Origin of the sequence: Micromonospora thermarum (assembly GCF_012034245.1) — a bacterium.
GTDB lineage: Bacteria > Actinomycetota > Actinomycetes > Mycobacteriales > Micromonosporaceae > Micromonospora > Micromonospora thermarum.
In genome coordinates this window covers 1-57671 of the sequence record NZ_JAATEO010000029.1, presented here as the reverse complement: position 1 = coordinate 57671, position 57671 = coordinate 1, and the positions used below count along the sequence as shown (strand labels likewise).

The 57671-nt window shown below is 70.7% G+C and carries 47 protein-coding genes, 1 pseudogene and 2 CRISPR repeat arrays; of the genes and pseudogenes, 24 read left to right on the top strand and 24 right to left on the bottom strand.

Features of this window, described 5'->3' with window-relative positions; genetic code table 11:
• Positions 1-539: 539 nt before the first annotated feature.
• Both HCJ94_RS23335 and HCJ94_RS23330 read right to left on the bottom strand, forming a co-directional pair.
• Entirely contained in the window at positions 540-1202 is a 663-nt protein-coding gene (locus HCJ94_RS23335; protein ID WP_168003184.1) for a hypothetical protein, read from the bottom strand.
• Entirely contained in the window at positions 1193-1441 is a 249-nt protein-coding gene (locus tag HCJ94_RS23330; RefSeq protein WP_168003183.1) for a hypothetical protein, read from the bottom strand. The genes HCJ94_RS23335 and HCJ94_RS23330 overlap by 10 nt, the downstream gene beginning before the upstream one ends.
• A 74-nt stretch (positions 1442-1515) precedes the next feature.
• Here HCJ94_RS23330 and HCJ94_RS31550 point away from each other — a divergent pair.
• The 4 genes and pseudogenes from HCJ94_RS31550 (at position 1516) to HCJ94_RS23310 (ending at position 5680) form a co-directional block, all read left to right on the top strand.
• Positions 1516-2765 (top strand): annotated as a pseudogene (locus tag HCJ94_RS31550) (IS701 family transposase).
• Positions 2766-3565: 800 nt separating this feature from the next.
• The gene (locus HCJ94_RS23320; RefSeq protein ID WP_168003182.1) at positions 3566-4042 is read left to right on the top strand and encodes an anthrone oxygenase family protein; all 477 of its coding nucleotides are present in this window, start codon (positions 3566-3568) and stop codon (positions 4040-4042) included.
• A gap of 126 nt (positions 4043-4168) precedes the next feature.
• Complete coding sequence (locus HCJ94_RS23315; RefSeq protein ID WP_168003181.1) at positions 4169-4474, top strand: hypothetical protein; 306 nt, start codon at positions 4169-4171, stop codon at positions 4472-4474.
• Between the two features lie 144 nt (positions 4475-4618).
• A complete protein-coding gene (locus HCJ94_RS23310; protein ID WP_168003180.1) occupies positions 4619-5680 on the top strand; it encodes an NAD-dependent epimerase/dehydratase family protein in 1062 nt (353 codons plus the stop codon).
• Between the two features lie 40 nt (positions 5681-5720).
• Here HCJ94_RS23310 and HCJ94_RS23305 read toward each other — a convergent pair whose 3' ends face one another.
• The 6 genes from HCJ94_RS23305 to HCJ94_RS23280 all read right to left on the bottom strand — a co-directional run bounded on the left by HCJ94_RS23305 (position 5721) and on the right by HCJ94_RS23280 (position 9664).
• Entirely contained in the window at positions 5721-6911 is a 1191-nt protein-coding gene (locus HCJ94_RS23305) for a GNAT family N-acetyltransferase (RefSeq protein WP_168003179.1), read from the bottom strand.
• Positions 6912-6957: 46 nt separating this feature from the next.
• Positions 6958-7677, bottom strand: a complete 720-nt coding sequence (locus tag HCJ94_RS23300; protein ID WP_168003178.1) for a PP2C family protein-serine/threonine phosphatase — start codon at positions 7675-7677, stop codon at positions 6958-6960.
• 77 nt (positions 7678-7754) lie between these two features.
• Positions 7755-8111: a hypothetical protein gene (locus tag HCJ94_RS23295; RefSeq protein ID WP_168003177.1), complete on the bottom strand. Its 357-nt coding sequence runs from the start codon at positions 8109-8111 to the stop codon at positions 7755-7757.
• Positions 8112-8140: 29 nt separating this feature from the next.
• A complete protein-coding gene (locus HCJ94_RS23290; protein ID WP_168003176.1) occupies positions 8141-8386 on the bottom strand; it encodes a hypothetical protein in 246 nt (81 codons plus the stop codon).
• Between the two features lie 81 nt (positions 8387-8467).
• Positions 8468-8941: a large conductance mechanosensitive channel protein MscL gene (gene mscL / locus HCJ94_RS23285; protein WP_168003175.1), complete on the bottom strand. Its 474-nt coding sequence runs from the start codon at positions 8939-8941 to the stop codon at positions 8468-8470.
• A gap of 39 nt (positions 8942-8980) precedes the next feature.
• Positions 8981-9664, bottom strand: coding sequence for a FadR/GntR family transcriptional regulator (locus tag HCJ94_RS23280; RefSeq protein WP_168003174.1), 684 nt, complete (start codon positions 9662-9664; stop codon positions 8981-8983).
• Between the two features lie 185 nt (positions 9665-9849).
• Here HCJ94_RS23280 and HCJ94_RS23275 point away from each other — a divergent pair, with 185 nt between their 5' ends.
• The gene (locus tag HCJ94_RS23275) at positions 9850-11004 is read left to right on the top strand and encodes an MFS transporter (protein ID WP_240944451.1); all 1155 of its coding nucleotides are present in this window, start codon (positions 9850-9852) and stop codon (positions 11002-11004) included.
• A 4-nt stretch (positions 11005-11008) separates the two neighbouring features.
• Here HCJ94_RS23275 and HCJ94_RS23270 read toward each other — a convergent pair whose 3' ends face one another.
• Positions 11009-11365: an STAS domain-containing protein gene (locus HCJ94_RS23270; protein ID WP_168003172.1), complete on the bottom strand. Its 357-nt coding sequence runs from the start codon at positions 11363-11365 to the stop codon at positions 11009-11011.
• A gap of 163 nt (positions 11366-11528) precedes the next feature.
• Here HCJ94_RS23270 and HCJ94_RS23265 point away from each other — a divergent pair, with 163 nt between their 5' ends.
• Genes HCJ94_RS23265 through HCJ94_RS23240 form a run of 6 tightly spaced genes read left to right on the top strand, consistent with a single transcriptional unit; the run spans position 11529 to position 17118 of the window.
• On the top strand, positions 11529-12389 hold the full coding sequence (locus tag HCJ94_RS23265; RefSeq protein WP_168003171.1) for an STAS domain-containing protein: 861 nt from the start codon (positions 11529-11531) through the stop codon (positions 12387-12389).
• Entirely contained in the window at positions 12389-12802 is a 414-nt protein-coding gene (locus HCJ94_RS23260; RefSeq protein WP_168003170.1) for an STAS domain-containing protein, read from the top strand. Before HCJ94_RS23265 ends, HCJ94_RS23260 begins: the two co-directional genes overlap by 1 nt.
• Positions 12799-13218: an ATP-binding protein gene (locus HCJ94_RS23255; RefSeq protein ID WP_168003169.1), complete on the top strand. Its 420-nt coding sequence runs from the start codon at positions 12799-12801 to the stop codon at positions 13216-13218. The genes HCJ94_RS23260 and HCJ94_RS23255 overlap by 4 nt, the downstream gene beginning before the upstream one ends.
• Positions 13215-14231 (top strand): SpoIIE family protein phosphatase, encoded by a 1017-nt coding sequence (locus tag HCJ94_RS23250; protein ID WP_168003168.1) that lies wholly within the window; start codon positions 13215-13217, stop codon positions 14229-14231. Before HCJ94_RS23255 ends, HCJ94_RS23250 begins: the two co-directional genes overlap by 4 nt.
• Positions 14228-15577: a sensor histidine kinase gene (locus tag HCJ94_RS23245; protein WP_168003167.1), complete on the top strand. Its 1350-nt coding sequence runs from the start codon at positions 14228-14230 to the stop codon at positions 15575-15577. The genes HCJ94_RS23250 and HCJ94_RS23245 overlap by 4 nt, the downstream gene beginning before the upstream one ends.
• A 2-nt stretch (positions 15578-15579) precedes the next feature.
• Positions 15580-17118: a SpoIIE family protein phosphatase gene (locus tag HCJ94_RS23240; protein ID WP_168003166.1), complete on the top strand. Its 1539-nt coding sequence runs from the start codon at positions 15580-15582 to the stop codon at positions 17116-17118.
• Between the two features lie 120 nt (positions 17119-17238).
• On the opposite strand, the gene HCJ94_RS23235 is transcribed toward HCJ94_RS23240, so the two are convergent.
• A complete protein-coding gene (locus HCJ94_RS23235; protein ID WP_168003165.1) occupies positions 17239-18084 on the bottom strand; it encodes a helix-turn-helix domain-containing protein in 846 nt (281 codons plus the stop codon).
• A 31-nt stretch (positions 18085-18115) separates the two neighbouring features.
• Between HCJ94_RS23235 and HCJ94_RS23230 the strand changes: the two genes are divergently transcribed.
• The 4 genes from HCJ94_RS23230 (at position 18116) to HCJ94_RS23215 (ending at position 22464) form a co-directional block, all read left to right on the top strand.
• The gene (locus tag HCJ94_RS23230; protein ID WP_168003164.1) at positions 18116-18508 is read left to right on the top strand and encodes a TIGR03086 family metal-binding protein; all 393 of its coding nucleotides are present in this window, start codon (positions 18116-18118) and stop codon (positions 18506-18508) included.
• Between the two features lie 85 nt (positions 18509-18593).
• The gene (locus HCJ94_RS23225; RefSeq protein WP_168003163.1) at positions 18594-19322 is read left to right on the top strand and encodes an NUDIX hydrolase; all 729 of its coding nucleotides are present in this window, start codon (positions 18594-18596) and stop codon (positions 19320-19322) included.
• Positions 19319-20473, top strand: coding sequence for a 5'-methylthioadenosine/S-adenosylhomocysteine nucleosidase family protein (locus tag HCJ94_RS23220; RefSeq protein WP_168003162.1), 1155 nt, complete (start codon positions 19319-19321; stop codon positions 20471-20473). Before HCJ94_RS23225 ends, HCJ94_RS23220 begins: the two co-directional genes overlap by 4 nt.
• Positions 20473-22464 carry a hypothetical protein gene (locus HCJ94_RS23215; RefSeq protein WP_168003161.1) on the top strand — a complete coding sequence of 664 codons (1992 nt, stop codon included), beginning with the start codon at positions 20473-20475 and terminating at the stop codon, positions 22462-22464. Before HCJ94_RS23220 ends, HCJ94_RS23215 begins: the two co-directional genes overlap by 1 nt.
• Positions 22465-23997: 1533 nt before the next feature.
• Positions 23998-24334: direct repeats of the CRISPR family, unit length 37 nt; unit sequence GTTGCGATCCTCGCCCGGCGAGTGGGCCGGGCGCAGC.
• 190 nt (positions 24335-24524) lie between these two features.
• A CRISPR array of direct repeats spans positions 24525-33428; the repeat unit is 37 nt; unit sequence GTTGCGATCCTCGCCCGGCGCGTGGGCCGGGCGCAGC.
• 125 nt (positions 33429-33553) lie between these two features.
• Here HCJ94_RS23215 and cas2 read toward each other — a convergent pair.
• The 7 genes from cas2 to HCJ94_RS30825 all read right to left on the bottom strand — a co-directional run bounded on the left by cas2 (position 33554) and on the right by HCJ94_RS30825 (position 39130).
• Positions 33554-33844 carry a CRISPR-associated endonuclease Cas2 gene (gene cas2 / locus HCJ94_RS23210; RefSeq protein WP_168003160.1) on the bottom strand — a complete coding sequence of 97 codons (291 nt, stop codon included), beginning with the start codon at positions 33842-33844 and terminating at the stop codon, positions 33554-33556.
• 3 nt (positions 33845-33847) lie between these two features.
• A complete protein-coding gene (cas1c, locus tag HCJ94_RS23205) occupies positions 33848-34876 on the bottom strand; it encodes a type I-C CRISPR-associated endonuclease Cas1c (protein WP_168003159.1) in 1029 nt (342 codons plus the stop codon).
• Complete coding sequence (gene cas4 / locus HCJ94_RS23200; protein WP_168003158.1) at positions 34869-35519, bottom strand: CRISPR-associated protein Cas4; 651 nt, start codon at positions 35517-35519, stop codon at positions 34869-34871. Before cas4 ends, cas1c begins: the two co-directional genes overlap by 8 nt.
• Positions 35516-36379, bottom strand: coding sequence for a type I-C CRISPR-associated protein Cas7/Csd2 (cas7c, locus tag HCJ94_RS23195; protein ID WP_168003157.1), 864 nt, complete (start codon positions 36377-36379; stop codon positions 35516-35518). Before cas7c ends, cas4 begins: the two co-directional genes overlap by 4 nt.
• Entirely contained in the window at positions 36376-38202 is a 1827-nt protein-coding gene (cas8c, locus tag HCJ94_RS23190) for a type I-C CRISPR-associated protein Cas8c/Csd1 (protein ID WP_168003156.1), read from the bottom strand. Before cas8c ends, cas7c begins: the two co-directional genes overlap by 4 nt.
• Positions 38202-38891 (bottom strand): type I-C CRISPR-associated protein Cas5c, encoded by a 690-nt coding sequence (gene cas5c, locus HCJ94_RS23185; protein WP_168003194.1) that lies wholly within the window; start codon positions 38889-38891, stop codon positions 38202-38204. The genes cas8c and cas5c overlap by 1 nt, the downstream gene beginning before the upstream one ends.
• Positions 38892-39001: 110 nt before the next feature.
• Positions 39002-39130, bottom strand: a complete 129-nt coding sequence (locus HCJ94_RS30825; protein ID WP_255481145.1) for a hypothetical protein — start codon at positions 39128-39130, stop codon at positions 39002-39004.
• Between the two features lie 269 nt (positions 39131-39399).
• On the opposite strand from HCJ94_RS30825, the gene HCJ94_RS23180 reads away from it, so the two are divergent.
• Positions 39400-39603 carry a hypothetical protein gene (locus HCJ94_RS23180; protein WP_205801775.1) on the top strand — a complete coding sequence of 68 codons (204 nt, stop codon included), beginning with the start codon at positions 39400-39402 and terminating at the stop codon, positions 39601-39603.
• A 65-nt stretch (positions 39604-39668) separates the two neighbouring features.
• On the opposite strand, the gene cas3 is transcribed toward HCJ94_RS23180, so the two are convergent.
• The 3 genes from cas3 to HCJ94_RS23165 all read right to left on the bottom strand — a co-directional run bounded on the left by cas3 (position 39669) and on the right by HCJ94_RS23165 (position 43700).
• A complete protein-coding gene (gene cas3 / locus HCJ94_RS23175) occupies positions 39669-41933 on the bottom strand; it encodes a CRISPR-associated helicase Cas3' (protein WP_168003193.1) in 2265 nt (754 codons plus the stop codon).
• A gap of 728 nt (positions 41934-42661) precedes the next feature.
• The gene (locus HCJ94_RS23170; RefSeq protein WP_168003154.1) at positions 42662-42856 is read right to left on the bottom strand and encodes a DUF397 domain-containing protein; all 195 of its coding nucleotides are present in this window, start codon (positions 42854-42856) and stop codon (positions 42662-42664) included.
• The gene (locus HCJ94_RS23165) at positions 42846-43700 is read right to left on the bottom strand and encodes a helix-turn-helix domain-containing protein (protein WP_168003153.1); all 855 of its coding nucleotides are present in this window, start codon (positions 43698-43700) and stop codon (positions 42846-42848) included. The genes HCJ94_RS23170 and HCJ94_RS23165 overlap by 11 nt, the downstream gene beginning before the upstream one ends.
• A 689-nt stretch (positions 43701-44389) precedes the next feature.
• Between HCJ94_RS23165 and HCJ94_RS23160 the strand changes: the two genes are divergently transcribed.
• The 7 genes from HCJ94_RS23160 to HCJ94_RS23130 all read left to right on the top strand — a co-directional run bounded on the left by HCJ94_RS23160 (position 44390) and on the right by HCJ94_RS23130 (position 49156).
• On the top strand, positions 44390-44638 hold the full coding sequence (locus HCJ94_RS23160; protein ID WP_168003152.1) for a hypothetical protein: 249 nt from the start codon (positions 44390-44392) through the stop codon (positions 44636-44638).
• A gap of 15 nt (positions 44639-44653) precedes the next feature.
• Positions 44654-45085, top strand: coding sequence for a helix-turn-helix domain-containing protein (locus HCJ94_RS23155; protein WP_168003151.1), 432 nt, complete (start codon positions 44654-44656; stop codon positions 45083-45085).
• A gap of 329 nt (positions 45086-45414) precedes the next feature.
• Positions 45415-46455 (top strand): radical SAM protein, encoded by a 1041-nt coding sequence (locus HCJ94_RS23150; RefSeq protein WP_205801773.1) that lies wholly within the window; start codon positions 45415-45417, stop codon positions 46453-46455.
• On the top strand, positions 46448-47194 hold the full coding sequence (locus tag HCJ94_RS23145) for a hypothetical protein (RefSeq protein ID WP_168003150.1): 747 nt from the start codon (positions 46448-46450) through the stop codon (positions 47192-47194). Before HCJ94_RS23150 ends, HCJ94_RS23145 begins: the two co-directional genes overlap by 8 nt.
• Positions 47195-47296: 102 nt before the next feature.
• Complete coding sequence (locus HCJ94_RS23140) at positions 47297-48088, top strand: hypothetical protein (RefSeq protein ID WP_168003149.1); 792 nt, start codon at positions 47297-47299, stop codon at positions 48086-48088.
• Positions 48085-48735, top strand: a complete 651-nt coding sequence (locus tag HCJ94_RS23135) for an ATP/GTP-binding protein (protein ID WP_168003148.1) — start codon at positions 48085-48087, stop codon at positions 48733-48735. Before HCJ94_RS23140 ends, HCJ94_RS23135 begins: the two co-directional genes overlap by 4 nt.
• Positions 48707-49156, top strand: coding sequence for an NUDIX domain-containing protein (locus tag HCJ94_RS23130; protein WP_205801772.1), 450 nt, complete (start codon positions 48707-48709; stop codon positions 49154-49156). Before HCJ94_RS23135 ends, HCJ94_RS23130 begins: the two co-directional genes overlap by 29 nt.
• Before the next feature lie 256 nt (positions 49157-49412).
• On the opposite strand, the gene HCJ94_RS23125 is transcribed toward HCJ94_RS23130, so the two are convergent.
• The 4 genes from HCJ94_RS23125 to HCJ94_RS30445 all read right to left on the bottom strand — a co-directional run bounded on the left by HCJ94_RS23125 (position 49413) and on the right by HCJ94_RS30445 (position 53655).
• Positions 49413-49697, bottom strand: coding sequence for a hypothetical protein (locus tag HCJ94_RS23125; RefSeq protein ID WP_168003147.1), 285 nt, complete (start codon positions 49695-49697; stop codon positions 49413-49415).
• A 445-nt stretch (positions 49698-50142) separates the two neighbouring features.
• Positions 50143-51081 carry a replication-relaxation family protein gene (locus tag HCJ94_RS23120; protein ID WP_168003146.1) on the bottom strand — a complete coding sequence of 313 codons (939 nt, stop codon included), beginning with the start codon at positions 51079-51081 and terminating at the stop codon, positions 50143-50145.
• A gap of 456 nt (positions 51082-51537) precedes the next feature.
• On the bottom strand, positions 51538-52293 hold the full coding sequence (locus HCJ94_RS23115) for a DUF2637 domain-containing protein (protein WP_373684422.1): 756 nt from the start codon (positions 52291-52293) through the stop codon (positions 51538-51540).
• Positions 52294-53427: 1134 nt separating this feature from the next.
• The gene (locus HCJ94_RS30445; protein ID WP_240944444.1) at positions 53428-53655 is read right to left on the bottom strand and encodes a hypothetical protein; all 228 of its coding nucleotides are present in this window, start codon (positions 53653-53655) and stop codon (positions 53428-53430) included.
• Positions 53656-54291: 636 nt separating this feature from the next.
• Between HCJ94_RS30445 and HCJ94_RS23105 the strand changes: the two genes are divergently transcribed.
• The coding region (locus HCJ94_RS23105; RefSeq protein ID WP_168003144.1) for a tetratricopeptide repeat protein at positions 54292-57671 on the top strand (3380 nt) is incomplete at its 3' end.

Genomic DNA, 57671 nt, shown 5'->3' with positions numbered 1-57671 from the left:
AGCCGGCGCCGCCGTGACGACAAGGATCATGGACCCTGGGTACGACAACGCCAGCGGGCGCGGACGCCCCAGGGTGGCGGCGCCGGCAGCGACCGCCGGGGGACCTTCACTGCGGCGGGCGTAAGCGGATCAACGCCAGCGTGACGACCGAGACGACGAAGCTGACCGCGACACTGAGACCGGGAAGGTGCTGCGATGGGAGTTCGGGACGGAGCCCTCGGAAGCTCAGGGCTCACAGAATGACAATTATTGATACACGACCATCGTTCATGGCATCCCTTCGAAGGAGGGACGCCATGGCTGCGCCGGTGCTCAGCGGCCTTCGCCGGGTTGAGTCCGCCTGGGGCCCTGCATCGGGCTCTCCACGATCTCTCCCATCAGGCGTGGTTGGGTGCCGACGGGTTGGCGAGCTTGCTGCCGCGATATCGGTATCGAGTGACCTGTACTGATGCGAATGTGGACAGCTCGCCCCCTCCGTCGGCCTTGTCCGCAGCCGTTCAGGCCGATGGGGTGGCAGGGGTTTCCGTCCCTGGCTTCCGTTATCGAGCCGCAACCCAGTTCTTGATCTTCTGAGTGAGGTGAGCACAGAGGCGATCCGCCGGCGGCGTGCCGGGAATAAGTTCGTCGTAGAGTTCGCTGGGGTGCTTGGCCAGCAGCGGTGTGATGCTCGTGGTTCCAGGAGCAGGGAACGCAAGGGCACACTTCGCCGCGCCCATCTCCGATGCCAATCCTAGGAACTCTCGTCCTACCCTCAGCCTCGGCGGGCCAGCGTAGTGCTTGGCTTCGATGGCGGCGACCAAACCCCGGCTGCGTGGGTGAACCGCGCCGGTGCGGCTGCGTTCTGCTTCCTCCTGGGCCAGGACGGCGACATCACACTCGTGCAGCACCCCCGACTTTCCGGCTACGTAAACGCCGAGGTGAATCTCGACAGCTTTGCCTCCTTGGAAGGTGGCCAAAATGTACGAGAAGTCACCGCTGTTGAGGTTGCCCGGCTGACGGCGGAACTTCAGCGGGGGTGCGACGGTGACGCCGTCATTGGTGATGAGGCAGGACGCCCCGGCTGCACCTGCTGCCTCCGCTGCGATGGCCAGCAGCGACGCCTCATAGAGGTCCGACTCATCGGCGGGGTTGCGATATACCTCATCGAGAGTGCCGATCGCCAACTCGATGGTCCGGATCAGCTCGTCCTTGCTTAGCGCCATGTGCCGACCTCCTGCATGACCGGTTCGAGGAGCTGCTTCACGCGGCCCCACGCCGCCTCGGCGGCGATGACCTCCTGCTCAAGGTTCAGGTGGACAGGCTCGGCCCCGGATGCTGCCTCTTCGTCGGGTTCGGCGAAGACGACGAATGGACTCTCAATGTCATGGTCGTTGATGAGGCCCAGCACCGATCTGCGTGTCGCAACCATCGTGTGCGCTACCGACAGCAGCGTTTCGGACACGAGCGCTAGTAGTGCTTTGTCACGTTTTGGTCAATAGTCGTGGTTGTTGGTGACCGTTGCTCGTTGAATCCTGTGTGGACGGTTTTGGAGTAGCCCGCCTGCGGGGTGACCTCGTCGAGTTCGCTGGGGATGTGTTCGGGTCGTTGACCCGGGTCGGGTGGCGGGATCGTGCGGTGTCGTATGTGCAGGGCCTGATGTTGGACGGGCGGCGCAAGTCGATCCAGCCGATGGCTGGCCGTCTCGAGGGTGTGCATGATCAGGCGTTGAATCACTTCGTGACGAACAGTCCGTGGGACGTCACGCCGGTGCGGCGGCGGTTGGCGCAGCGGATGGATGCGGTGATCGGGCCGGTGGCGTGGGCGGTGGACGACACGGGCTGGCTCAAGTGCGGCTCGTCGTCGCCGGGGGTGGCGCGGCAGTACACGGGCACCGCCGGGAAGGTCACGAACTGTCAGATCGGGGTGAGCGTCAACCTGGTCACCGACACCGCTTCCTGCCCGGCGGACTGGCGGCTGTTCCTGCCAGCCTCCTGGGACCCTTCCTCACCGGACGCCGGCCCGGACACGCTGCGGCGGCGGGGCCGGGCCGGGATCCCCGACGAGGTCGGGCATCGGGAGAAGTGGCGCCTGGCGTTGGACATGATCGATGAGATGACCGGGTGGGGTCTGCGGCCGCCGCTGCTGGTCGCGGATGCCGGATACGGCGACGCGGCCGAGTTTCGCCACGGCCTGGCCGAGCGTGGCCTGTCCTACGTGGTGCAGGTGTCCACGCGCGTCGGCGTGTATCCGCGCGGGGCGGCGCGCACCACCCGCCCTACCAAGGCGTGGGGAAGCATCCCGAACCGCGCTACCGGGACCCCGCTATCGCGGTGAAGGACCTCATCGTTGCCGGCGGCCCCGCCCAGGCCCAGCCGATCACCTGGCGCGACGGATCCCGCCACCGAGCCGGCAAACCGATCAAAATGCGCTCCCGGTTCGTGTTCACCCGCGTGCGACCCGCCGGGCGGACGCTGCTCGTCGCGTACCGCGGCCACGACCTGCCCGACGCATGGCTGATTGCCGAATGGCCACACGACTGCGACGAGCCCACCAAGTACTGGCTGTCGAACCTGCCTGCCAGCACCCCGAAACGCACCCTCATCCGGTGGGCAAAACTGCGCTGGCGCATCGAACACGACTACCGCGAACTCAAGACCGGCCTCGGCCTGGACCACTACGAAGGCCGCACCTGGCAAGGCTGGCACCACCACGTCACCCTCATCTCCGCCGCCCACGCCTTCTGCACCCTGCAACGCCTCAACCCTAAAACCCCAGCGCCGGCCTGAGCCTCCACGCAGTCCTCCGCGACCTGCAACACCTCCTCGTCCGCCTCGCCAGCACCTGCCCCACCTGCAAAACCCGCTTCCCCACCAGACGAAAACCCCGACACCGCATCAGATCATGACAAAGCAATACTAGTCGCTGGGTAGTGACCGCTTACATGAAGGTTCTTCGGATCAACGTAACGTCACGTTGACCGTCGCGGGCCGTGAAACCAGGAGGACGATCGCGCTCCTCTGGCGTTGCCAATTACCTCGCCGTCGGCAGTCCTCTCCGCGCGGGTGGGTCCCGCCACGCTTGTACCGGGCACTGCTGCGAGCGGTGCACGTACTCACCTGGACGACTTACCGAGTTCCCGGACCCCACTGAATCTGCGAAGGCCCAAGCCATCGGTGTCGGGTGCCGAAGCCGCTGACTCTCATATGCAACCAGCGCTGGGCGCGCATTCGGCTGCGGACAAAGTCCACAGCTCTGCCACTGAGTTAGCGGCCTGCGGGCTCGGGTTGCCGGACATCGGGCGCGAGCCGGTTTCGCCGGTCAGAGACGGGCTGGGAGGCGGCTGACACCGCTCACGTCGACGATGCGAGATCCTGGAGCCATCTCGGCCCCTGGGGGCCGTTTGCTTCAAGATCTCGGGGAGCGCCGGCGTCGATACGCTTGCGTATGGGGGCGAGCGGGGTGGCCATGGGCGTACGGCTCGTGGGGCGGTTGACTTGGTGATGACGTGAACGAGTCAGCTCCAAAGGGCGCCAGGCAACGTGCTACCGCGAGCCGCGACCACCGCACCAGGACCGGGGGTAAGCCCATGTCGATCCGTCTCGCCGCGCTCGCCGGCGCGACGTTCACCAGCGGCCTGATGGCGGGGCTGTTCTTCGCGTACGCCTGCTCGGTGATGCCGGGGCTGGCCGCGACCGACGCGCGGACCCTGGTGGGCACGATGCAGTCGATCAACCGGAAGATCCTCAACGGCTGGTTCCTGGCCGCGTTCCTCGGTGCGCCCGTGCTCACCGCGCTGGCCGTCGCGCTGCACCTCGGCGACGGCCCGGTGCTGGCCTGGAGCGTCGCCGCGCTGCTGGCGCACCTGGTGATGTTCGGCGTCACGATGCGGATCAACGTGCCGCTCAACAACCAGCTCGACGCCGCCGGGCCGGTGGACCGGATCGGCGACCTGGCGGCGGTGCGGGAGCGGTTCGAGGGGCGGTGGGTGCGGTGGAACCTGGTCCGCACGGCCGCCTCGGTGGCCGCCTTCGGCGCCCTGGTCGGCGCCGTGCTCGCCGATTGAAGATCACGCTTGAACAGTGAAGTAGTGGCATCGCCGCCGCCGTGATGCCACTACTTCCTGGATCGAGCGCGATCTTGAGAGCGCGGGACCAGGCATGGGTGGGCGGCGGCGGGGAACCGTTCCGGCATGAGGATGACCAGCACCCCGGCGGTCGCGGCGTCGAGCGAGGAGACCGGGCCCGACGGGGTACGGGAGCCGGCCGGTGAGGTGCACGCCTGGCAGCCCGGCCAGAACCAGACCGTGTGCGGGCTGCCGCTCAGCCGTACCCGGCTGCGCCGGTTCCCGCACGTGCGGTTCGAGTACACCGGCACGGACGTGCTCACCGAGGCGGATCCGGTCGGCTGGGTCTGCCCCCGCTGCCTGGCCGCCACCAGCGGGCGCCGACAGCGGGACCAGAGGCGCGCCTGGGTCCGCCACGCTCCTCGCCCGTGAACCCACCGCCGCCGGTCCCGCGACGGCCGGTCCCGCGACCGGCCGGCCTTGCGACCGGCCGGCCCTTCGACGGCCCGCGGGACGGACCGGCCGCCGGCCACCGCCGGGACGGTTGGGGTGCGGCTGGCCGGGTACGGGTCGGACATGCGGATCGTCGTGGTGGGGGCGAGTGGCAACGCCGGGACCGCCCTGTTGCGCCGGCTGCGCCGGGAACGCGGACTGGACCTGGCCGGGGTGGCGCGACGCCTGCCCGGCCCGGACGCCGGCGAGCCGTACGACCAGGTGGAGTGGCACTCCTGCGACATCGGCGCGCCGGGCGCGGCCGAGCAGCTCGTCGAGGTGTTCGCGGGTGCCGGGGCGGTGGTGCACCTGGCCTGGCAGATCCAGCCCAGCCACGACCAGCGGGTGCTGCACCGCACCAACGTCGGCGGCAGCCGCGCGGTGATCGGCGCGGTGGCCCGGGCCGGCGTGCCCGCCCTCGTGTACGCGTCGTCGGTCGGCACGTACGCGCCCGGACCGAAGGACCACCCGGTGAGCGAGCGCTGGCCGGCGACCGGGGTGCCCGGGTCGTCGTACAGCCGGGACAAGGCGGAGGTCGAGGCGCTGCTGGACGGGCTGGAGCGGGAGCACCCCGAGCTGCGGGTCGTCCGCCTGCGGCCGGGGCTGACCTTCCAGCGGGCGGCGGCCACCGAGATCGCCCGGTACTTCCTCGGCCCGTTCGTGCCGGTGCGGCTCCTGAAGTTCGGCCGGCTGCCGCTGGTGCCGACGAACCGGCGGCTACGGATGCAGGCGGTGCACGCCGACGATCTGGCGGACGCGTACGCCCGGGCGGTCCTGGGTGACGCGCGCGGCGCGTTCAACGTCGCCGCGGATCCGGTGCTGACGCCCGAGCTGGTGGCCCGGCACTTCCACGGCTGGACGGTGCCGGTGGCCGGGCCGGTGCTGCGTGCCGCCGCCGCGCTCACCTGGCACGCCCGCCTGCAACCCATCGACGCCGGCTGGGTCGAACTGGCCCTGAACGCGCCGCTGATGTCCAGCGAGCGCGCCGAGACCGAGCTGGGCTGGACTCCCAGGCACGACGCCCTCAGTGCGCTGAAGGAACTCTTCGCCGGCATGGCGGACGGCGCCCACACCCGTACCCCACCGATGGCGCGTGCCGTCAACGCCCCGCGCCACCCCGTCCCCGGCCACGGCAATCCCTACTGACGTCGTCAGCTCCGGCGGCCACCGGTTGACGGCCCCCGGCTCAGAAGTCGGCGAAGAGGTACGGATGCCGGCGCGGGAACAGGCGGCGCAGCTCCGCCCCGGCCTCGGCGGGCACGTCGCCCAGCCCGCGCAGGTGCACCTCCACCGGGTCCAGCACCCCGTACGCCAGCGCGGAGAGCCCGGCCGCGGTCAGCGTCGCCGACGGGGCGTTGCCGGCGTCGCCGCGGACGAGCTCCAGCGCGCCGGTCGTGCCGTCGAGCAGGTACGCACCGGTCAGCCAACGGTCCCCGGTCAGCTCCACCCGCACCCGGCCCGGACCGGCGGGAAGCCCGGCGAGCGCGTCCACCGCCAGCAGCCGGGCCATCGGCGCGGAGGAGCCCGGCCGGGCCACCCGGGTCTCGACGTGCACCTCGAGGTCGGTGAGCCACAGTTCGGGTGTCTCGGTGACGGGGACGTCGAACCGGACCGTCGCCACCTGGTCGACGTGCCGGGCGAAGAACTGCAACAGCAGCGCCCGGGCGTACGGGTCGGTGGCGAGCAGGTCGTCGGCGGCCAGCGTGCCCCCGTGGTCGTCGATCCGGTAGGTGACCGCCCCGGCCACGGTGCCGCCGACCCGTGCGGTCACCAGCCACCGCTCGTCCCGGTCGCGCAGCGCGACCGCCCGGTAGTCGGGGAAGAGCGCGAAGCCGTGCCGCTCGCGCAGGCAGCGCTCGGTGAAGCCACGCCAGGCCGGATAGCCCGCGCCGATCCGCTCCCACGCCACCTCACCGGGGAGTTCGGTGCGCAGCAGCGGGGCCAGGTCGGCCACCGGCAGCGTGACCGTACGCGGCATCGGCAGCCCCACGTAGCCGAAGCGTTCGTAGAACGACGGCCGGAACGGCCAGAGCGCCGTCAGCCGGTGCCCCTCGTCGCGCATCTCGTCCAGGAGTTGGTGCAGCAGGGTGCGCACGTGCCCCTGCCGGCGGGCGAGCGGGTGGGTGACCACCCCGGCGACACCGGCCATGGGCAGCACGCGACCGCGCAGGTTCTGCCGCATCGGGATGGCCGAGACCGCCGCGCGGGTCTCGCCCGCCTCCTCGACGACCAGCGTCCGGTTGCCCTGGTTGTACGGCAGGTACTCGCGGAACTCCTCGGCCCGCCCCGCGCTCTGCGGGGAGGCCTCGAAGGCGTACGCCTGGAGGGGGAAGCTCGCGGTGAGTCGCTCCTCTGCGGAGAGCCGGCGCACGGTCATCCGACCATCCCAACCCGGCGGGCCAGCCGCCGCAACCGCATTGGGCTCAGGCAGCGGTGACGTCGGAGACCACGACGGTGACGTTGTCCGGCGCGCCGGACTGGTGGGCCAGCTTCACGAGCTGCTCCCCGCAGAGCTGGCGGTCGCCGTAGCCGGCCAGTGCCGTGGCGATCGCGTCGTGCTCGACGTAGTCGGAGAGCCCGTCGCTGCACAGCAGCAGCCGGTCGCCGGGCACGACGGTGAGCGCCCCGATCGCCGGCGGGGTGTCCGAGCCCTGCACCGCGCGGGTCACCAGCGACCGCTGGGGGTGGTGGCGGGCCTGCTCGGGGGTGAGCGCACCCTGGTCGACCAGCGCCTGCACGAACGTGTCGTCCCGGGTGAGCTGGGTCAGCTCCCCCTCCCGCAGCAGGTAGCAGCGGGAGTCGCCGACCTGGGCGAGCACGAGCGTGTCGCCGGCCAGCAGCGCGGCGGTCAGCGTCGTGCCCATGCCCTCCCGGGCGGGATCGACGGTGATGGCCGCGTGGATGCGCTGGTTGGCGGTGCTGACCACGGCGCGCAGCGCGTCGGCGGCCTCATCGGGGGTGGTCGGCGGGGTCAGCTCGTCCAGGATGCGGATGACGATCTCGCTCGCCACCTCGCCCGCCGGCAGGCCGCCCATCCCGTCCGCGACCGCGACGAGGCGCTCGCCCGCGAGGGCGGAGTCCTCGTTGTTGGTCCGGACCAGGCCGATGTCGTTGAGGATGGCCGAGCGGAGGATCAGCGTCATGGGATCAAGCTTGCCAAGAACACCCTCCGTTCGTCTCTACGCACCGGTGGGTGGATTGTGAAACTTGCTGGCGCCTTTCACTCCTCGGCCGGCAGATCCGCCAGCGGGACGTCGAGGCGGACCGCGTCGGTGACGGTGGCGATCTGGTCCGCGAGCACGTAGACCGCGCCGGTGCGGACCCGGTCGGTGGAGACCTTCAGGTAGCCCGTGTGCAGCAGCCGGGCCGCCAGGTCGGCCGGGACGTCCGGCTCCTCCACCGCCGTCGACTCGATCAGCTCGTCCAGACTGCTGCCCGGGTCGGCGGTCGGCGCCTGCACGGTCACCGCGTTCGGGTCACCGCGCTGGACCAGGTCCACGGTGCCGATCTCGGTGCCGGCGGCGTCGACCACCCGCATGCCGGTGGTGACCCGGGAGAGGACCTGCTGCTGGCTCATACAGGCGCGGTTCCCGGCCGGTCTGCGCGCTAAACGCGGCCCCAGCCGCCCGGCGGGCGGGGCGACAGCTCGCGCCAGGTGTCGGTGCCGTGGAGCAGCGCCCGGACCGTCTCCTCGGCCTCCTCGGGGCTGTCGTACTCGTAGAACTTGGAAACACCCTCGGAGCCGCCGGCGCGCTGCTCGACGTACCACCGGTCGGCGTCGACCCGGAGGAAGACGTCCCGCCGGGCCAGGCGGCCCCATTTCCCGTTCCACCAGTGCTTCCGCTGCTCCATGGCGGGGACTCTATCGAACAGACGTACGAAAATGTGCGGCCCCCGCGGGATTCCCGCGAGGGCCGTTGTGCGTCTGCCCGTTCAGTGCTTGGTGGGCGGTTCCTCCCGCCGGCCGAGCACGTCGTCGAGTGCGCCGCGCTGCTGGGCGGGGGTGGTCCGGCCGGCCGCGACCAGAGCGTCGCGGATCTCGGTGAGCAGCTTGATCTCCTCGCTGGGCGCCTTCGGCGGCGGCTCCTCGCCACGCCGCCGGCGCTCGGCGAGCCGGTTCATCGGGTAGACGACGAGGAAGTACAGCGCCATCGCGGTGAGCAGGAAGGTGATCAGCGCGTTGACGAACGCCACCCAGTCGAACGGAATGCCCCGGAACTTGGGCGTCGAGCCGCTGAGGCCGTCCTCGCTGCCGGTGAGCAGCGCGATGAAGACGCGCACCAGCGGTTCCAGGAACGACTTGGTGAGCTGGGTGACCACGCCGGTGAACGCGGCGCCGATGACGATGCCGACCGCGAGGTCGACGACGTTCCCGCGCATGATGAAGTCTTTGAAGCCCTTGAGCATCCGTACTCCCGAGGTGTCCGGTTTTCCGTCCGGCACAACCTATGCCCGGGACGGGCGTTCCAGAAAAGCGCCGGCTTCGATCGCCGCCCGCTCCGGATCGCCGGCCCGGATGGCGTCCACCAGCCGGGAGTGGTCGACGTAGCGCTCCGGCTCCAGCTCGTGGCCCATCGACTGGGTCAGGGTGCTGCGCAGGGCCGCGCCGACCGAGGCGTAGAGCTCGGCGAGCATGCCGTTGTGCGCGGCGGCGACGACCGCGGTGTGCAGCGCGGCGTCGGCCTCCACGAACTCGTCGACCCGGCCGCCGTGCCAGGCCGCCTCGCGGGCGGCGAGCGCGCCGTCGAGCGCCGCCAGGTCCTCCGGGGTACGCCGCAGCGCGGCCAGCCGCGCCGCCTCCACCTCGAAGGCACGCCGCACCTCGACGACCTCCGCCATCCGGTCGTCGGTGAGCCGACGGGCCACCACCGGGGCCAGCTCGTCGGTCGACACCACGTACGTCCCCGAGCCCTGCCGGCACTCCAGCACCCCCGCGTGCACCAGGGCGCGGACGGCCTCGCGGACGGTGTTGCGCCCCACGCCGAGGGCCGCCACCAGTTGCGGCTCGGTCGGGATGCGGCCGCCCACCGGCCACTCACCGCCGAGGATCCGCTCCCGGAGCTGGGCGATCGTCTCCTGCACGCGCCGGCCGCGCGGCGGCACGGCGACGGAATCAGCCACGGGTGGCACTGGTTACAACCCCTGCCGGAAATTCATCCCATGATTGTAGGTTCGAACGTATGACCCCGCCACCACCGCCCACCGCCACGGCCGTGCCGCCGGCCACCGTCGCCCCGTCGGCCGTCGACCGGGGCGTCGACCGGCCGGCTCCCGCGCGGCACCCGGCGACCGGGGGCGCCCTTGTGCTGGCCGGGATGCTGCTGGTCGCGCTCAACCTGCGGGCCGCCGTCACCAGCCTCGGCGCGCTGCTCGACGAGGTGCGGACCGGGCTCGGGCTCTCCGGGGCGATGGCCGGCCTCGTCACCACGCTGCCCACGATCGCGTTCGCCGGGCTGGGTGCCCTCACCCCGTGGCTGGTCCGCCGCGTCGCCCCGGCCCGGGTGCTGGTGGTCGCCATGGCCGCGCTCGCCGCCGGCCAGGTGCTGCGCGCGGTCACCGGCTCGGCGCTGGTCTTCGTGCTCACCAGCGCGCTCGCGCTGGCCGGGATCGCGGTGGCGAACATCCTGCTGCCGATGCTGGTCAAGCAGCACTTCCCGCACCGCACCGGGCTGGTCACCGGGGCGTACACGATGGCCCTGACCACCGGCACGACGGTGGCCGCCGCCTCCGCGGTGCCGATCGCACACGCCTTCGGCTCCTGGCGGGTCGGGCTCGGCGTCTGGGCCGGGCTGGCCGCGGTGGCCGTACTCCCGTGGGTGCCGCTGGCGCTACGGGCCCGCGCCGCCGCGCGGCGGGCGACCCCGACGGCGGACGCCGCCCCCCGGCTCCGGATCCGGCCGGCCCGGACCCGGCTGGGCTGGGCGATGGCGGTGTACTTCGGCGCGCAGTCGCTGAGCGGGTACGCGATCATGGGCTGGCTGGCGCAGCTGTTCCGGGACGCCGGTTACCGGCCGGAGGCCGCGGGCCTGCTGCTGGCCGGCGTGACCGCCCTGGGCGTGCCGATCGCGCTGCTCATGCCGGCGCTGGCCGGGCGGATGCGGACGCTGCGGCCGCTGGTGCTGTCGTTGACGGCCGCGTCGACGCTCGCCTACCTGGGGCTGGCGCTGTCCCCGCACGACGGCGCGTTGCTCTGGGTGACCCTGCTGGCACTCGGCCAGGGGGCCTTCCCGCTGATCCTGACGACCATCGGGCTGCGGGCGCGCACCGCCGAGGGGACGGTGGCGCTGTCGGCCTTCGCGCAGAGCACCGGCTACGTCATCGCGGCGCTCGGGCCGCTGCTGGTCGGCGTCCTCTACGAGGCCACCGGTGGCTGGACCGCGCCGATCGGTTTCCTGCTGGCGGCCCTGACGGTGCAGACCGGCGCGGGCCTGGCCATCGCCCGTCCCCGGTACGTCGAGGACGAGACCTGACGGGTCAGGAGGAGGCGGGAGTGGGGTCGCCCGCGACGGCCTGCTCGACCGTCGGGTACGTCTGCAGCACCTCGACGAGCCCGCTGACCTCCAGGATGCGCAGCACGCCCCGCTGCGGGGCGGCCAGCCGGACGACGCCGCCGGCCTCGTCGCAGCTGTTCTTGGCGCGGACGAAGACGGACAGCCCGGTGGAGTCGCAGAACGAGACCTCCGCCAGGTCGAAGACCAGCCGGCTGCGGCCCTTGTCCAGCAGGTCGGTGATCTGGTCCTGCAACTGCGGTGCGGTCGCCATGTCCAGCTCGCCCGCGACCGACACGACGACGACGTCGCCGCGCTGTTCCGTGTGCACCGTCAAGGACATTCGCCAGACCTCCCGTTATCGGGGAAACGGTATCCCACGATCGGGGTGGCACGCAGATCGGGAGCGATGTCCGGAGGCGCCCGTCATTCCTTTGCACCTCGGCAAGTAGTTGACGGGTGTGCGGTGATAGAGTCCGCCCGGTCCAGGCCGAGGGGGTTTTGCCATGGCGTTGAGCGCCGAGGAGAGCGGTCGACTGGCGGGTCTGTTGACCAGCCACGACGACCAGGTCACACAGCGATGGACCGAGATTGTCACCGGCTCACTGCGGGGGCGGCTCAGCCAGGCCGAGCTGCGCCGGCAGGTGCAGGAGCTGCACCGCGCCATCGTGACGGTGAGTGAGCAGGGCGACCTCGACCTGGAGTCCGAGCGTGCGGCCGAGCTGCGGGCGGTTCTCGCCGAGCTGTCCCAGGGCCGCGCCCGGCAGGGCTTCTCCGCCACCGAGACGGCGGTGAGCGTGTTCGCCCTCAAGGAGGTCCTGCTGGAGCTGCTCGACGCCGAGCAGAACCCCACCGCGCTCCGCGACTACGTGGCCTTCTCCTCCCTGATCGACGAGATGGGCCTGTTCACCTTCGAGAGCTTCGTCCGGACCCGCGAGAGCCTGATCGCCGACCAGGCCGAACAGCTGCTGGAGCTGTCCACCCCGGTGGTGAAGCTGTGGGAGGGCGTGGTCGCCGTCCCGCTGGTCGGCACCCTCGACTCCGCCCGCGCCCAGGTGGTGATGGAGCGGCTGCTGCAGACCCTGGTCGACACCGGCTCGCCGTACGCGATCATCGACATAACCGGCGTGCCGGCGGTGGACACCCAGGTCGCCCAGCACATCCTCAAGACCGTGGTGGCCGCCCGGCTGATGGGCGCCGACTGCATCATCTCCGGCATCCGCCCGCAGATCGCGCAGACGATCGTTGCTTTGGGCATCGAGTTCGGTGACATCGCCACCAAGGCCAGCCTCGCCGACGCGCTGCGGCACGTGCTCCGGCTGACCGGGGTCGAGACCAGCCGCCGCGCCTCTCGCCGGGAGGCCTGATGGAGCGGGTGCCGATCCTCAAGATCGGCGACATCCTGCTGGTCTCCATCCAGGTCGACATGTCCGACCAGACGGCCGTCCAGCTCCAGGAGGACCTGGCCGAACGGATCGTCGCCACCGGCTGCCACGGCGTGGTCATCGACATCACCGCCCTGGACATCGTCGACTCGTTCGTCGGGCGGATGCTCTCCACCATCGCGTCGATCTCGAAGGTGCTCGACGCCGAGACGGTGGTCGTCGGGATGCGGCCCGCGGTCGCCATCACCCTCGTCGAGCTGGGGCTGTCACTGCACGGCATCCGTACGGCCCTGAACGTCGAGCGGGGCATGGAGCTGATCGCGAGCGCACGCGCCGACGAGTACGCCGAGAACCTGGACGCCGAACCGGACGCCGAGACGACGGCCTCGCCGTGACCACGGGCCTGGAGCTGGGCCAGCCGCAGGCGCAGGCGATCCACAGCGACGAGGACGTGGTCCGCGTCCGCCAGCTGGTGCGGACGGTCGCGGTCGCGGTCAAGCTCTCCCTGGTCGACCAGACCAAGCTGGTCACCGCCGCGAGCGAGCTGGCCCGCAACACCCTCGTCTACGGCGGCGGTGGCACGGTCGAGGTGGCCACCGTCGACAACGGCAGGCGGCGCGGTGTCCGGATCATCTTCGCCGACACCGGTCCCGGCATCCCCGACCTCGACCTGGCCCTCACCGACGGCTACACCACGGGCGGGGGGCTCGGTCTCGGGCTCAGCGGTGCCCGCCGGCTGGTGGACGAGTTCGACATCCGTACCGCTCCGGACGCGGGGACCACGGTCACCGTCATCAAGTGGTCCCGATGACCGGCGACGCGGTCTCCGACCGCGGCACCTGGTTCCGGGTCGAGGCCGGCAGCACCGCCAGCGCCGTACGACGGGCGGCCGAGCGGCTCGGCACCGAGCTGGGCTTCAGCCCGGCCCGCACCGCCGACCTCGCCATCGTCGCCGCCGAGCTGACCAGCAACCTGGTCAAGCACGCCGACGACGGAATGCTGCTGCTCCGTCCGGTCCGGGCCGAGCGGGAGGCCGGCGTGGAGCTCATCGCCGTCGACTCCGGTCCGGGCATGGCCGACCTGACCGTCTCCTCCCGGGACGGCCACTCCACCACCGGCACGCTCGGCATCGGCCTCGGCGCGATCGCCCGGCAGGCCACCTGGTTCGACGCGTACTCCCGACCGGGCCGTGGCACGGTGCTCGCCGTGCAGGTGTGGCAGCCGGACGCCCGGCCCGGACCGCCGTGGGTCGGTGCGCTCACCCGGCCGCTCACCGGGGAGTCGGTCAGCGGCGACGGATACGCCTCGCGGGTCGTCGAGGGCCGGCGTCAACTGCTCGTCTGTGACGGCCTGGGGCACGGGCCGCTCGCGGCCGGGGCCACCGGGGCCGCGATCGACGCGTTCCACCGGGCTCCCGCCGCGTCGCCCGCCGCGGTCGTCCAGCACATCCACCGGTCCATCGGACACACCCGCGGTGCCGCGCTCGCGGTCGCCGAACCGGATCCCACCACCGGCGTGCTGCGGTACGCCGGCGTGGGGAACATCGCCGGCGCGGTCGTCGCGGCGGACGGGCGGCGGCGGGGTCTCGTGTCGCTGCCCGGCATCGTCGGGCACCAGCGCCCGGTGGTCCGCGAGTACGACTACCCCCTCCCGCCCGACTCGCTGGTCGTGATGCACAGTGACGGGGTGGTCGATCGTTGGCAGCTCGACGACTACCCGGGTCTCGCCGGGCGGTCGCCCCTGGTGGTGGCCGCGACCGTGCTGCGGGACGCCGGCATCCGCCGCGACGACACGTGCGTCCTGGTGGCCCGGGGGGAACCGTGACCTGGCCGCTGCTGCAGATGGGGCTGCGCGTCGAGCACGACATCTTCGTCGTCCGGCAGCGGGGCCGGGAGGTGGCGGCGGCCGTCGGTCTGGAGCACCAGGACCAGGTACGCGTCGCCACCGCGCTCAGCGAGGTGGCCCGCGACCTGCTGCGGGCCGTCGGCGGGGCGGACGTGACGTTCACGGCCGTCCCCGACGCCGTTGACGGTAGGCACCACCTCAGGATCGAACTCGCCCCGGTCGGGCAGCTCCCCGGCGGCCGGTACGAGCCACAGTCGGGTGCCGTGGCGCGCCTGGTGGACACGCTGGACGTGGTGGCACGAGAGGGGGATACGGTCGTGAGGATGTCCCGACGTGTCCCCGTCACCGCCGTGGCGCTGACCCCCGAGCACCTCGCGGAGCTGCGCGCCGACCTGGCCCGCAGCGCGCCCGGCAGTGCCCTGGACGAGTTGGCCGCGCAGAACGAGCAGCTCATCGCCGCACTCGACGAGGTACGCACCCAGCGCGACGAGCTGGCCGTGCTCAACGAGGAACTGGCCGAGACCAACCGCGGGGTGATGGCGCTCTACAACCAGCTCACGGAGGAGCTGGAGGAGACCAACCGGGGCGTGGTGGCCCTCTACGGCGAACTGGACGAGAAGTCGGCCCAGCTGCGCGCCGCGAGCGAGTCGAAGAGCCGGTTCCTCGCCAACGTCAGCCACGAGCTGCGGGCACCGGTCACCGCGATCATCGGGCTCGCCCGGCTGCTGGCCGACTCCGCCTCCGACCCGCTGACCGCCGAGCAGGCCCGGCAGGTCGGGCTGATCCGTTCGTCCGCGGCCGACCTGCTCGCCCTGGTCAACGAGCTGCTCGACCTGGCCAAGGCCGAGTCCGGGCGGATCGAGCCGGACTGGGCGGAGGTGGACCTGCGGCCGATCTTCGGTCAACTGCGCGGCACGTTGCGGGCGCTCGCCACCCGCCCGCAGGTCGAGCTGGTGGTGGAGGAGCCCCCGGCCCCGGCCATCCTGCGTTCCGACGCGGTGCTGCTCGCCCAGGTGCTGCGTAACCTGCTGCACAACGGGCTCAAGTTCACCGAGCGCGGCGAGGTGCGGCTGCGCGCCCGGCGCGCCGACGACCGCTGGCTGCTCCAGGTGTCGGACACCGGCCAGGGCATCGCCCCGGAGCTGCACGACCGGATCTTCGAGGAGTTCTACCAGGTGCCCGGCGCCACCCGGGTCGGTGGCACCGGTCTCGGCCTGCCGTACGCGCGGCGCCTGGTCACGCTGCTCGGCGGCACGCTGGAGGTGACCAGCACGCCCGGCGCGGGCAGCACCTTCACCGTCTCCCTGCCCGTGGGCGGAGTCTGACGGTGGACGGCGGTCCCGCGACCGTCCTGGTGGTCGACGACAGTCGCACCAAGCGGTACCTGCTGGTGAGCTGGCTCTCCCGGGCCGGCTTCACGGTGCTGGAGGCGGAGACCGGCGGCGAGGCGCTGGCGCGGGTCGGGGTGGACCCGATCGACCTGGTGGTGCTCGACGTCCGCCTGCCCGACCTCAGCGGGTTCGAGGTCTGCGAACGGATCAAGACGGACCATCCGGCCATGCCGGTGATCCACGTGTCGGCGCACGCCGTGGACGTGGTGGACCGGGCGCAGGGGCTCACCCGGGGCGCGGACGCGTACCTGGCCGAGCCGATCGAGCCCGAGGAACTGGTCGCCACCGCACATGCCGTGCTGCGTTACTACCGGGCCCGGCAGCGGGCGGAACTGCTCGCCGAGCGGCTGCTCGGGCTCGCCGACACCACGGTCGCCGTGCACGCCGCACCGACCTTCGCCCGGCTGCTGGAGGAGGCGGCCGCCGGTGCCGCGCAGATCTTCCGGAGCCCGGCCGTCGTGATCGCCGAGACCTTCGACGGAGACTGTCTGGCCGGCGTCGCGGCGGGGCCGAGCGTCGGGGCGGGCGTCGTGCCGTGGGTCGTCGACGACTCGGGCGTACCGACCGGAGCCACGGTCCGGGTGGACGACCCGGCCCGGTGGGGGCTGGTCGACTGGCCGGCCGGCGACACGGTCACGGTGGCCGCCGCCCGGCTGCGCGAGGACCGGGCCCCGCTGTACGTGGTGGTGCCGACCGCCACGCAGACCGCCCGTACGCCGGTGCTGGTGCAGCTCGCCCAGGCCGTCGCGGCGGCGGTGGAGGCGCAGCGTTCCTTCGACGAGGAGCACCGCATCGCGGTCACCCTCCAGCGCAGCCTGCTGCCCCGCCGGATCCCGGAGATCGCCGGGCTCGACCTCGCCGTGCGCTACGAGCCGGCGAGCGCCCAGACCGAGGTGGGCGGGGACTTCTACGAGCTGGTGATGCTCGACGGTCATCTGCTGCTCGCCATCGGTGACGTGGCCGGGCACTCGCTGCACGCGGCGACCGTGATGGCCGAGCTGCGGCACGCCGTACGGGCGTACGCGGTCGAGGGGCACCAGCCCGGCGAGATCCTGCACCGGGTGAACGAGATGATGCGGACGCTGCTCCCGGCCGAGCTGGCGACCATCTGCGTCCTGCTGCTGCACCCGGGCACCGGCCACGTCCGCATGGCCACCGCCGGCCACCTGCCGCCGCTGCTCCACTCCGACGGCCGGGTGGAGTTCGTGCAGCAGAGCGCGCCGCTGCTCGGGGTCCGCGCGCAGCGGCCTCCGGACCTGGAGTTCGTGCTGCCGCCCGGCGCCACCCTGGTCTTCTACACCGACGGCCTCATCGAGCGGCGGGACGCCACCATCGACGAGGGCCTGAGCGCCCTGGCGGCCGCCGCCACGCGGATCGACGACGACCTGGACCGCTTCTGCGCGCGGCTCCTTGTGGAGTTGGCCCCGCCCGAGATCCACGACGACGTCGCCGTGGTGGCCCTCCGCCGCCGCTGACCCCACCCGCGCCCGTCGCGTTGACCGTCACCGGCCAGGGCGGCGAGCCGTGACGGAACGTCAGGGGCGGCGGTGCGGTGGTATCGCGACGTCGCCGGGTGGGACGTCCGGTCGGGGGGGTCAGGTGAGCGAGCGGGCGTAGGCGGCCGGGGTGCGGCCGGTGACCGCGCTGAACTCGCGGACCAGGTGGGACTGGTCGCTGTAGTTGAGGTCGGCGGCGAGACGCGCCCAGTCGAGGGGCCCTCCAGCGGCCTGCTCGATGGCCTCCTGGAGGCGGTAGCGGCGGATCACCCACTTCGGACCGACGCCGACGTGCGTCAGGAACAGCCGTTGGAGGCGGCGGACCGAGGTGCCGTGGCGGCGGGCGACGTCGTCGACGCGGACCACCGTGCGGTCGCCGCGGATCGATTCCACCAGGTCGATCACCTCGTCGTTGACCGGGTCCGGCTCAGGCGCCCAGCCGGTGAGCAGGGCGTCCAGCGCGCGGCAGCGCTCGGCGTCCGTACCCGCGCAGTGGCCGGCGGGGGACGGACCGGCACCGGTCGAGTCGGCGCCGGCCACGGCGGCGGCCGGCGGCCAGCGGTCGGCCAGCGTGGCGAACGGCCAGCGGCCCCCGGTCAGCTCGGCCACCGGCCCGCGCCAGAACGGATGGAAACCGCCCGGCCGGAACTGCACCCCGCTGACCCGCCCGCTGCCGGCGAGGGTGATGGAGAAGAGCTGCCGCCCGACCCCGGCGACCTCGCCGGACTCCGGGCCGTCGCCGTCGCGGCGGAAGACCACGTTCACGGCGGGATGCGGCACCACCTGCTGGGCGAGCGGCTCGGTCAGATCCCAGTCGATGAGCCAGTAGTGCTCCACCCAGCGGCGCAGCTGCGGGGCGGGCAGATGCCGGCGGAAGCGGACCGCCCGGCGCAGCCGCGCCGGGTCGAGGATCCCCCGGTCGTCCGCGCGCGGCTGCTGTCGCATTTCTTCAAGACCACCTTCATACGCTGGCCCTATGGCCACACACACTAGCGACCTCCTGGCGGCCGCCGCCCCGCGAACCGTCGCCGTGGTGCGCGGCATCGCCGACGACCAGCTCGACCTGCCCACGCCGTGCGCGGAGTTCACGGTGCGCGACCTGCTGAACCACCTGTTCGAGGTGGTGGTGAACTTCCAGGGGTTGGCGGCGAAGCGCCCCGCCACGTGGGCCGACAAGCCCGACCACCTGGGCGACGGATGGCGGGACCGGTTCGAGACCGAGACGCGACGGCTGATCGACGCCTGGTCAGACCCGGCCAGCGTGGAGGGCGTGTCGCCCGGCATGGGGATGCCGCAGGAGACGGTCGGCGGGATGGTGCTGCTGGACCTGACCGTGCACGGCTGGGACCTGGCCGTAGTCAAGCGTTGATAGAAGCCAACCGTGTGCGCAGAGCGCTGAAATCCGACACTCGGCGGTCTTCCTGTCAGAGTGACAGTAAGTCTATGGTCGATTCATGTCTGACGATCGTTGGGTCCCGCCGACCGTCCTTCTTGCGGTTGACCTCGTCATCCTCACCTTGCGGAAGTCCTGCCTTCATGTGCTGTTGATCGAGCGCGGGGTTGAGCCCTATCAGGGCGCCTTGGCCCTGCCTGGCGGTTTCCTCGGCCACGAGAAGGAAGACCTCGTGACGGCTGCCCATCGAGAGCTTGCCGAGGAGGCGGGCTTGGGGCCGGATCAGTTGCACCTCGAACAACTTGGCGTCTACGGTGCGCCGGATCGTGACCCCCGAGGGCGGGTGGTTTCTGCGGCGTACCTGGCCATTGCCCCTCGACTACCCGAGCCGGTCGCCGGCACCGACGCATCCCGGGCGTGTTGGACGTCGGTGGAGCGGGCGTTGTCCGGTGACGCGCAACTCGCCTTCGATCATGAGCAGATCCTGACCGATGGGATCGACCGGGCGCGGGAGAAGTTGGAGCGCTCGGCGCTCGCCACCGCCTTTTGTGGTCCAACCTTCACGATCTCCGAGCTTCAGGAGGTCTACGAGGCGGTGTGGGGCGTGCCGCTCGATGCGCGGAACTTCTACCGGAAAGTGCAGAGCGTGGACGGCTTCATCGTCCCCGCCGGGCCGAGTCGCAAGACCGATGGTGGGCGTCCCGCTCGGCTATTCCGTCCCGGGCCCTGCACGACTCTTCACCCTCCGATGATGCGACCCCTCAGCCAGGCAGACAGGGAGACAGCGTGAGCACGAACAGCGGTCTCGTCGTGATCCTCACGGCGCTGGACCTCGAATACGCAGCGGTCCGTGACCAACTGACCGACCTACGTGTACGGCGGCACCCCGCCGGCACCCGCTTCGAGGTCGGCCGGATCAGTCAAAGCGACTGCCGGGTCGCCTTGGGGCTGGTCGGTAAGGGCAATCATCCGGCCGCGGTGCTCGCCGAGCGGGCGATGGCCGAGTTCTCCCCGGCCGCTGTGCTGTTCGTGGGAGTCGCCGGTGGCCTTTGGCCCAACATCCGACTCGGTGATGTCGTCGTCGCCAGCAAAATCTACGCCTACCACGGCGGCACCAGCGAGGACGACGGTTTGAAGGCCCGACCGAAGGCGTGGGAGATCCCCCACGAGGCCGACCAGATCGCCCACCACGTCGACAGGTCCGCCGCGTGGCGCCGGGGTCTTCCCGTAGGCGCAGCGCCCAAAGTCCACTTCGGGCCGATTGCGGCAGGGGAAGTGGTGCAGGATTCGGGAATCTCGGAACAGGCCCGCTGGATCCGCCAGCACTACAACGACGCGGTAGCGATCGAGATGGAAGCGGCCGGTGTGGCCCAGGCGGGCCATCTCAACCGTGCCCTGCCCGTGGTGGTCGTGCGCGGCATCAGCGACCACGCCGACGGCAGCAAGGCAGCCACGGACGGACAGGACTGGCAACCGAAGGCCGCACGCCACGCCGCCGCGTTCGCCACCGCACTGGCGCGAGAACTGATCATCGACGGGCCGGCCAGCCGAGGCGGCGCGGACCGGGACGGGAGCCCCACGATGCCAATGACCAACCGCAACATCGCCACCGGGAACGCCCACGTCGGGGTGCAGGCCGGGCAGATCTACGGCAACGTCACCGTCGGCGCTGGCGCCGATCAGCCGATCGACTTGGCAGCGAGCATCACGGACCTGCGAACCCACCTCAAGCAGGCCCACCTCGACGGACAGTTGGACGAAGAGACCTACGCCGCCGCAGAGGCGGAACTGGAAGCGGCAACGGCATGCGTCTCGGCGGGCACAGCCGAGAAGAAGAGTGGCCTGATGGTCGCGCTCAAGCGGTTACGGGGCCTGGTAGCTGACGTGTCTGAGCTGGCCGCGCGGCTCGCGGTGATCATCGCCATGGTGCGGGATCTGTGATGACGACCCCGACCGCGACCAACGTCGCCCAAGGAGATGCGCACGTTGACGTACAGGCAGGCGTAGTCCACGGTGACATCAACTTTTACCGGCTGCCGCCAAACCCGAGTCCGGAGGAGCAGTTCGCCTTCGCGCTGAGGTATCTCGACGCGCGGGTTCGTGATCAGGCGCGCGAGCTCATCGAAAAGGCGGTCGCAGGTGGGTATGTGACCACGGAGGTCCAGTTCTACCGGCTGATCGCCCTGTTGAGCGGACGCACCCTGCGCCAACTCGCCCCCGAGGAGCTGGATCGCCTCACCGCCATCTGCGCCAGCCTGCCCCATCTCGACGACCATGACGAGTGGACTGCGGGGTTGAAGGTAATCATCCGCCTCCTGGCCCCCGTCGGCGCCGCCGAGACGGATCTCGTGGTCAAAGAGATCGACGCGCTGAACCGACGGCAACGCGACGGGATCTACGGCCACCTCGAGGCGCTACTCGAAGGCGCGATGCAAGAAGAGATGTGGCGGAAGTCCGTCGCCCTGGCGGACTCGCAGCGCACAGCGGAGGACCGATTCAACCGCGTCTGGAAGTTCTTTCACCCCACACCCGCGCAGCCTCGGACCCTGCCGGTGCAACCCGCTGCTGTTGCGCTGCGCGACTGGCTACGCGCCGGCGCTGGCGCGGCCGTGTTCACTCTCGCCGTGGTGCAGATGATCGTGCTGGTGACGGCCCGCGGCACGCTCGACCCGTTCCTCGGTCTACTCGCCGCCCTGGTCGGACTGGCCACGTTTTGCGTCGGTGGGGCGGACCGGTACTACCGCGGAACACGGCTGCGCGCAAAGGAAGCCCAGATCCGTCCACCCCGGCAGCGGCGACGAGATGCACCACCGGGAGGCTTCGCCCGCAAGGTGGACCGGCTCTTCGACCGCTACTTCCGCCGATACGTGCCCGAAGGAACCGACCGAGCCTACTGGCTCGACCAGACGGCGGGGATCCGGCGGCACCTCCGCGATGAGGTGGTCGAGCTCTACCGGGAACAGCGCATCGAGGCCGAACGGGTCGCCTGGCTCGTCCGACACCTGGTGGGAGATGTCCGAGGGCAATGGGAACGAGACACGCTGACGGCGTACCGCCAGCAGCTGCGTAACCCCGCCAGGACCACGGCCCTCCACGTCGGCGGACTGGCCCTCCTTGCCGCGGGGAGCCTCTGGGCCGTTCCTGCCGTCGTGACCAGCGCCCCCTTGTCCGGCACAGGCTGGTTCCTGCTCGCGGTGGCGTCCGCGGTGCCGGCGGTGCGCTCGTCGTTCCGGATCGTCGCCGAGCGCCGCAGGGTCGCCGACGACCATGCGGAACGCAACGACAAGGACACGGCCCGCTGGGCGGCATACCACCGGTGGTGCCACAAGCTGTCCGACAAGCCGTCGGACACCGAGATGGCCACCTGGTTGGAAAGCGACCGCAAAGTCCTGGTCGACCAGGCCATGCAGCAGTACCGACTCCGCCCCAGCCAGGTAATCGCACACGCCTTCATCGAGGCGCCGGCACCCTCATGCAAAAAGGCCCGCTACCCGCAAGGACCATGGCGGTACTCCCGGTATCGCCTGCTGCTGTTTCTCCTCACCGACGACGGCGTCCGGCAGGTCAACATCGATCTCGACTTCGAAACCTCCGCAAGCCACACCACCCAACGGCTCAACTACCGTTTCGACGCCGTCGCCGCCGTACGGATCGACGGCATCGCCACCCGACAGCAGACCTTCGAGCTGACTCTGTTCAACGGAGAGCCCATCTCAATCCGAGTGAGCGATCCTGACAACGGGACGCTCCAGCACGACGAGAACCCAACCAAGATCGCTGAGTTATCGCTAGACGCTGCCGGGCTCAGTCACACCCTGCACGTCCTCGAAGGCGTCGCCGCCGAAGGCAAGGAATGGGTCAAACACCGACGCGACCGCGCAGACGAAAGGCTTGCCAACCTCGCGAGCGCCGTACGCGGGCTGCTCGATTAGGTCAGGGCGGTATAACCTTATTGCCGAGATTGGGTAGAATTCGACCTATTTGGATGGTGCACCTTCACGGTAGTCAAGAATCGAAAGAAGCCATACGGGTTCTGGTTCGGTCGATCACACCCTGCATCACGGCATCAGCGGTCGACCCGCGTACTTGTGGTGCCGTCGACGGGGTTGCGATCCCTCGGCGGCGCAAGGGCCGGCGCAGCAAGGCGGTCAGCGCGTCCGGCGTGACCGGTCCGTCATCGCGATCCCCGCTCAGCGCGAGGGCCGCGCGCAGCGGCCATGATCGAGCTGTCCGCGTACTCACAACCCGGGGGCGGGGGCCGGGCACAGCAACGGACGACAACTATCTGTTGCGATTCTCGCCCCGTGCGAGGGCCGAGCGCAGCCTGCTCCCGCCGGCCGAGTCGCAATCCGGTCAGCGTCGTTGCGATCCTCGCCTGGCGCGAGCACCGGGCGCAGCAACTTGGCGTACTTGTAGGCGTCCAGCGACACCTGGTCGTTGCGATCCTCCCCGACGCGAGGGCCGGGCGCAGCGCACCAGCGCGATCTGGGGGGTCGGCGGCCATCGGGTTGTTGCGATCCTCGCCCGGTGCGTGGGCCGGACGCAGCCACGAGATCCCACTGAGAAGAGGAGGAGTCCCGATGCAGTTGCGATCCTCGCCCGGCGTGTGGACCGGGCGCAGCTACCAGTACGACACCACGCAGGTGATCGTGTGGGAGCGGTTGCGATCCTCGCCCGGCGCGTGGGCCGGGCGCAGCGCTGCTCGTGCGGGTCGTCGATGTCTTCCCAGCGCGTGGGCCGGGCGCAGCGGCGATCCCGGGGACCGGGGTCAGCGACGCCAGGTCGGTGTTGCGATCCTCGCCCGGCGCGTGGGCCGGGCGCAGCTAGTCGTCGGTGCGGGTCCACGGTAGGCCCCGCTCGGCGTTGCGATCCTCGCCCGGCGCGTGGGCCGGGCGCAGCGCGTACCGCGAGGCTTTCAGGCCCGCGCCCTCGCCCCGTTGCGATCCTCGCCCGGCGCGTGGGCCGGGCGCAGCACCAGGGCCTCGGTCAGCTCCGGGTACGCCGGCGCGACGTTGCGATCCTCGCCGGGCGCGTGGGCCGGGGGCGCAGCCGTGGGCCGGGCCCACGGGTCCGGCCCGCCCTTCCCTGGTTGCGATCTTCGCCCGGCGCGTGGCCCGGGCGCAGCCACCTGCGAGGCCGCGGGTCGTGACGCCCTCCGTCGTGACGTTGCGATCCTCGCCCGGCGCGTGGGCCGGGAGCAGCCGTTGAACGTCGCGACGAGGGCCTGCCAGCGGCGGAAGTCGCGATCCCCGCCCGGCGCGCGTGGGCCGGGCGCAGCCGGCGGTGGCTCGGGCTATGAGCAACACCTACACCAGGGCGTTGCGATCCTCGCCCGGCGCGAGGACCGGGCGCAGCACCAAGACCATCTAGATCCACTTCTTCGGCTTCTACATGTTGCGATCCTCGCCAGCGCGGGGGCCGGGCGCAGCTTGTTGATCCGCCGCCGCTTGGCGCGTTGATGAAGTCGTTGCGATCCTCGCCCGGCGCGGGGGCCGGGCGCAGCCTCGCGCTGGCCTAGCCTGTCCTCGGTCGTCAGGCGGTAGTTGCGATCCTCGCCCGGCGCGGGGGCCGGGCACAGCTCGGGCCGCGGTGCCTCGCCCATGCCTTTCAACTCCCGGTTGCGATCCTCGCCCGGCGCGGGGGCCGGGCGCAGCGGTACGGGCCCTTGATGTGGCGCAGCAGCTCCGCCGGGTTGCGATCCTCGCCCGGCGCGGGGGCCGGGCGCAGCTACCGGACTACGCCACGGCCCGCGATCTGGACGCGACGTTGCGATCCTCGCCCGGCGAGTGGGCCGGGCGCAGCGCGCCGTCACCCTTCGACCCGGCGATCAGGTCGGTGGAGTTGCGATCCTCGCCTGGCGAGTGGGGCCGGGCGCAGCGTCGTCTCCTTCGGCTCCCACCCGAGGTACTCGGCGCAGTTGCGATCCTCGCCGGCGCGTGGGCCGGGCGCAGCCCGCAGGTCCCCGCGTGGTGCAACCGCGCCATGCTGTGGCCGTTGCGATCCTCGCCCGGCGCGTGGGCCGGGCGCAGCGATCATGGCGTGCCGGAAGTCGTACAGCTCCCGGGCCACGTTGCGATCCTCGCCCGGCGAGTGGGCCGGGCGCAGCTGGCCCAGGGACTGGAACTCCTGGAGCAGTGGGTCCTGGTTGCGATCCTTGCCCGGCGCGTGGGCCGGGCCAGCGCACCAGCGCGATCTGCGGGTCGGCGGCCATCCGGTTGTTGCGATCCTCGCCCGGCGCGTGGGCCGGGCGCAGCCCGCGCACGTCGGCCCTCGACATGTCCACGCCGGCGTGGTTGCGATCCTCGCCCGGCGCGTGGGCCGGGCGCAGCTCCATGACTACCTGGACCACAACCCGTCCCGTGCGGAGTTGCGATCCTCGCCCGGCGCGTGGGCCGGGCGCAGCGCCGCCCATCTCGTCCCACAGCCGCCGGCCGCCGGCCCGGTTGCGATCCTCGCCCGGCGCGTGGGCCGGGCGCAGCCCGCGGGGCCATCGACACGAACTGGCTGTACCGGTTCCCGTTGCGATCCTCGCCCGGCGCTTGGGCCGGGCGCAGCATTTCCCCTCCCTCGTCGGTGATGACCACGATCGCCGGGTTGCGATCCTCGCCCGGCGCGTGGGCCGGGCGCAGCCACTGCTGCGCGGCGTTGCAGCGGTCGGAGAAGGACACGTTGCGATCCTCGCCCGGCGCGTGGGCCGGGCGCAGCCACCCATGTGGCGGGGTCGGCGGCGATGGAGGCGCCGTTGCGATCCTCGCCCGGCGCGTGGGCCGGGCGCAGCCCGGTCGTGATGACCCGCATGTGCACGCCGCTCGGGCCGTTGCGATCCTCGCCCGGCGCGTGGGCCGGGCGCAGCCGCTACCGGGTGTTCGCTCGGCTGCGCACCACCAACCTGTTGCGATCCTCGCCCGGCGCGTGGGCCGGGCGCAGCTCGTCGTGCCCTGGGTCAGTCGCTGGTACCCATCAGGTTGCGATCCTTGCCCGGCGCGTGGGCCGGGCGCAGCCTCGGGGGCGTCGCCGAGGCTGTCCAGGAACGCGGCGTTGCGATCCTCGCCCGGCGCGTGGGCCGGGCGCAGCTCACCAGCCTCCCGCGGGCCGCACGCCACTGCACCCTGTTGCGATCCTCGCCCGGCGCGTGGGCCGGGCGCAGCGGTCGGGCATGGTGACGGCGATGTAGGCCAGCAGCCGGTTGCGATCCTCGCCCGGCGCGTGGGCCGGGCGCAGCTCGCTCGCGACTCCGGCGCATCCCTAGACCAGGTGCAGGTTGCGATCCTCGCCCGGCGCGTGGGCCGGGCGCAGCGACGACAACGAGGCGGCCGGTCGGCCGGTCGCCGAGCGGGTTGCGATCCTCGCCCGGCGCGTGGGCCGGGCGCAGCTTTCCGGGCGAGCGACAGTACGTGGCAGGCGACCGAGCAGTTGCGATCCTCGCCCGGCGCGTGGGCCGGGCGCAGCTACCAGTACGACGCCAACCAGGTGATCGTGTTCGAGCGGTTGCGATCCTCGCCCGGCGCGTGGGCCGGGCGCAGCGCCCACCGCTGTCTCGATCAGTACCCGATCGCAGGGAGTTGCGATCCTCGCCCGGCGCGTGGGCCGGGCGCAGCGTCGAGGCGTGCGGCAAGGATCCGGGGGAGTGGCTCGGTTGCGATCCTCGCCCGGCGCGTGGGCCGGGCGCAGCGTCCTCCTCCATCTCACCCGACCACATCTGGTGGATGACGTTGCGATCCTCGCCCGGCGCGTGGGCCGGGCGCAGCAACCTGATCGGCCGGGAAACCGTCTCTGGGGCGGCGAAGGTTGCGATCCTCGCCCGGCGCGTGGGCCGGGCGCAGCTTGCAGGCCGCTATCAACGCCGCCGCCGCCATTCCCGATGTTGCGATCCTCGCCCGGCGCGTGGGCCGGGCGCAGCTGGTGGTACAGCGACGCAATCGACTCGACCTGGCCCTCGTTGCGATCCTCGCCCGGCGCGTGGGCCGGGCGCAGCGTCGCGGGTGCCGACGGTGTCGTGGGGGACGCAGTAGGCGTTGCGATCCTCGCCCGGCGCGTGGGCCGGGCGCAGCCCCCGCCACGCCGACGCAGCCGACCAGGCGAAGCAGTTGCGATCCTCGCCCGGCGCGTGGGCCGGGCGCAGCCCGGTTGATCTGGGCGAGGTCGGTGGTGGCGTCCTTGTTGCGATCCTCGCCCGGCGCGTGGGCCGGGCGCAGCCTGCGTAGGGGCCTTGCACCGGCTGCAACCCCACCTGGTTGCGATCCTCGCCCGGCGCGTGGGCCGGGCGCAGCTGGGAGACGGTGGCGTGTATGCACGACTGGTGCCTGTTGCGATCCTCGCCCGGCGCGTGGGCCGGGCGCAGCCCGGGTGCCGGCGGATGACCAGCTCGTTGCCGACCGGGTTGCGATCCTCGCCCGGCGCGTGGGCCGGGCGCAGCTCCCGGATGAGCACCACGGCGGCGGCGGTCGTCACGGTGTTGCGATCCTCGCCCGGCGCGTGGGCCGGGCGCAGCCCGACGTTTCAGCACCGGCATGGGGCGTCGTGGGAGTGGTTGCGATCCTCGCCCGGCGCGTGGGCCGGGCGCAGCTGTTGTGGTCGTGCCGGCCCAGCCCGGCGGACACGGAGTTGCGATCCTCGCCCGGCGCGTGGGCCGGGCGCAGCACCGCATGCTGCGGGAGGCTGTCGCCCAGGACGCCGTGTTGCGATCCTCGCCCGGCGCGTGGGCCGGGCGCAGCTCCCGCCTCCCGTCGCCGCGGCGCGTACCCCGATGAGGTTGTTGCGATCCTCGCCCGGCGCGTGGGCCGGGCGCAGCTCACCGACGTCATCCGCCTCGACGGTGACTACCTCGTAGTTGCGATCCTCGCCCGGCGCGTGGGCCGGGCGCAGCTCGCGCCGGTGCGCGCGGTGGTGGTGGACAACAACCGGTTGCGATCCTCGCCCGGCGCGTGGGCCGGGCGCAGCGTTCCGGCTGGCCTTGCCGCGCCGCACGGCCGCCTTGTTGCGATCCTCGCCCGGCGCGTGGGCCGGGCGCAGCGCCGGCACCGTCAACGGACGACCCCGACCGCGCTGCAAGTTGCGATCCTCGCCCGGCGCGTGGGCCGGGCGCAGCCTGGCCGCCACGTCTGGATCCGGTTGCCCCGGGTGGTGTTGCGATCCTCGCCCGGCGCGTGGGCCGGGCGCAGCGCCGGGTCGACGTCGCGGCGGGCGCGCCAGGCGGTGTTGCGATCCTCGCCCGGCGCGTGGGCCGGGCGCAGCGCGCGGGCGGCGGCAAGAGCAAGGCCAAGAACCTCACCGTTGCGATCCTCGCCCGGCGCGTGGGCCGGGCGCAGCGCCTCGCGAAGCAGGCCCGCGACATCCTCGACGCCGCGGAGTTGCGATCCTCGCCCGGCGCGTGGGCCGGGCGCAGCGGTCATCGGCTCCGGCGGTCGGCGGAGGCCTCGGTTGCGATCCTCGCCCGGCGCGTGGGCCGGGCGCAGCTCCGGGCTCGATGTGGGTGGCGGCGCCGGAGTCGGCCCGTTGCGATCCTCGCCCGGCGCGTGGGCCGGGCGCAGCTCAAGGCGCATCGGAAAGGGCACCGGAAAGAGCGAATGTTGCGATCCTCGCCCGGCGCGTGGGCCGGGCGCAGCGTCGTTGACGCTGCGCGACTGGCAAGCCGTTCTTGACCAGTTGCGATCCTCGCCCGGCGCGTGGGCCGGGCGCAGCACGATCTCGGAGTAGCTGTCGCCCTCGCCGGTCTTCTTGTTGCGATCCTCGCCCGGCGCGTGGGCCGGGCGCAGCAGCAGGTCGACGGCGGCGGTGTAGAAGGGGGCGGAGTTGCGATCCTCGCCCGGCGCGTGGGCCGGGCGCAGCGCGCCTCGTCGGCCGGGTGACGGCGGTTCCAATCGGCGGTTGCGATCCTCGCCCGGCGCGTGGGCCGGGCGCAGCTGTTCGGGGAGGAGCCTGCGGCCCCGGCAGGTGCATGGTTGCGATCCTCGCCCGGCGCGTGGGCCGGGCGCAGCACGCGCACACGTAGCCGGCGCGCTGGAGGCACCAGACGAGGTTGCGATCCTCGCCCGGCGCGTGGGCCGGGCGCAGCTTATCGAGGTTCTTCTTGCGCATCGCGTCGAAGAGAGTTGCGATCCTCGCCCGGCGCGTGGGCCGGGCGCAGCACCTGCGAGCTGCTTCGCCGCCCCCTGCACGTCGGCCGGGTTGCGATCCTCGCCCGGCGCGTGGGCCGGGCGCAGCGTCCGAGCTGCCGCGCCCCGTCCTCGGTTTCGCGCAGGGGTTGCGATCCTCGCCCGGCGCGTGGGCCGGGCGCAGCTTCTCGGCACGTACCGGCCGGTGGACATCCTCGTAGTTGCGATCCTCGCCCGGCGCGTGGGCCGGGCGCAGCATCAGGTACGCGGTGCCATCGCCTCGCCCTTCCCAGCGTTGCGATCCTCGCCCGGCGCGTGGGCCGGGCGCAGCGCGCCTCGGCCGCGAGCCGGGCGGCCGGGTCCAGGGCCGTTGCGATCCTCGCCCGGCGCGTGGGCCGGGCGCAGCGACGTACGCCGATGATGAGTACGGACTGCTGGTGCCTGTTGCGATCCTCGCCCGGCGCGTGGGCCGGGCGCAGCCTCGCGGCCGGGGCCATCTCGGCGAGCAGCACCGTGTTGCGATCCTCGCCCGGCGCGTGGGCCGGGCGCAGCCCTTCACGGCGGGTCACGTCGTCGGCGAGCCGCTGCAGTTGCGATCCTCGCCCGGCGCGTGGGCCGGGCGCAGCGCTCGACGTGCTGGCTTCCATCGCCCGAACTGTTGAGGAGTTGCGATCCTCGCCCGGCGCGTGGGCCGGGCGCAGCCCGGAAGAAGTCCTTCAGGTAGCCGCTGACCTTCTCGTTGCGATCCTCGCCCGGCGCGTGGGCCGGGCGCAGCCTGACATCCTGCCGAACGCCTGGACGTACACGGTCAAGGTTGCGATCCTCGCCCGGCGCGTGGGCCGGGCGCAGCCGCCGGGAGTGGAAGGCGTGGCTGGCGGAACAGAAGCCGTTGCGATCCTCGCCCGGCGCGTGGGCCGGGCGCAGCACCGCCTGGGGACGTTCAAGCCGAAGGGCACACGAGAGTTGCGATCCTCGCCCGGCGCGTGGGCCGGGCGCAGCCTCTCCACAGGTACGCGCGCCGGTCGGCGCGCGAGCGGTTGCGATCCTCGCCCGGCGCGTGGGCCGGGCGCAGCGGCCGTCACGCCGGTCACGATTTAAGGGCGACCTAACGGTTGCGATCCTCGCCCGGCGCGTGGGCCGGGCGCAGCTTGCGCGCGTGCCGCCTCGCGTACATCGAAGAGACCCCTGTTGCGATCCTCGCCCGGCGCGTGGGCCGGGCGCAGCGACTGGTTCGCGGCCGGTGGCACGCTCAAAGCGCTGGTTGCGATCCTCGCCCGGCGCGTGGGCCGGGCGCAGCGTACGGGTTCCGGCTCGGACTGGTGCCGATTGAGAGTGTTGCGATCCTCGCCCGGCGCGTGGGCCGGGCGCAGCTCCACCGGCCAGCAGATCATGTACGCGTCGCCGTAGGTGTTGCGATCCTCGCCCGGCGCGTGGGCCGGGCGCAGCCTGCGCCTCGCCCGCGTTCGGATCGTTGTGGGTCCACGGGTTGCGATCCTCGCCCGGCGCGTGGGCCGGGCGCAGCATGCGCGAGGTGTGCCGGCTCGCGGACAGGTACCGAGTTGCGATCCTCGCCCGGCGCGTGGGCCGGGCGCAGCTTCGTGCGCAGACCAGAGAATCTTCCGCTCACCGAACAGGTTGCGATCCTCGCCCGGCGCGTGGGCCGGGCGCAGCGCGCAAGCAACAGGCGGAGGTCCGCAGGCTGGTCAAGGCGTTGCGATCCTCGCCCGGCGCGTGGGCCGGGCGCAGCGTGCCGCTGCCCGGCTACGTCGTGACCGCAATCGACCGTTGCGATCCTCGCCCGGCGCGTGGGCCGGGCGCAGCCGTTCGAGCAGGCCCTGGACGACACCGCCGAGGCGGCGTTGCGATCCTCGCCCGGCGCGTGGGCCGGGCGCAGCTAGACCGCGACCGCCGCCGCGTCGCGCCGCACGAGGTCGTTGCGATCCTCGCCCGGCGCGTGGGCCGGGCGCAGCCGCGTGGGCCGGGCCCCATCTTCGTCTTCTACGTTGGTTGCGATCCTCGCCCGGCGCGTGGGCCGGGCGCAGCCCGGGTCGGCCGCGACCGGAACGCGTCGGCTGGCGTGGTTGCGATCCTCGCCCGGCGCGTGGGCCGGGCGCAGCTGGGTGGCCGGAGTGGACTCGCTACCCGGACGACGAGTTGCGATCCTCGCCCGGCGCGTGGGCCGGGCGCAGCCGCCCTCTGTAGCAACGTGTTCTGACCCTAGACAGCAAGTTGCGATCCTCGCCCGGCGCGTGGGCCGGGCGCAGCGCACGTCACCGGTCACGTCACAGTCACGGGAGACCGCGTTGCGATCCTCGCCCGGCGCGTGGGCCGGGCGCAGCCCTCGACCGTGCCGGCATGACCTGCGTCGGCCAGGTCGAGTTGCGATCCTCGCCCGGCGCGTGGGCCGGGCGCAGCGGCCGTCGCCATGCGCGGCCTGCACGAGCTACAGGACGTTGCGATCCTCGCCCGGCGCGTGGGCCGGGCGCAGCGCCGTCGCGCGCCCACTGCTGCCCGGGATACAGCGGGTTGCGATCCTCGCCCGGCGCGTGGGCCGGGCGCAGCGAGCAGAAGACCGAAGCCGAGAAGCAAGCCGGCCGAAGGAGTTGCGATCCTCGCCCGGCGCGTGGGCCGGGCGCAGCGATGGCGCTCCCGGTGGTGGTGACGCCAAGGTCAGCGTTGCGATCCTCGCCCGGCGCGTGGGCCGGGCGCAGCGCCTCCTCCGTGGTGCCCCACTGCGTCTTGCCCACCGGCGTTGCGATCCTCGCCCGGCGCGTGGGCCGGGCGCAGCTTGTTGTCAGTGTTGTTCTTGTACAGGTGGATGGGGTAGTTGCGATCCTCGCCCGGCGCGTGGGCCGGGCGCAGCCGGCAAAGGCCGGGTGGTGGTGCTGACGGCGGAGGTGTTGCGATCCTCGCCCGGCGCGTGGGCCGGGCGCAGCCTGTTCGTTGTGGCCTACGCCCACGGCCTCGATGGGGTTGCGATCCTCGCCCGGCGCGTGGGCCGGGCGCAGCACCAACCCGCTCAACCGAGCAAAGGAGCACACCAGAAATGTTGCGATCCTCGCCCGGCGCGTGGGCCGGGCGCAGCGCCCGACCCGCCTCGACGATCACGGGCGCGAGCTGCGTGTTGCGATCCTCGCCCGGCGCGTGGGCCGGGCGCAGCGCGACGCCCTGCGACAAATCCTGCTGGTCGCTCTCGGCGTTGCGATCCTCGCCCGGCGCGTGGGCCGGGCGCAGCGTCGTACCCGTGGTCGCCGTGTTGGCCACGCCGGCGTTGCGATCCTCGCCCGGCGCGTGGGCCGGGCGCAGCCACAGCCGCTCGGCGCCCCATGCCGCGAGGGTGACGGCGTTGCGATCCTCGCCCGGCGCGTGGGCCGGGCGCAGCATGAGCTATCGCAAGGGTGACCCGAACGCCGAGGGGTTGCGATCCTCGCCCGGCGCGTGGGCCGGGCGCAGCCAGGTAGCGGATCACCGGCCCAGGCTCACCATCGCCAGTTGCGATCCTCGCCCGGCGCGTGGGCCGGGCGCAGCGCCTGCTCGACCGGCGACCACCCGTGGATCTGGACATAGTTGCGATCCTCGCCCGGCGCGTGGGCCGGGCGCAGCACCGGGCAGGCCGCGACCGGCGGCGGCGGGTCGGCGGTGTTGCGATCCTCGCCCGGCGCGTGGGCCGGGCGCAGCGCCAGCGCGCCGATGACGTGCGACTCGCAGGCGTAGGCGGTTGCGATCCTCGCCCGGCGCGTGGGCCGGGCGCAGCACGTGACGCTCGTGGTGACGTAGTCGGCTGGCGGCATGTTGCGATCCTCGCCCGGCGCGTGGGCCGGGCGCAGCCCGTACGGCTGTCCGCCCGGGGGAACCTGCTGCGCGGGTTGCGATCCTCGCCCGGCGCGTGGGCCGGGCGCAGCCTTGCTGATCTTCAGTTGGACGGACGTGCCGCCGGCGTTGTTGCGATCCTCGCCCGGCGCGTGGGCCGGGCGCAGCGCGGCCAGGCCCCGCAGCACGGGGCTGGTGGTGCCGTTGTTGCGATCCTCGCCCGGCGCGTGGGCCGGGCGCAGCGTGGACACCTCCCCGCCTGCGCCGGATACGGCAAACGTCGTTGCGATCCTCGCCCGGCGCGTGGGCCGGGCGCAGCTCGTCACTGGCACGCGCAGCGCAGCCCCTCGCACCGGGGTTGCGATCCTCGCCCGGCGCGTGGGCCGGGCGCAGCCTCGGGTCAATCCTCGGGGTCAACCTCGCCCGGGTCATCGTTGCGATCCTCGCCCGGCGCGTGGGCCGGGCGCAGCTCGGGCGCGGGCTGCGCGTGGATCCGCTACGCCCGTACGTTGCGATCCTCGCCCGGCGCGTGGGCCGGGCGCAGCCTCGTGTCGCGCCTCGTACACGTCCCGGAGCACGAACGTTGCGATCCTCGCCCGGCGCGTGGGCCGGGCGCAGCCGGACCACGGGCAGGCTCTGATGGCCCGGGACCTGAAGGTTGCGATCCTCGCCCGGCGCGTGGGCCGGGCGCAGCTGTCCGAGCCACGGCCAAGCGCCGCACCGTCCAGCGGTTGCGATCCTCGCCCGGCGCGTGGGCCGGGCGCAGCCCGAAGACCTCGACCGGCTGTACAAGGCGATGTACTCGTTGCGATCCTCGCCCGGCGCGTGGGCCGGGCGCAGCACCCGACCGCCGGAGTTCTGGGACACGGGTGACCCGGGGTTGCGATCCTCGCCCGGCGCGTGGGCCGGGCGCAGCTCGCTGCGGATCCTCGTCGAGCAGGTCGACGGCGAGGGTGTTGCGATCCTCGCCCGGCGCGTGGGCCGGGCGCAGCCGCTCGCGAGCAGCAAGAATAGCCATCTGACGATGCGCACTTGACTCACTCACGGTCCGATTTGTTCATCTAGTCTAGATTTCTCGGTTCGGAATCTCTGGGGTTTCCGCTTTCACTTGTGGTTCCTAGATCACGAACGCTCCCCGTGGGTCGATCGCCCGTGGCTTGCCGAGGTGTTCGACATCGTCGAGCGCGTGGGCCGGCAGCCGGTAGATCCGGATGCTGTCCTGGGTCGGGTCGATGACCTCTTGGAGTGCGGCGACGAGGCGCACCTTGTCGGTTTCGCGGCAGACGACCTCGAATACTGACTTCTGCACGCGGTGGCCGTATGCCTCACAGATCTTGGCGACCTTGCGCAGTCGGCGTTGCCCCTGTGGGGTAACTGTCTCGACGTCGTACGTGACGAGTAAGTCCATGGCTCAGTTCACCGTCCATGGTTGGTACGCGGCCAGGTCTCCGCGCAGGTGACGTGCGAGTAGCCGGGCCTGCACGAGTGGCAGCAGCGCGGCGGGTACCTGCCGGCCGAGCTGCGCGTGCGGCCAGTTGCGCTGCCTGCTCTGCTGCCAGGCGGCCAGTACTGTCTTCCGTCCATTGTCTGTGAGCCGGTACGCCCTGTTTGGCAGTTCCTCGAAGTCGGTCGGGGTCAACTCGCGGCGGTTGAGCATGGTGAGTGCGAGCCGGTCGGCCAGTAGTGGCCGGAACTCTTCCATCAGGTCGAGGGCGAGGGCGGGTTTGCCTGGCCGGACGGCGTGCAGGAAGCCGATGTAGGGGTCGAGTCCGACTTGGTCGAGTGCGCCCTGTACGGCGACGCGCAGCATGCCGTACAGGAAGGAGAGCAGGCAGTTCAGCGGATCGGTGGGCGGTCGCTTGTTCCGCCCGGACGCCTTCCAGTCCTTGGTTTCGCCGAGCAGGTGCGGCATGGCGGCGAAGTAGTCGCGTGCGGCGATGCCTTCGACGCCGAGCACGTCGTTGGTGCTGGCCGCGGTGCCGAGTAGTTCGAGCCGTCCGGCCAGCAGTTCGGCGCTGGCCCGCAGTGCGGTCTGCCGGTGTCCGCTGGTGTCCCGGGCGGTGCGTAGCAGCACTTGTCGCGCGTTGTGTATCTTGCCGGCGACGATGGCGATCGCGATTGGCAGTTGCCGGTCCGGCGAGTCGGCGGCCCGGTGCTGGGCTTGGCGGAGCAGCGGATTGCCGTGGGTGGGGCCGACCAGGCCGGCACGGAACCGTCCGTTGCCGGTGAGCCAGCTGACCGAGCGGCCGTCGTCGGCGCACCGCAGCAGCAGGTCGTCGCTGGGTGTCACACCGCTGAACAGGACCAGGTGGTCGAGCCGGACTAGCGGCAACAGCCGGCGTCCGGGCTGGTCGGGGTGGTACACCCGGACGGTGTCGCCGTCGAGGTGCAGGCTGGTGCCGGGGGTCTGCACGTACAGGGTGTTGAGCAGCTCAGTCACGCCACTGTCCCAATGGTCGTGGGGTCAACAGGTCGGGTGTGGCCTGCCGCTTGCCGTCGGTCAGCTCGGGCAGGCAGTCCTCGCGCAGCGAACATCGCCGGCAGCGGGCGTCGTTGCGTGCCGTCGGCAACGCCGGGGTGTCGAGCAGCAGGCGTACCGCTGCGGTCGCGGCCACGACTCGGTCGAGCAGGTCGGCGTCGATCGGTACGGCGTGTCGGCGCCGTTCGGCGATCGAGTAGATGTAGCCGGTTGGCACGTCGAAGCCGGCTTCGAGGAGGCAGAGTGCCTGCCCGCCGAGTTGCAGTTCGGCGGGTCCGCCGGCTTTGTACCGTCCGACCTTGTATTCGACGGGGGTAGCCGTGCCCTTCTCGAACTCGACGATGTCGCAGATGCCGCGTAGGCCGTGGGTGTGGCTCCACACCGGTAGTGACCGGATCACGGTGAGGCCCCGGCGGCGTTGGATTCCGGGCAGGTCGACGGTGGTGTGGCTGAGGTCTCCGCGTACCGTCTCGGCACTTTCCGCCCAGACGCCCTCGACGTGGATCAGCGCGGTCTGCCGGTGGCAGTAGGCGTAGTGCTCGAGCGCGGACAGCGGCACCTCCCGCAGGTCGGTGCCGCTGTCCGCCGGGTGGTCGCCGGTCACGGCCAGAGGTCGACCAGCTTGGTCAGCTCGACGCCGTCCGGCAGCCTCGACTCGTCGATGTCGCGGGTGTAGTCGGTGTGGGCGCGTGGCGCCTTGTCACGGTTGACTCGGTCCAGCGTGATGCGTTGGGTGAGGGCGGCCGAGGGGGCGGCCCCGAACGCGTCGGGGTGGCTGAACACGTAGAGCCCGCACAGCTTCATCTCGCCCCGGGTGGCGGCTCGGTCGTGGTCGAACATGACCGTGATGGCCTGCCACAGTGCGGCCAGGTCGTCGCTGGTCACGCCGGTCTTCGTGGCGCGGGGCGCGGAGTAGAACAGGTGCGCCCGGTACAGGCCATATGGGACGGTCCACTTGGAGCCGATTTCCGTACGCTCTCCCTTGTCGATGTCTTCTTGTCGGGTCTGGGTGACCCGGGTGATGGTGTGGTCGGTGGGCAGGATCGGATCGATGCTGCGGGCGAAGGTGAGCTGGAGGGGCCCGCGGACCTGGCCGGCGCCGCCGCCCTTGCCGGTGCTGAGGACGCCGCCGAACATTCGGATGTCGAAGTAGTGCTCGCACATCCAGCGTTGCGCCTCGTCGGCCTTGCCCGGGTTGGCCTGCAACGCCGCTTCAATCCGGGTGTTCAGGGCGAAGCCGGCCTCGACGAAGATGCCGTAGCGCGGGTCGTCGCCCCGCAGCAGCGACACGGTGTCGCGGATCTTGCGCTTGATCGCCACGTCGGTGACCAGGCCCTGTCCGCTCTCGTCGTCGGTACGCGGCTGGTTGCCGGCGTCCGGATCGCCGTTCGGGTTGCCGTCGCTGACGTCGAACAGCAGGACGGCGTCGTGGCGGCGGGTCGGGTCGAGGTGCGCGGCGGTCATGCGTCGTCTCCTTCGTTGTCGGTGGCCGGTGCCACGTCGTCGGGCTGCGGGGGCAGGTCGGTGTTCTTTCTGTTCGCGGCTGCCGCGAGTCGTTCGGCCCGCATCTCGGCCCGCTGCTGGTGGTAGCCGAGGATGAACTGGGCCTTGTCGGTCAGTACCGCGCCGTTGGGGATCGCGGCGAGTTGGACGAACAGGTCGTCGAGTCGGCGTTCGTACGCCTCGGACCAGTTCGGCCGGTGCAGGGGGCCGCGCAGCCGTTTGAGCCACGCCTGCACGTTGCGGCGGCCGGAGACGATGACGACCTGCGGGTTGTCGATGGCTCGGCCGAAGTAGCGTTCGGCGAAGGTGGTGTTGAGCTTTTGGTCGGCGACCCGGAACACGGTCCGTTGCAGGTCGTCCATGACGGCGAAGATGCGGCCGGACACGTAGGCCGGGGGCTTGTGCTCCACGTTCAAGGTTGGCGTCAGCCTCTCTCGTTCATGTTCGGGCAGGTTCGGGTGGCGGCGCAGGGCGAGCCGGATCAGGGCGGCTCGGGGCGCGTCGAGCCGGCCGTCGATACGGATCCGGTTGATGACATGGTTGAGCAGTTTCGGCGGCAGCGGCCGTTTGAGCAGCGCGGCGCCGAGTAGCCGGTGGAACAGGTCGGGTGGTCGGTGTTCGCCGGACGCGCCGAACTTGGTCCACGTTCCGGGGCCTCCGTTGCGTCCGGCTTCGAACCGTCCGGCCGCTCGGGCCAGCTGGGAAACCTTGACCTCCACCACGTCACCGGTCCAGGCGTCGACGATCTTGTGGTCGTCGAACCAGGCCCGGACGTTGTCCTTCACCTGGCTGACCGGCTGCTCGACCCAGTCCCGTACAACCACCCGGGCGACGTTGCCGCCGACGGTCAGCGAGCAGTACCGGGACAGGTCCTCGACCGTCTCTTCCTTGCCGCTGGCGGGACCCGCGATGAGGTTCTGAATCTGGGTCGGGTCCAGCTGCTCGACGGTCGCCCACGGGTCGAAGGTCGACCCCCCCAGCACCCACCAGGCGAGCCGGGCGTTCTGCCCGGACAGGGCGGTGCTGTGCAGCGGATCGGAGAGCAGACCGGTCAGCGCGGTCATGAACTTGAGGCCGCAGTCGGTGCAGATGGGGGTGTTGGTGAGGAACTTCTGCAGCTCGTAGCCGTGCACGGCCTCGTTCATGCTGACGAGCGACGCGCTCTGGGTGGCGCCGGGCACCCACCGCCGAGGAATCTGCTGCGGCACCGTCTTGAGCAACGGCTGCACCTGCCCGCAGACCAGACACAGGCCGGACCGCCCCGAACCCTTCCGGTCACCGGCCACCCCGGCCCAGAACCGCCGCGCCGGACTGGTGTCCGCCGCGTAGACCCCGTCGACCCATAAGCCGATCAGGTCACCCCTGCTCCAATCGGCCGGCGGTTGGAGCTTGCCGGCATGCCCGTCCCGGTAGAAAGCGGCGATGGCCGGCCCCGGACCGTCAGGCTCGGCGGCAGCCCACTCCGTAATCAAGGCACGGAAGGCGTCGTGCTGCTTCGCAACCCGCTCCGGCTTAGCCCCCTCCGATAGCCAGCCGAAGACATACTCGCCGTTGTCGACCGCGAGTACAGGCGAGATCCCGACGGTCCGGGTCACCGCCGGCACTAGGCGCTGTGCACCGAACCGGCGCTGCGGGTCATCCTTGTCGGCGGTGCTGACGAAGTCTCCCCGAGGTACGCCGTTCGCGTCGATCTCCAGGCTCCACCGCACGGGTTTGCGGGCATAGAACGCCGGGATGACGTCGGCGCTGGTGCCGGCGTACTCCACCAGCCGTTGCAACAGCACTAGACCACCTGGCCTTCCACCGGAAGCGCCAGCTCGATCCCGCGCTCGGGCACGTAGAGCACACCGGCAACGACCCGGGCGGCGAACCATTCCATCCGCGGCTGACCAGGCTTCCCATCACGGTGGATGGAGTGCAGCATGATGCCGATCTCCTCGTTGACGTCCGCCCGCCGGGTGTCATCCGGCCAGCCGAACTCAGCGCTGAACTCGCGCGTGCCCAGGTAGGGCTGCTGGAAGCAAGCTCCCTTGCGGACCCGGCGCCGAAACTGGTCCCGGTACGCCGCGACCCGCTTGTCCGCGTGCCCGGCCAACTCGATGTGGGCGTGAACCCGGTACGCCACATCGCGCAGACAGACAGCGTTGCGTTGATCCCGGTGCGCGGCCGTGTCCACCCGGCGGGTGCCCTTGATCGCCTCGGACAGCGGCGCGACATCGGAGGTCTCGTTACGCCGGACCGAGAACTGCTTCACCGGCTTCAGCACCTCGATCGCGACAATCTGGTACCGCATCTCCGGCTTCCAAAAGATCGATTCGAGCACCCCCACCGCAGCCGACGGAGTCATCACCGGATAACTGACCCGCTCCACCTTCAGCTCCGGCCGGGAGAACAGCGCCGCCTCACCACTGACCTGCACAACCACCGGAAGATCACCCTCCGGGCTCCGCCTCAGAGTCAACCCGTTGACCACATCCGTTGTCACAGCACAAATCCCTCCCAAGATCAAGGCCAATAGAAAAAAGATCGGGAATTCACCGAACCACCGGATCAGCGGACCCCTCGCACAACAGGTGTGAGGATTCACGATCGGTACGACAAAAACGGCTGATTGATCAACAAGATAGCCTCGCCGCCGACCAGTGGGCCCTCCGGCATGAACTGGACGGCGTCCAGTTCATGCCGGCAGCGGCGAACATCGCGCTCGGCCACCACATGAGGTTGCGATCCTCAGCACCGCCACAAGGCACTGCAGACGGCCCAGCTTCGCTTCCGGCTGGGCACCGGCTCAGTGTAGCTGACTTTCTCCCCACCAGATGAGGAAGCTTTGACAGGCCGTCCACAACGGAGTAGAACTTGGCGCGGCCAAGCCGGCGCTTGGCCTGAGCCGGGCTGGCATCGCCCTCCAAAAGCGACGGCCCGTTGCTGCGAACAACGGACCGCCCAGATCCCCCGCCATCCGTAAGGTCGAAGGGAACCACATGACACTAGAGCAGAGCCGCAACCGCAGGCCACCCAACCGGGACGGGGAATCGGGGATGCCCGCCCGCCTGCCTCTCCGCTGGCTCATCATCATGGGTATCAGCGCGGCCGTCGGCATCATGATTGGCTCGGCCGAGGGTGTTCCCGCCGGCGTGCTCGCCAGCGTGGTCACGGCTGGCGCGCTGCACAAGATCGTAAAATGAGATCGAGGTTGCACCAGGTGGGCGCACTACGAACTCGCGCTCACCTGGCGCCCCTCGGCCGGCCATCAGAGAACGAACTGCTCCAGATTCGGGTCAAGATTGATACCGGTGGCGTCGTCGTACTCGCCAACCCACTCGACCAGCGCGCCCCGTCGCACTTCGTCTCCGCTGAGGATCGGCCGCAGCAGTGCCGCCACGCCGGGCTGGCGCAGCGCGCTGGGGTGCAGGTTCGTCGTGTATGCCTGCAACCGCCGCAGCTTTGCCAGGTCCGGAACCGGCGCCTGGCGTAGTTCCTCGAGCAGTTGCTCCAGTTCATGTCGTAGTTCAGGTGTCTCGGCGCCCTGTGGCGTCACCACGCTGATCCCGTCGTAGTTGATCATCCGGAACGCCAGCTTCCGATCCCGCCGCTTGGTGCCCGCGTCCATCGGCCCCTCGGCCACGGTCTCGAACTCCCACCGCCGCCGGGCCTGCTGGATGCGCTGCCCGACGTGCTGGCCATCAGCGAGATTGAGCAGGTCGTACACGTTGCGGTAGTAGCGTCCGAGCGCCGCCAGGTCGTCCGGGTCAGCCTTGTCCGGATCTGGTCCGAACTGGCGCCCGGTGCAGCCGACCAACATCCTGTAGGTGGGCGGCTGCCCGCCGTCCTCCGGCGCGAACACGACCACCCGTCCACCGTCCGTCATCCGCCCCTCGCGGTTGGCCCGCCCGGCTGCCTGAAGCAGCGAGTCAGCCGGCGCCATTGCACGGAACACCACCGGGAAGTCGACGTCCACCCCGGCCTCGATCAGTTGGGTAGCCACAAGCAGGACGCGCTCGCCCCGGACCAGGCGTGCCCGTACCTTCTCCAACACCCGCCGCCGGTGGTCCGGGCACAGCCGGGTGGACAGGTGCCAGGCCACGCCATCCGGCTCGGCATCACGCCACTGGTCGAACACCGCCTTCGCATCCGCGGTCGTGTTGACCACGACCAGCGCCGCCAGCTCCGACGCAGCCTGGCCGGCGATGCCGGCCAGTGTCGGCTTCGGATCGAGCTGCCACTCGTACTGCACTCTTCGCAGATCAGTGACCAGCTTCGGCGTGTCGTGGATCAGGTCGGTGCAGGGCACGCCCTTGAACTCGTCCAGTGCCCAGAAGCTCGGCTGTGTCGCCGAGGAGAGCAGCACGGTCGCGCCGAAGTGCCGCACCAGCAGCCGGAGTCCGTCGAGGATCGGCGCGAGCATCGCGTGCGGCAGCGCCTGCACCTCGTCCAGCACGATCACCGAGTTGGCCAGCCGGTGCACCCGGCGCATCGCCGACGGCTTGCGGGCGTACAACGACTCGAAGAGCCGAACGAAGGTGGTGACGACGAACGGCGCGTCCCAGTTCTCGGCGGCCAGCCGCGCCCACCGGCCGGCTTCCGGGTCGTCGAAGTCAGCCTGGCTGTGGTGTTCGAGGACGACCGGCTCGCCGCCGTCGTCGAGCATCCGACGGTAGACGGCGGCGTTCTGCTCGGTGATGGTGAGGAACGGGACCGCGACGATCACCCGACGCAGACCATGCTTCTCCGCGTGCCGGAGCGCGAACCCGCCGCTAGCGAGGGTCTTCCCGGCCCCGGTCGGCGCGCCGAGCCGGAACACCCCGCGGTCCCGCTCAGCCGCCGCGAGGCAGTCCGCGTAGACCCGCTCCCGCAGACTGCCGATCGGAGTACCACCGCGTCCGGCGAGTTCGGCACGCCGCCGCTGCTCGAACAGCTTGTAGAGGTGTCCGAAGTCGACGTCCGGACACACCCGTGGGCCGGCCAGTCCCTGAAAGTGCGCGCTGGTGTCCAGGCTGTCCGCGTCGACCAGAGCGCTGTAGCACAGGCGCAGCGCCATCTCCCCCACCAGTGGATCTGCCCGCCAGTCCGCCGGCACCAGACGGTCGAGCCGTTCCGGCAGGTCCGGCAACAGCCCGGGCAGTTCCCGCTCCGCAGACGCCACGTTGCCGGGTGCGTCAGCGAGTCTCTTCCGGAACGCGTCACGTAGGTTAGGCGTGTCGATCAGTCCACCGTGGTGGCCGAAGATCGCACCGGCGAAGCCGCCGAGCCCACGTTCGTATGCGACGCGGGTGCCGAGCGACTTATGGTCGATACCGACCGGGCCGCCGATGGGCGCGACAGCAGCAAGTTTGTCCTGCCAGGCGCAGGCCGCCTTGCCCACGTCATGCAGCGCACCAAGCCAGTACGCCACGTCACCCCCGCCGAACGGGACGGCAAACCGCCGCGCCAACTCCGCGGTACTACGAAGATGATCGACAAGAGAATGCCACCGGCCGCGGCCAGGACCAGGGCTATGCGCCCAAAGAGAACCCACACCAGACACGAACCGTCCTTACAAACGTCGTTGAGTTGCCTCGCCAATCAGCTGGGGTTCAACACCGGAACTCGTGATGGTATCGGTGGTTGCTGGCCGACGACGGCTACAGGGAAGCTCACCGCCGCCGCGCGGAAGCGCGCTCGGGGGTGGCTTGATCCCTGCGGCGCGGGCCGCCCGCGCGTTTGCTGGCCGCCAAGGGGCGCTCGCTGTCGCGAGACGCGCTGGCCGACGCGATGCGCGACGACGGGCACGGGGTGTCCAACCTCGCGCCCCACTTCTACTGAAGATCCTCAGAGCAGAGCAGGATGCGGCGTCCTTCGCGCTGTCGGCCAACCCCCTGCTGATTCGGGAACGGATATGGCCGAAGCAGATGGACGACGCGGCGTAACAGGCAGGTGGGTTACAGGGGTGAGGTCGGCACCTTGAGCGGGCATCGGTCGGGCAGGTTGTTTGGGGGGACTGTGAGCCGAATGGGCTGCTTGGCATCCGCTTGCCAGGGACATGACCGGCAGCTTTTCGCGGACCGCCTGTTGGCGCTTCGTCATGATCGGCACATCGTTGGGTGCGATCAAGGGGTCGGGGAGCGCTGCGACCCCGACGTCCATGAGGCAGGCTGCTGCTGTCGGTGCGAGGTGGGTTGGGCGTGGACGATGTTCGGCGCAAGACGGAGGTATCGCCGTTTGCGCCCGGCGCTGTGGGCACCTGCGTGGTGCAGGTGCCCGCGCTTAGTTGGTGATGTCGAACTCGCCCGCCCGTACGCCATCCACGAACGCGCGCCACTCGTCGCGGGTGAAGGCGAGCACGGGGCCGCTGGGGTTCTTGCTGTCGCGCACCAGCACGTCGGCGCCGGTGTCCTTGACTTCGGTGCATTGGCCGTTGCTTCCGGAACGGCTGGACTTGCGCCAGACGTTAAGTTCCACTTGCTCGCTCCCTGATGAATTTGACCGATTCCGCTGGCGACATGGCCAGGGTCTTGAGGTGATCGAACACGGCGGCGAGCCGGTCGATCTCGCGCGGCGACTCCAGGAACAGCTCGCCGGCTGGCGTCTCCACGTAGCCGAGCGGTGGTTCGTCGCGTTCGAAGCTGAGGATGGCGAAGCCGCCCCTGTCGGCCAGTGTGGCACCGGCGGCGAAGCGCAGCACCTGCACCGTGATGTTCGGGCGGCCGGCGAGTTTGACGATGTGGTCGAGCTGGGAGCGCAGCACGTCTTGGCCGCCGACCTCGAACAACAGCGTCGCTTCCGAGACGATCGCGTGCAGCCGCAGTGGCGAGGGTTTCCGGGTGAGTACTTCCTGACGGGTGAGCCTCGCCTGCACCCGTTGCTCTATGGCCTCCGCGTCAGTCTCCCGTCCAACGCTGTTGACCGCCCTGGCGTAGTCCGGGGTTTGCAGCAGCCCCGGCACGAGCGTGGGCTCGAAGTTGCGCAGCTCGACGGCCTCGGCCTCGTAGGCGATGAACGTGGCGTAACGACCGGTGAGGGCGTCGAGGCGCTGCCACCAGCCGGACTGTCGTAGTTCTCGGGTGAGAGCGAGGAGGGACTTGCCGGGTTCTCCCTCGAGCGGAACGTCGTAGGCCATCAGGAGTTCGATGACGTCGCCGGTCCGCGGTTTGATCTCGCCGGATTCGATGCGACTGATCCGTGACGTAGAGCAACCGATGTGCTTGCCCGCCTCGTCCATCGTCCAACTCTTGGCCTCGCGCAGCTTCCGCAGCTCACGGCCAAGACGACGTGAGCGCGGAGTCGGCGGTGTAAAGCGAGCCACGCCTGAATCCTCCCGCATGTTGCGCCCCTCTTCCTAGCTGAGCGTGACGTTGATGTTGTGAGTTTGCGGATTAGCTACCCAGCCCAGCATCACGATGAGCATCTTACGTCTTGCCAAGCATCAATTGCGGCTGCACGATGGTGGTCTATGGGATGGCGCGTCGGCCAGCCGCTGGTCGATGTACGGAAGCGTGTCGCGCCCATGCGTCCCCTTGCCGTTGGAGGTGATCACGAACCGTGGCTAACAGCAGTGGAGCGCCACCGAGACGCGTGGCGAGGCGGGCGACGGTGCACGCGGTCTGCGTCGCCGCGTACCGGAAGCATCGCGACGACGGCAGGGGATCATGCTCCGCGTGCGGCGAGTCCAGCCCGTGCCGACCCCGCCGCAACGCGGTGTCGGTGATCGAGGCGTACTCGGACGACCCGCGACGCTACGACGTACCCGACGCCCGCCTGCGGGCCGTGGCCGGCGTCGTCCTGGTGAGATGCGGTGCGCCGCGCGGCTGAAGCGCGCGGCGGGCGGCGCACGGGTCGGTGCGCATGCTGCTCTGTTGACTCCCCGCCGCTACGCGACAGCGGACTCCGTGGCAGGCGGGTGATCGGGTCGGGCGCGCCGTGCGGCGTCGCCGCGCGCTCCCAGGCGTGCACGCCGCACGGCGCGCCCACCCAACTCGACACGTAGGGGAAGACGTGACGACGTACCTCGGTGGCGAACAGGTCGACCACGCTCAGGCGGTGCTGGACCGGCATGCCGTCTCCAGCGCGGACGGCCTGTGTCTGGCGTGCAGGGTACCCGGACCGTGCGAACAGCACGAACGAGCGGCGAAGGTGTTCCAGGTGTCGCTGCGACTGCCCCGGCGGGTGCCTGGCGCGACGCAACCGCACTTGATCGGCGTTCGCCGCGCTGACGAACCCGGCTGGTTCGGCAAGGCGAGCTGACATGCGGACCCCCCGGTGACCCCGGCGACACTCGTGGTGAACGGATTCACGCCGATTGACGCTGGTGGCGGGCCGGTGCTGACGCCCGTCGAGCTGGCCGAGGCGCGGCGCGCCCTGGACCGAACGCTGTCAGCACGGCGGCACGCCATCGGAGTCAAGCAAGTGCGTCTTACCCGGCTGGTGCCGTGGTCGCAGAGCACGATCGCCAACGTCGAGATGGGTCGGCAGAACGTTCCGCGTGCTTTCTGGCAAGACGGCGGCAGAGTACTGTCCGCACATGGCGAGTTGCTCAGCGTGTCCGACTACGTGGACTGGCTGACCCGCCGATACCGCGAACAGGTGTCGGCCAAGCAGACCGGGCCACCCCTCGCGCCGCGACCGGCGCAGCGGTGCCCGTGCGGGGGAGCCTGGGTCTTGGTGCCGGTCAGGGCGGGCTGGCCGGGATGACTGTGCAGCCGCCCGAACCGGACGCCGCCGGAGTGCGCCGGTTGCTGGAGCAGGCGCGCGAGGTGCTCGACGCGCATCCGTACCCGGGGGACGGAGCGTGCGGCGGCTGCCTGGCCGGTTGGTCACGCCTGGTGCCGTCGCCATGCGAACAAGCACGGTGGGCGGCGGCCGTGCTGCAGCACTACGGCAGGTCACCCGGCGGTCCGTCGGAGACGCGGTGAGGGGCGGGCCGGCGTGGGCCGCTCGCCGGGCGCGCGGACCTCCTGCCAGAAGACCTCATACGGCGCCCACCAACGCACCTTGCTTTGCCCCTCGATCCGGTCGAGCCGTTGCTCGACCACACCGTGCAAGGAGACGACGTCATGACCATGCTTGGAATGCCCGCGGTGCCGGCGGCGGTGCCGCAGCGCGCCTCCGGTCCGGTGGCTTTCACCGCCGGCCACCACTTCGCCGTAAGCAGCTCCGCTTCCGTGGAGGAGCTGGCCGAGGCAGCGACGGTGCCGCTGTCAGTGATCCTGCAGATCACCAAGCGATGCAACTTCGACTGCTCGTTCTGCTCCGAGACGTTGCAGCTGCCCGATCCGACGTTGGCGCAACTCGACACGATCCGAGGCAACCTCGCCGGGGTACAGCGGGTGTTCCTCTCCGGAGGGGAACCGCTGCTGCGCCGCGACTTCGGCGATGTCGTGGACATGTACGCCGGAGACTTCATCCTCGGAATCCCAACCAACGCCACCCGCGGCTTGCAGCACGCGAAGTCGATGGTCGGCAAGGTCGCGTTCGTCAACGTCGGACTAGAGGGTCCGCGCGCCACGACCAACCGGGTACGCGGCGACTACGACGAAGTGATGTCCGGTATCCGGGCGTTCCTTGAGCACGGCCTGCCGCTGTCGCTGTCGGCAGTGGTGTACCGATCGACGCTGCACGCTCTGCCGTTCACGTACCAGATCGCCGACGTGATCGGGGCGGGCAAGCTCAAGCTGATCCTGCCGCTGCGCAAGGGCAACGCGCTCGACCTGGAAGAACACGAGTTCATCAGCCTGGACGAGGCCGGGCAGACCTTCGACCGGCTGACCGAGGCGCGGGCGGTGCACGACTGGCGGCCAGCGCTGCGCATGACGACGTGGACGCCCGAGACCGAGGGCCACATGATCCTGGTGGAGGTGACCGGCAAGGCGTCGGCGTGGCCGGTCTACGACGCGCCCGACCTGCTGGAACCGCTGGGCAACCTCCTTGAGGAGCCGGTGACGGAGATCTGGAAGCGGTACCGGTTCAAGCGCAACCACTTCGCGAAGTATCTCGGCAAGAGCATCCGCACGGTCGCCAACGCCGGCACGGCCGCCGGGACGGGCGGGCACGCCCGTGCGTGACTTCAGCAACCTGCAATGGCCCGAAGCGCCGTTCGGGGCCGAGCAACGCCCGTTCGGCCGGCGTTGGGACATGCTCGCCGCGTTCGCCATCGACTGGGCCGAGCAGGCATCCGGCTTGCGGGAGGTGCCGGTCGCGGCGGCGACGGTCTACCTGCGGGTGCGCAGGCACGGCTCGGCCTACGACATCAGCGGCGACACGCTGCAGATCGGGTTCCGCGCCACGGTGCTCGACCACCTGGCCGAGGCGCCGAACCTGCTCGCGCTGACCGACCGGGCATTGACCCGCGCCCGTCGGCACGCGGTCATCCTCGCCGGGCACGCGCTCGGTCAGGATCTGACCCGCATGATGCTGCTATCGACCACGCCTCTGCGCGGCGCGGCCGGAGTGGCCGAGGCGTGGGCCAACCGGTCGGCCAAGGGGCGCGGGCTGGCCCTGATGATCGACACCTCGGTCGAGGCGAGCCAGACCGGGGCGGCACTGGACATGCCCACCGCCCCGCTGCCCGCGCCGATGCCGGACGAGCCGGCGAGTGCCGCCACGGCGGCAAGGACGGTGTTGGCGCGGGCACTGGCGATCGGGCTCACTGCGGCCGTCCAGGCCGGCCGCTACCGCTGGGAGGGAACCTTTCCCGTCGCCGACGCGATCGATCGGGCCGCCTGGGACGTGCTCGATCCCGCCAACACGGTGACCACGCCGCCCGACACGACCCGGCGAGCGCCTACCCCCGTCGAGACATAGACGGCGCTAACGTCGGTGGCCGCCGCCCGCACGCGCGGGCGGCGACCACCGGCACCACCCGGCACACACCGAAGGACAACCACGACAGGCGGAGGACCAGTTGTGCATCTGATCAGCGATCTCGACGGACCCGGCGGCGTGCCAGCCCGGCTGCCCGGAACCCGGCTCGTCGCCTCGATCGACGTGGAGTGGAGCAAGAACTACCGGATCAAGAACGGCAACCAGGCATTCTGCTACTCGATCGTGTGGCTCACCGTGCCCACCAGCGACGGCTCTCCGGTGATCCTGGACACCGGCCGACTGCCGGTTGCCTACACGAGCCTCTACCTCGACAGCGACGCCGAACGCGGCGACCTCGTCGCGGCAGCGGCGGCCGACATCGCCGCCGCCACCGAGGCCGCCGACCTGATCACCGGCCACCAACTGTGCAGCGACCTCGCCGTGCTGGCCGCCAACGCCGGCCCCCGCCCCCCAGCCGCGCTGCTCGCGGCGCGGCAGGCGTGGCGCGACCGGCGCACCGACACGGCGCGGCAGGTGCTCGACACCCGCTTCGACGCCGATCACGTACTGTTCGGCCGCTCCCGCCGGCTGGTCGACGTGTGCGGCGAACTCGACCTCGACGTAACCCAACCCGAACTCGCCTGCAAGTCCATGACCGCGCTGCACCGCGACTGGCTCACCAACCGCGACGTCCAAGCACGGGAGCGGATCACCGTGCTTAACCTGCGCCACAGCCTGTCCACCGCACTAGTGGGCCTCCGCGCGGCCGGAGAGCTGACCTGGCCCAAGCCGGTCAACGTCAACACGATGGTCGCAACCGCGCTAGCCGGGCGAGTCGGCTGGCTGGACCACCCCACCTTCCGGGCCCTACTTCCAGAGAGGCCGGCGTCGTGACGATCCGCACCTGCGTCGTGGTCGGCATCGAAGGCACCCACGCCGCCGGAAAAACCACCCTGGTCCACGCGCTGACCGCCCACTACCGGGCGCGCGGCGTGCTCGTCGCGTGCACACCGGAGCCAGCCCGCACCAGCCCGTTCATCGAGGAAACCGTCATCCACGGCAAGGGCGCCTTCGACCTCGCCACCGAAGTCGACCTGTTCGGCGCGCAACTGTCGACCACGCTGCGCGCCGCCCGCCACCACGACCTGCTGATTTGCGACAAGACAGCCATCAACGTCCTCGCCTACGCCCGCCTCGTGCTCGCCGCGCCGCCCGGCAGCCACGAGGCCGCCGTGCTGCAAGCGATGGCAGCCTTCTGCCGGGCATGGGCACCGAGCACCTACGACGCCGTGTTCTTCCTGCCCGACGCCTACACCGACCCGGCCGACCCGATGCGCGCCAAGGTCGCCCACCTCCAAGACGAAACCGCGACCGCAGTCCGCGCGGCGTGCGCCGAGACCGGAGTGCCGCTGCACGACGTGCCGCCCGGCCTGGACCTGGCCGAACGAGTCGCCCACCTCGCCCGGCGAGTCGACGCCCTGCTCAATCCCACCGGCGATAGCCTCGACCTCCGTGACCCTGGCGCCCACGCACCCCGTTGACGTGCTGCTCATCCTCACCGACGGCGATCACGTTCTGCTCGCGCTACGGGACGGCACCGGATACGCCGACGGCCAGTGGAACCTGCCCAGCGGCAAACTAGAAATCGGCGAAGACGCGATCAGCGCACTCGTCCGGGAAGCGGCCGAGGAAATCGGCGTGCACCTGGACCAAGACGAGGCACGCATGGTCGCCACGGTGCACCACCGAAACAGCGCCGGAGCCGCCCGCGTCGGCCTCGTCTTCGCCGCCCCGCACGACCCGGCCCGTCACGGCGAACCAGTCAACAATGAACCGCACAAGTGCGCCAAGATCGAATGGTTCCCGGCTGACATGCTGCCGTCCCACACCTACCCCTACACCGCCGCCTGCGTAGCCGCCTGGCGCGCCGGCACGCCGCTACGCCTGAGCGGATGGCGGTAGCGCCCAACCGCTACGCACGGCGGCTCAGAGGCCGAGTTGAGCGCGGCTGAGGCGGAGGCGTTGACTGCTCAGCTACGCCAGGCGGACCGGGCGGCGCCGGTGGCGTTGGGCCGGTGTCTGGACCTTCTTGTGGTCAAACGAGTTCTTCCTCCGGTTGGGTCCTGCTGCGGCCCGGGAGCGTGGGCGGGGTGAGCTGTTCCGGTGGCGTCGGGCGCTGGAAGCCGGGCTGCGCCCGCCCAAGCGGGGCGGGCGCAGGTCATGCGGCGCGTGGCGGGGCGGGTTGGTGCAGGCGGAGGAGGCGGGCGAGTTTGGTGGCTTGGTCGACGGTGGGGAGGCCGGCTTCGGCGGCGAGGGCTTGGATCTCGGTCTCGGTTTCGGGGTCGGTCAGGTAGCGGGCCATCGACAGCGTCCCCGGCAGGACTGCAGGTTCGGTGTCGGGGCGTGCGGTCGGGGCCTCGCCGCCGGCTGCCCGCGTGGGCGGGGCCGGCGGCGACGGGTGTGGTGTGGTCGCGCGTGATTGCTGGTCACGGCGTGTGGCCATGTCCCTCCCAGGACGGCTCGTGGCGTGAGGTCGACGTGTCGGGCCATGGGCATCTCCTTTTCGGTGGTGGGACTCGCTGGATATCGATCGCGGGATCGGACCGTCCGGAGACGGGCGGCGGGTCGGCGACGGTGAGGGGCCGCGGACTGTAACTCCGGTGGCCGTGGAAGTGAAGACGTGCGCCACTCACAGCAACTCACAGCGCGAGCCGCTGGTGTGAGTGCGCGGACGGTTGCGGGGTCTGTCGCCGAAGAGCGCCGCTGACAGACTGTGACAGCTCGCGAGCCGTGCTGCCGCTTCGCCCGGTCCGCGGCTGTCGCCTCTGTGCGGGCCGCACGGCGGGCGACGGCCGTCGCCCCATGATGTTGGGGCGTGTGTGGTCGGGTTCGGCGGCGTGTGGGGCCACCAGGCCACCCGTACGCGCCGCATGATCCGCCCCGCCCCATCAGGCGGCCCACCCGTCCCGGTCGGACGCGGGCTGGGTGGGGAACTCGTCGTCGTGGTCGGTGTCGGTGTAGGGCAGGTCGATGAGGCGGTGACGGCCGCTGCGGCCGGCCAGGTGCCAGACCTGGTCGGCGGGGCTGGCACCGAGTCCGGCACGTAGCTCGGCGGTGGTGGTGGCGATGACCGTCTCCAGGCCGGGGACGGCGGCGAGACGGTGGTGCAGGTTCGCCTCGCGGCGGGCCGAGGGGAGGTGGAACAGCACCGGCCACGCCCAGGTGCTCATGGCGTAGAGCCGTTCGTACTTGCCGATTTTCTCGGTGAGGATGTCGAGGCGTTCGCCTCCGGTGTCGTACTCGAGGAAGAACGGCACGGACCGTCTGTGCTCGGTCCACACGCCGGCGCCGTCGGGGCGGGGCAGTCCGGTGGGTCCGTGGACCATCATCTGCGGGTTGCCGCCTTCGCGGTAGAACACGCCTGGCTCGTGGAAGGCGGATGCGGGCTGCCAGCGGTCCAGGGTGGTGTCGGGATGGGTGCGGGCGTAGGCGGCGAGGTCGATGAAGACCTGGTTGCCGCCGAGCAGGTGCGGCAGGTCCGGCCGGCTGGTGAGGGACTGTTTGCGGCGGCGGGCCTGGTCCCGGCGCGGTGGTCCGAGTCCGCGTTGGGCGTGGACGTGCTCGTAGCCGAGCTGGTCCAGGACGTAGTGGTAGGGGTAGGAGCCGCCGTCGGCTTTGTTGGGTCGGAACCGGTCCACCGCGCGCAGGGCGGTGAGGCGGCGCAGGCGGCGTTGGGTGAAGTCCAGCGATGGGAACAGGGCGGCGGCGATCTGGTCGGTGGTGAGCACGCCGTGGTCGTAGAGCCAGCCCAGGAGGCGGTCGTCGCGGGCGGTGATGCTGGCCTGCAGCCGCAGCAGTGGATCCGCGGTCGGTAGGTGTTTACCCATGGGCACAAGCCCCTGGGGGGAGACCCGAGACTGGAGGGTCTGTCTGGAGCGGTCCCAGACTGCTGACAGCGGGGTTGACCTGGGCTGTGAGCGGCTGTGAGGGGTCCGGTTGGGGGTCAGGATCAAGACGGACGGTAGAACGGAGATCGACGCTGACTCCTACACCGCCGACCACACCGGGCCGGGGGTGAGGATGCGGTGTGAGTGCGTGTGAGTCTCGCCGGCGACGAGACGGGTGACGCTGGTGATCGCTGTACTGCGACATCATCGTTGGTGCTCCAAGGGTGAGATATGTGGGTGGTGTGCGGTGAGCGCACCGACCGCTGGCAGGTCGCGGACGGCCGGCGCAGGCGCGTTGACAGGTCTGGTCAGGTTGTGTCAGCTGCCGGGTCTCCTGACAGGCGTGGGTCTGACAGCGGTGGTCCGGTCCGACAGAAGCCGTAGGTCGGGGTTCTGTCACGCGGCCTCCGGCGGTGACAGATCCGGTGCGGGTGCAGTGGTTTCGGCGCGCAGGACGCGCACGAGGGCGGAGGCGGTGGCGTTGGACAGCTGGTGTCCGTCCGCGCGGAGCTGTCGGGCGAGGGCCTTGCGGGACAGCGGTGTGCCTTCGGCGCTGAGGGTGCTGGCGGCGGTCCGGGCGGCCGGGACCAACGCGGCGACCTCCGGACCGTCCTCGCCGGTCGACGCCTCGCGGTCCGGGCGGTCCGGGACCGCCGGAGGTGGGTCCGTGACGGCGGGGACCGCCGTCGGCGAGTCCGGGACCGCGGCGGCGGTCACGGGGACCGGTGCTCTGGTGTCCGGGACCGACGCGTCGACAGCGGGCGGCGGTCCGGGCTTCGTCCGTTCGGCGTGAGCGGTCTGGTTGGACGGATGGGCTTCGGTGCGGCCGAGGGCGATCTTCACCATCGCCAGGAACCCGAGGGCCGGTAGGGCCGCGGCGATCCAGCCGATCACCGACGCCTCCGCCTCCACCACCTGCGCCGCCAGCGACAGCGACACCGCCACCACCAGCACCGCGGCGGCGAAGACGACGCTCTTGCCCAGGCGCCGCTTGCGGCGCAGCTCCAGCCCGGCGGCGATCGACATCAACTCCAGCACGATCGCGTCGGCCCAGGCCAGCCAGCCCGGCTGCCCGTGCCCGGCGGCGACGTCATGCACGTGCGTGAACGACGCCGCGCCGGCCGCGCCGCCGATCAACAACATGATCGCCACCTGGATGCGGTCCTCCCACCGCTCCCGCCCCGAGCCCGGACGGACAGGTGAGCGGGGACGTCGCCGGTCAGGTGCTGCCAACGGCCCACCACCTGGCTCCAGGCGGCGCGTGCACGGCCGCGATCGGGGTTGTCGTGTGAAGGCGGGCCGCAACGGCAGCCGCCTCCGTGTGGTTGTTGTGTGAGGTCACGTTCTACTCCTAAGAGGTGGTTGAAGGGTTCGACTTCAGGTGGTTAGGGTTCCGTCCCGGGCCGCGCCTGCCCGGCTTCCGGTCAGTTCCCGGGCAGGCGCGACCCTGCCGGGTGACGCCCGGCCGGGCGGACCCCTCGCGTGCGGGGGACGACAAACGTCACTATGGTCGAGTCAACGAACATGCCAGACCCCGCGCAGGGGCAGGCAGCAGGGCAGCAGGCGTCGCCGCAACCCGCACAGCGGGCTGTGGTCAACACGGGCGGACACAGGGCAGGCGGCCTAGCCGAGCCACAGAGGATCAACACTCACCACCGGGAGCGCCACAGGAGCGCTCAGGTGGTGCGGCGGCTCAACTCGCCGACGAACGGTCCTTCATGTGCGGGCCTCCCATCTCTGCACGCCCCTCGGCGTCGGCACGAACAACGGCAGGCACCCCGCTGTGGGGTGCCTGCCCGCTGCATCTGTGGCCGACCGCGCCGATCGGCGCTGCGGGAACGTGCCTCCATTACGCCTCGGCGATCCGGTGGAGTCAACCCCCGATTCGCAACGGATCGGCCACCGAGTCTTGCCAACGGTCCGACTAAGTGCTATTGAGTCCGCCTGCGTCCATCGGTGTGCCGGCACGTCCACTCCGCACGGGCAGAAGATTCTCTCCAAGTCGTCCACATACTGAGACCGGTGACTCCGAGTGTGGACGTGGTCGGTGGGGTAAGCGGCGCTCGCCGGGGAAATCTCAGCGTCTGGCCGCGTGGGCGACGGCATCGAGCTGCTACGAGCGGGTGACGGTGAACAGCGCCGGCATGGTGACCCCGTGCTGGGCGCTCAGGTCGGCGAGGAAGCCGCCCAACCAGCCGAGCGCGTCCAGTGACCATTCGGCGATTGTGCCGGCGAAGGGTCACGCGGTGCCGGGTCACGCGCTGTTCGAGGTGGGTGGCGGCGGCGCTAGGCTACGCACAGCACCTCACCCGGCACGCCGAAGCGGGTCAGGGCGGCGGCGAACGCGGCCCAAAGGGCGCGGCCGGTGGCCCCCCGGCGAACAACGGTGGCGATCACGCAGTAGCGGGAGTGACCGTCCAGGCCGGTAACGACCTTCGCCTCGGTGCCGTCGGCGAGGAGGACACCGCCGACGATGTCCAACTGCCACAGCTCCACGGCTCCGGGCGTTCCCACCGCCGGTAGTCCTCCCGCCGGTGCTTCCGCGGCACCGCCGAGACCAGGTTGTTATGGCGCAGGATCCGACACACCGTCACCCGAGCCGGCGCAGGAGTCACACCCGACGCCGGGCCTCGAACCAGCCGACGCGGGCCCCACCCCGGATGATCCCGGCGCAGCTTACACACAAACGCCTCGGTGACGGCGTCAACCCGGCACTTCACAGGCTTGGTGGCCCTCGGATGAAGCGGGCGAGCTCGGTACCCAGAGGGCGCCCGTTTGATGCTGACGCTCGTGGCCCTGCCGGCTCGCTCAGCCGCTGCGAGATAACGGCGTCTTGGGAAGCAGTGGGTTGGACGCCGGAAGCGATCGTGCTAACCCCGGTACGTCAGTGTCGGCTCCGCAATGTTCGAGCATCCGGCTTGAGGACATGCAACCGCACCTGCGGCCGGGCAAGGCCGAGATGCCGCGAGCCGAGCGGGTGTCACAGGCTGTCCCTACGCTCGTGAGCTGGTACCTCTGCGGCTCTCGTGGTCGGTGAGCGGAATAATGCCGGTTGACCTCGTGATCAGTATCGGCGGTAATGGGTCGTCTCGAGTCGCGGAGGCGTGGTTCACGATGGCTAGGCATCGCTCTAAGCACTTTCTCCCCCTGGTGGCCACGCTGGGCGTGTTTCTGCTTTCGGTGCCGCTTGCGTTCGCGGTGAATGCTGGCAGCGCCGAGGGCAGGTGGCCCGGTTGGCTCGACCTGGTTCGTCGTCATCCGTTCTGGTCGGTCGCCATCCTAGGGCTGGCGTCTGTAACTGTCATCGCTGTCACCGTGATCAGGGAGAACGGGGGTCCTGCGCCGGCGTCCACGGTTGATCTTTGCGCTGCCGAAGGGCGGCTTCAGCGACGCTTCGACGAGGCGGAGCTTGATAAAGCCGGAACTGATGACCGACTTGAGGCGCTTCCTCCTTATCCGCGGGCTTTGATCCGCGACAGCGGCGACCGCGCGGCGATCTGGAAGGTTGTCGCGCCGTTCGCTGACGCTGCTGTTGACCCTCGTCGGCTCGCAAGCGAGTGGGCGGCGGCGCCTCCACCGGCAATTGACGAGCTGCCGGCGGTTGGCCAGCTGGCGGTTGCCGAGCTTCTCGTCGCTCACGGTCAGCCAGCTGCTGCCGTCGAACACCTCCGCGCTGCGTTGCGGTTGGGAGCGACCCCCCGGGCGTACTGGCTCGTCCGCGCGGCGCAGATGGTCTGGACGACGGAGGGGCAAAGCTCTCGACGAGCTACGGATTTGCTGACGGAGGCCCAGGGTGTCGATCCGGGCTACCCTCTGCTCAAGGCAGTGCGTCTGATCGATTCGGGGGAGTGGAAGGGGGCAGAGGATGCGCTCACTGGGTGGTTTCCCTCGGCCCCTGGGGAGCGGGACACAGCCCTGAGCGTTTTGGGTGTCACACTTGAGCAGCAGCAGCGGCTCGATGAGGCCATCTCCGCGATCGAGGGCGGAGCCATCGCGACGAGCAACGCCGGCTTACTGTTACAGCTTTCCCGGATGCTTCTGTCTCGGTCCGTGCAGGGGGGCGGCGACAGTCGATGGAAGGATGCCTACCGGTCGATCGAGGTAGCGCTCCGTGCCCGCAACCTCCGGCGCTCGTGGCGAGGCGACAGCGCTGAAGCGGTGGTTGCAGCCGCCGAAGCGGCGATCATCGCAGATGACCATCAGCAGGTCTGGTCGATCACCCGACCCCCTCCCGACGGTGATGCCACCACGAACGAGGCCGCCGACGACAGGGTCCTACCCCTAGCGGCGATGGGTGCCGCCCTGACTGGCAGGATCGCTAAGGCACGCGATCTGGTCGCAAATGCCCCCGACGGATACGTCCGCAAGCGCGTAGAGGCGGAGATTGCGAGCAGCCCGTTGCGGGACGGCGCCCCAGGAACCACGGCGACGGCGGCGTGGATGGACGTGTATCGGGCCTCCACAACCGACGAGCAGAAGCTGCAGGCACTACGGGGTCTGGCCATGGAAGGCGCCACCGACCAGATCGCGCTTGACGATCTGAGGCCTCGTTATCCGCAGGTGATTGCTGAGATCGAGATGGCGGTCGAGGTCATGTCCATCAGCGGCCCAAGCGCCGATGAGCGGCTGCGAGAGCTGGAATCTCGGACACCACTGGCGTCCGTACGCAGGGCCGACCTCCTTCGGCCTCGCGACCCTGAACTCGCTGCCAGTGTCCTGGCCGATGCGACGGCGCGGTGGAACGACCCGCGCTTGCTTTTGTTGGCCGTCGACTGCTACATCGACGCCGGGAGGTGGGCAGACGCGGATTCCTTGGCTCAACAGGCGATTGCCGATTCGGGAATGCTGTGGCCGGGTCGGACGACGCTGCTTCGTCGGATTGTTTTCGTCCAGTCATTTCTGGCGAACTGGCCCAAGGTGGCGACGGCCTGTAGGGCCTTGCTCGAGGTTGACCCAAACGATGATGATGCGCGGTGGAACCTAGCGTTTGCTCGATTCCGTAGCGGCGAACTGCACGACGCGTGGCGGACCCTAAATCGGTCCAGCGTTGCGGCGGAGGTGTCGACGCCTCATCGCGCGATCTTCCTACTTGACCTTGTGCGCAGGTACGGCGACGCGACCCGGGTAGCCCGGACCGCCCTCGAGATGCTGCGAGCATTTCCGGATGATCAGGGTGTGCATGCGGCGGCAATCAACGCTGTCACAATGAGGGCAGACAGAGCAGACTTGCCTGATGACATTGGGCTGCAGGTGACCGCAGCGTGGTCATCCTTCATCGAGCGCTATCCAGACAGCGAAGTCATGACCAGGTACACCATCCACGAGGGTGACAACCCCTTGGCGGAGATCGAGTCGCAACTGCGTGAGCACGAGGCGGCTTACCGACAAGTCCTGAGCATGGTCCAAGACCAGATGTTGCCGATCGGCTTGTTCGACCGCGTCGTCGGGAAGCCCTATTCTGCTATTTTTCCGTATCGCCCGCTCGGTTACCACCGCGCCGCGTTCAGCGCATCCCATGATATCACTGTCGAGCTTGAGATGGCGTGCTCCGCCTCCACGAATATATGCATCATCGATGCCAGCGCGCTTTACACCCTAGCGCTAATTCCGGAGTTCGCGCAGGCGTTAATCTCACTCACGCATAGACCGACCATTATTGATGCCGCCTTGCGTGACCTCGCCGAGGCCGACGATCACTTCAACATGCCGACGTCCGGCACCATCGCGTACGACGCCGACCTGGGCCGTATTGTGACCGCCGAAAATGATCCTGACATTGTGCGACGCCAACAGGAACAGATTCGCGCAATGCTGGCCACCGCCCGCCAACTCCGCAGGCTTATACACCCAACTCTCGTCCACCTTCGACCAATGGGCGAGGAGCGGGAGCCAGTCTGGCTCCTCACCGTGGACGCCGCCAAGGACACCGACAGCGTGATCTGGGCGGATGACCTCGGGCTTCGACGCCTAGCCCACTCACTTGGGCTCAAGACCTTCGGCACCTGGTCTCTGCTCTCCGTCGCGCGCGAGCGCCAACGGATCGACGACTCGCAACTTGACAAGGCTACCCGGATGCTGATCCGCGAGTATGTGGTGGACCTACCGTTCAATCAAGCTGCGCTTCTAAGCGTCGCTGCCGAACAGAATTGGGAGCCGCGCTCCGTCGCTACCGTACTGAGCCGTCCCGCATCCTGGGTGAACGTGGAACCGGCCATCGAACTGTTCAGAGAAGCATTCCGGAAAGCCCCCGGTGAGATGCGCGCCGGATGGGCCTACGCCACCCTTCAAGGGCTAGCCAAGGCATCACTGCCCGAGCACCGCCACAACAACCTCGTAGGTCTCGCAGCCGCGACCCTCGGCGACGACTGGACACGGCCAGAGCAATCGAGCGCTCTCATCGCTGGACTTGAGGCAGCAGATCCCGAGGAAGCGTGCGGCATCACCCGCGCGGCACTGGACCGCGTATGGAAACAGGTGAAGGAAAGGTATCCCTTGCCTGACGCCGCAACCGTGTTCCTGCATATCATCAG

Bases quoted from the DNA above. Each gene is read 5' to 3' on its own strand.
- HCJ94_RS23295 (WP_168003177.1), bottom strand. From the start codon at position 8,111: ATGAGCCAGCAGCAGGTCCTCTCCCGGGTCACCACCGGCATGCGGGTG.
- HCJ94_RS23300 (WP_168003178.1), bottom strand. From the start codon at position 7,677: ATGACGCTGATCCTCCGCTCGGCCATCCTCAACGACATCGGCCTGGTC.
- HCJ94_RS23225 (WP_168003163.1), top strand. From the start codon at position 18,594: ATGTCTGACGATCGTTGGGTCCCGCCGACCGTCCTTCTTGCGGTTGAC.
- HCJ94_RS23215 (WP_168003161.1), top strand. From the start codon at position 20,473: ATGACGACCCCGACCGCGACCAACGTCGCCCAAGGAGATGCGCACGTT.
- HCJ94_RS23310 (WP_168003180.1), top strand. From the start codon at position 4,619: ATGCGGATCGTCGTGGTGGGGGCGAGTGGCAACGCCGGGACCGCCCTG.
- HCJ94_RS23315 (WP_168003181.1), top strand. From the start codon at position 4,169: ATGAGGATGACCAGCACCCCGGCGGTCGCGGCGTCGAGCGAGGAGACC.
- HCJ94_RS23275 (WP_240944451.1), top strand. From the start codon at position 9,850: ATGCTGCTGGTCGCGCTCAACCTGCGGGCCGCCGTCACCAGCCTCGGC.
- HCJ94_RS23230 (WP_168003164.1), top strand. From the start codon at position 18,116: ATGGCCACACACACTAGCGACCTCCTGGCGGCCGCCGCCCCGCGAACC.
- HCJ94_RS23120 (WP_168003146.1), bottom strand. From the start codon at position 51,081: ATGGGTAAACACCTACCGACCGCGGATCCACTGCTGCGGCTGCAGGCC.
- cas2 (WP_168003160.1), bottom strand. From the start codon at position 33,844: ATGGACTTACTCGTCACGTACGACGTCGAGACAGTTACCCCACAGGGG.
- HCJ94_RS23270 (WP_168003172.1), bottom strand. From the start codon at position 11,365: ATGTCCTTGACGGTGCACACGGAACAGCGCGGCGACGTCGTCGTCGTG.
- HCJ94_RS23235 (WP_168003165.1), bottom strand. From the start codon at position 18,084: ATGCGACAGCAGCCGCGCGCGGACGACCGGGGGATCCTCGACCCGGCG.
- HCJ94_RS23260 (WP_168003170.1), top strand. From the start codon at position 12,389: ATGGAGCGGGTGCCGATCCTCAAGATCGGCGACATCCTGCTGGTCTCC.
- HCJ94_RS23305 (WP_168003179.1), bottom strand. From the start codon at position 6,911: ATGACCGTGCGCCGGCTCTCCGCAGAGGAGCGACTCACCGCGAGCTTC.
- HCJ94_RS23250 (WP_168003168.1), top strand. From the start codon at position 13,215: ATGACCGGCGACGCGGTCTCCGACCGCGGCACCTGGTTCCGGGTCGAG.
- HCJ94_RS23320 (WP_168003182.1), top strand. From the start codon at position 3,566: ATGTCGATCCGTCTCGCCGCGCTCGCCGGCGCGACGTTCACCAGCGGC.
- HCJ94_RS23125 (WP_168003147.1), bottom strand. From the start codon at position 49,697: ATGGCCACACGCCGTGACCAGCAATCACGCGCGACCACACCACACCCG.
- mscL (WP_168003175.1), bottom strand. From the start codon at position 8,941: ATGCTCAAGGGCTTCAAAGACTTCATCATGCGCGGGAACGTCGTCGAC.
- HCJ94_RS23180 (WP_205801775.1), top strand. From the start codon at position 39,400: ATGACACTAGAGCAGAGCCGCAACCGCAGGCCACCCAACCGGGACGGG.
- HCJ94_RS23335 (WP_168003184.1), bottom strand. From the start codon at position 1,202: ATGGCGCTAAGCAAGGACGAGCTGATCCGGACCATCGAGTTGGCGATC.
- cas7c (WP_168003157.1), bottom strand. From the start codon at position 36,379: ATGACCGCCGCGCACCTCGACCCGACCCGCCGCCACGACGCCGTCCTG.
- HCJ94_RS23290 (WP_168003176.1), bottom strand. From the start codon at position 8,386: ATGGAGCAGCGGAAGCACTGGTGGAACGGGAAATGGGGCCGCCTGGCC.
- HCJ94_RS23265 (WP_168003171.1), top strand. From the start codon at position 11,529: ATGGCGTTGAGCGCCGAGGAGAGCGGTCGACTGGCGGGTCTGTTGACC.